The sequence below is a fragment of the Paraburkholderia elongata genome, from assembly GCF_013177735.1.
GTDB classification, from domain to species: Bacteria; Pseudomonadota; Gammaproteobacteria; order Burkholderiales; family Burkholderiaceae; genus Paraburkholderia; species Paraburkholderia elongata.
This window is the reverse complement of sequence record NZ_WOEZ01000192.1, coordinates 1-57,671: the sequence shown is the minus strand read 5'-3', so window position 1 is coordinate 57,671 and position 57,671 is coordinate 1. Positions and strand designations below refer to the sequence as shown.

48 protein-coding genes and 6 tRNA genes (1 of these 54 running past the window's edge) are annotated in these 57,671 nt (G+C 62.6%); 33 read left to right on the top strand and 21 right to left on the bottom strand.

The features are described from left to right. Together lplT (GNZ13_RS34080) and GNZ13_RS34075 are read right to left on the bottom strand one after the other, a co-directional pair. Positions 1-1,047 carry the 5' portion of a lysophospholipid transporter LplT gene (gene lplT / locus GNZ13_RS34080; protein WP_172172804.1) on the bottom strand. Its footprint begins 252 nt before the window's first position, so only the first 1,047 of its 1,299 coding nucleotides appear in the window; it begins with the start codon at positions 1,045-1,047; the stop codon falls past the left edge of the window. Positions 1,048-1,288: 241 nt separating this feature from the next. After that, a complete protein-coding gene (locus tag GNZ13_RS34075; protein ID WP_172172730.1) occupies positions 1,289-2,092 on the bottom strand; it encodes an inositol monophosphatase family protein in 804 nt (267 codons plus the stop codon). Between the two features lie 375 nt (positions 2,093-2,467). On the opposite strand from GNZ13_RS34075, the gene GNZ13_RS34070 reads away from it, so the two are divergent. Both GNZ13_RS34070 and cysE read left to right on the top strand, forming a co-directional pair. After that, positions 2,468-3,304, top strand: coding sequence for an RNA methyltransferase (locus tag GNZ13_RS34070; protein ID WP_172172802.1), 837 nt, complete (start codon positions 2,468-2,470; stop codon positions 3,302-3,304). 236 nt (positions 3,305-3,540) lie between these two features. Further along, entirely contained in the window at positions 3,541-4,377 is an 837-nt protein-coding gene (gene cysE, locus GNZ13_RS34065; protein ID WP_172172728.1) for a serine O-acetyltransferase, read from the top strand. Here the strand turns inward: cysE and GNZ13_RS34060 are convergent, their stop codons facing one another. From GNZ13_RS34060 to GNZ13_RS34045, 4 genes are all read right to left on the bottom strand, one after another. Continuing rightward, positions 4,378-5,175, bottom strand: a complete 798-nt coding sequence (locus GNZ13_RS34060) for a UDP-2,3-diacylglucosamine diphosphatase (protein WP_172172726.1) — start codon at positions 5,173-5,175, stop codon at positions 4,378-4,380. A gap of 47 nt (positions 5,176-5,222) precedes the next feature. Then, the gene (locus GNZ13_RS34055) at positions 5,223-5,717 is read right to left on the bottom strand and encodes a peptidylprolyl isomerase (protein WP_007181373.1); all 495 of its coding nucleotides are present in this window, start codon (positions 5,715-5,717) and stop codon (positions 5,223-5,225) included. A gap of 179 nt (positions 5,718-5,896) precedes the next feature. Continuing rightward, positions 5,897-6,478, bottom strand: coding sequence for a peptidylprolyl isomerase (locus tag GNZ13_RS34050; protein ID WP_172172724.1), 582 nt, complete (start codon positions 6,476-6,478; stop codon positions 5,897-5,899). A 49-nt stretch (positions 6,479-6,527) separates the two neighbouring features. After that, entirely contained in the window at positions 6,528-7,259 is a 732-nt protein-coding gene (locus tag GNZ13_RS34045; protein ID WP_172172722.1) for a tetratricopeptide repeat protein, read from the bottom strand. A 268-nt stretch (positions 7,260-7,527) separates the two neighbouring features. Here GNZ13_RS34045 and cysS point away from each other — a divergent pair, with 268 nt between their 5' ends. From cysS to GNZ13_RS34015, 6 genes are all read left to right on the top strand, one after another. Next, complete coding sequence (cysS, locus tag GNZ13_RS34040; protein WP_172172720.1) at positions 7,528-8,925, top strand: cysteine--tRNA ligase; 1,398 nt, start codon at positions 7,528-7,530, stop codon at positions 8,923-8,925. Positions 8,926-8,972: 47 nt separating this feature from the next. Beyond that, positions 8,973-10,034 (top strand): DNA-3-methyladenine glycosylase family protein, encoded by a 1,062-nt coding sequence (locus GNZ13_RS34035; RefSeq protein WP_172172718.1) that lies wholly within the window; start codon positions 8,973-8,975, stop codon positions 10,032-10,034. A 124-nt stretch (positions 10,035-10,158) separates the two neighbouring features. Then, positions 10,159-11,130: an acetyl-CoA carboxylase carboxyltransferase subunit alpha gene (locus GNZ13_RS34030; RefSeq protein WP_027799587.1), complete on the top strand. Its 972-nt coding sequence runs from the start codon at positions 10,159-10,161 to the stop codon at positions 11,128-11,130. 48 nt (positions 11,131-11,178) lie between these two features. Further along, positions 11,179-12,687, top strand: coding sequence for a tRNA lysidine(34) synthetase TilS (gene tilS, locus GNZ13_RS34025; protein ID WP_172172716.1), 1,509 nt, complete (start codon positions 11,179-11,181; stop codon positions 12,685-12,687). 375 nt (positions 12,688-13,062) lie between these two features. Next, the gene (locus tag GNZ13_RS34020) at positions 13,063-14,313 is read left to right on the top strand and encodes an aspartate kinase (RefSeq protein WP_172172714.1); all 1,251 of its coding nucleotides are present in this window, start codon (positions 13,063-13,065) and stop codon (positions 14,311-14,313) included. A 201-nt stretch (positions 14,314-14,514) separates the two neighbouring features. After that, positions 14,515-14,608: transfer RNA gene (locus GNZ13_RS34015), tRNA-Ser, on the top strand. 68 nt (positions 14,609-14,676) lie between these two features. Here GNZ13_RS34015 and GNZ13_RS34010 read toward each other — a convergent pair. The 3 genes from GNZ13_RS34010 to GNZ13_RS34000 all read right to left on the bottom strand — a co-directional run bounded on the left by GNZ13_RS34010 (position 14,677) and on the right by GNZ13_RS34000 (position 19,658). Further along, positions 14,677-15,864 carry a porin gene (locus GNZ13_RS34010; protein WP_172172712.1) on the bottom strand — a complete coding sequence of 396 codons (1,188 nt, stop codon included), beginning with the start codon at positions 15,862-15,864 and terminating at the stop codon, positions 14,677-14,679. Positions 15,865-15,928: 64 nt separating this feature from the next. Beyond that, on the bottom strand, positions 15,929-18,352 hold the full coding sequence (locus GNZ13_RS34005) for a glycoside hydrolase family 31 protein (protein WP_172172710.1): 2,424 nt from the start codon (positions 18,350-18,352) through the stop codon (positions 15,929-15,931). A gap of 19 nt (positions 18,353-18,371) precedes the next feature. Continuing rightward, on the bottom strand, positions 18,372-19,658 hold the full coding sequence (locus tag GNZ13_RS34000) for an MFS transporter (RefSeq protein ID WP_172172708.1): 1,287 nt from the start codon (positions 19,656-19,658) through the stop codon (positions 18,372-18,374). 838 nt (positions 19,659-20,496) lie between these two features. On the opposite strand from GNZ13_RS34000, the gene GNZ13_RS33995 reads away from it, so the two are divergent. The 6 genes from GNZ13_RS33995 to GNZ13_RS33970 all read left to right on the top strand — a co-directional run bounded on the left by GNZ13_RS33995 (position 20,497) and on the right by GNZ13_RS33970 (position 27,698). Beyond that, the gene (locus tag GNZ13_RS33995) at positions 20,497-20,844 is read left to right on the top strand and encodes a hypothetical protein (RefSeq protein WP_172172706.1); all 348 of its coding nucleotides are present in this window, start codon (positions 20,497-20,499) and stop codon (positions 20,842-20,844) included. Positions 20,845-21,106: 262 nt separating this feature from the next. Further along, positions 21,107-23,080, top strand: coding sequence for an extracellular solute-binding protein (locus tag GNZ13_RS33990; RefSeq protein ID WP_172172704.1), 1,974 nt, complete (start codon positions 21,107-21,109; stop codon positions 23,078-23,080). A 40-nt stretch (positions 23,081-23,120) separates the two neighbouring features. Next, entirely contained in the window at positions 23,121-24,158 is a 1,038-nt protein-coding gene (locus GNZ13_RS33985) for a microcin C ABC transporter permease YejB (RefSeq protein WP_172172702.1), read from the top strand. Further along, a complete protein-coding gene (locus tag GNZ13_RS33980) occupies positions 24,158-25,264 on the top strand; it encodes an ABC transporter permease (RefSeq protein ID WP_172172700.1) in 1,107 nt (368 codons plus the stop codon). The genes GNZ13_RS33985 and GNZ13_RS33980 overlap by 1 nt, the downstream gene beginning before the upstream one ends. A gap of 5 nt (positions 25,265-25,269) precedes the next feature. Continuing rightward, positions 25,270-26,895: an ABC transporter ATP-binding protein gene (locus GNZ13_RS33975; RefSeq protein WP_172172800.1), complete on the top strand. Its 1,626-nt coding sequence runs from the start codon at positions 25,270-25,272 to the stop codon at positions 26,893-26,895. Positions 26,896-27,032: 137 nt separating this feature from the next. Next, a complete protein-coding gene (locus GNZ13_RS33970; RefSeq protein WP_172172698.1) occupies positions 27,033-27,698 on the top strand; it encodes a C40 family peptidase in 666 nt (221 codons plus the stop codon). Between the two features lie 210 nt (positions 27,699-27,908). Here GNZ13_RS33970 and GNZ13_RS33965 read toward each other — a convergent pair whose 3' ends face one another. Then, positions 27,909-28,859, bottom strand: a complete 951-nt coding sequence (locus tag GNZ13_RS33965; protein WP_172172798.1) for a patatin-like phospholipase family protein — start codon at positions 28,857-28,859, stop codon at positions 27,909-27,911. Positions 28,860-29,273: 414 nt separating this feature from the next. Here GNZ13_RS33965 and gltX point away from each other — a divergent pair, with 414 nt between their 5' ends. From gltX to GNZ13_RS33930, 7 genes are all read left to right on the top strand, one after another. After that, entirely contained in the window at positions 29,274-30,683 is a 1,410-nt protein-coding gene (gltX, locus tag GNZ13_RS33960) for a glutamate--tRNA ligase (protein WP_172172696.1), read from the top strand. Between the two features lie 123 nt (positions 30,684-30,806). Beyond that, a tRNA-Ala gene (locus tag GNZ13_RS33955) sits at positions 30,807-30,882 on the top strand. A 166-nt stretch (positions 30,883-31,048) separates the two neighbouring features. Then, positions 31,049-31,124 (top strand) — tRNA-Glu (locus GNZ13_RS33950). A gap of 82 nt (positions 31,125-31,206) precedes the next feature. Further along, positions 31,207-31,283: transfer RNA gene (locus GNZ13_RS33945), tRNA-Asp, on the top strand. Positions 31,284-31,344: 61 nt separating this feature from the next. Beyond that, a tRNA-Glu gene (locus GNZ13_RS33940) sits at positions 31,345-31,420 on the top strand. Between the two features lie 94 nt (positions 31,421-31,514). Beyond that, positions 31,515-31,591, top strand: a tRNA-Asp gene (locus tag GNZ13_RS33935). A gap of 153 nt (positions 31,592-31,744) precedes the next feature. Further along, a complete protein-coding gene (locus tag GNZ13_RS33930; RefSeq protein WP_172172694.1) occupies positions 31,745-32,209 on the top strand; it encodes a GNAT family N-acetyltransferase in 465 nt (154 codons plus the stop codon). Between the two features lie 81 nt (positions 32,210-32,290). Here the strand turns inward: GNZ13_RS33930 and GNZ13_RS33925 are convergent, their stop codons facing one another. Then, positions 32,291-33,160, bottom strand: a complete 870-nt coding sequence (locus tag GNZ13_RS33925) for an AraC family transcriptional regulator (protein WP_172172692.1) — start codon at positions 33,158-33,160, stop codon at positions 32,291-32,293. A 208-nt stretch (positions 33,161-33,368) separates the two neighbouring features. On the opposite strand from GNZ13_RS33925, the gene rraA reads away from it, so the two are divergent. Continuing rightward, a complete protein-coding gene (gene rraA / locus GNZ13_RS33920) occupies positions 33,369-33,863 on the top strand; it encodes a ribonuclease E activity regulator RraA (RefSeq protein ID WP_172172690.1) in 495 nt (164 codons plus the stop codon). 55 nt (positions 33,864-33,918) lie between these two features. After that, positions 33,919-34,320: a gamma-glutamylcyclotransferase family protein gene (locus GNZ13_RS33915; protein WP_172172688.1), complete on the top strand. Its 402-nt coding sequence runs from the start codon at positions 33,919-33,921 to the stop codon at positions 34,318-34,320. Positions 34,321-34,553: 233 nt separating this feature from the next. Here the strand turns inward: GNZ13_RS33915 and aceB are convergent, their stop codons facing one another. After that, complete coding sequence (gene aceB / locus GNZ13_RS33910) at positions 34,554-36,164, bottom strand: malate synthase A (RefSeq protein ID WP_172172686.1); 1,611 nt, start codon at positions 36,162-36,164, stop codon at positions 34,554-34,556. 83 nt (positions 36,165-36,247) lie between these two features. After that, positions 36,248-37,105 (bottom strand): (S)-2-haloacid dehalogenase, encoded by an 858-nt coding sequence (locus tag GNZ13_RS33905; protein WP_172172684.1) that lies wholly within the window; start codon positions 37,103-37,105, stop codon positions 36,248-36,250. 178 nt (positions 37,106-37,283) lie between these two features. Here GNZ13_RS33905 and GNZ13_RS33900 point away from each other — a divergent pair, with 178 nt between their 5' ends. Beyond that, positions 37,284-38,186, top strand: a complete 903-nt coding sequence (locus GNZ13_RS33900; protein WP_172172796.1) for a LysR family transcriptional regulator — start codon at positions 37,284-37,286, stop codon at positions 38,184-38,186. 249 nt (positions 38,187-38,435) lie between these two features. Continuing rightward, positions 38,436-38,870 carry a universal stress protein gene (locus tag GNZ13_RS33895; RefSeq protein ID WP_172172682.1) on the top strand — a complete coding sequence of 145 codons (435 nt, stop codon included), beginning with the start codon at positions 38,436-38,438 and terminating at the stop codon, positions 38,868-38,870. Positions 38,871-39,150: 280 nt separating this feature from the next. Here the strand turns inward: GNZ13_RS33895 and aceA are convergent, their stop codons facing one another. The 3 genes from aceA to GNZ13_RS33880 all read right to left on the bottom strand — a co-directional run bounded on the left by aceA (position 39,151) and on the right by GNZ13_RS33880 (position 43,323). After that, positions 39,151-40,455 carry an isocitrate lyase gene (gene aceA, locus GNZ13_RS33890; protein WP_074283070.1) on the bottom strand — a complete coding sequence of 435 codons (1,305 nt, stop codon included), beginning with the start codon at positions 40,453-40,455 and terminating at the stop codon, positions 39,151-39,153. Between the two features lie 503 nt (positions 40,456-40,958). Next, positions 40,959-42,575 carry a DEAD/DEAH box helicase gene (locus tag GNZ13_RS33885; RefSeq protein ID WP_172172680.1) on the bottom strand — a complete coding sequence of 539 codons (1,617 nt, stop codon included), beginning with the start codon at positions 42,573-42,575 and terminating at the stop codon, positions 40,959-40,961. A 478-nt stretch (positions 42,576-43,053) separates the two neighbouring features. After that, on the bottom strand, positions 43,054-43,323 hold the full coding sequence (locus GNZ13_RS33880; protein WP_172172678.1) for an acyl-CoA-binding protein: 270 nt from the start codon (positions 43,321-43,323) through the stop codon (positions 43,054-43,056). A 161-nt stretch (positions 43,324-43,484) separates the two neighbouring features. On the opposite strand from GNZ13_RS33880, the gene tsaB reads away from it, so the two are divergent. The 4 genes from tsaB to GNZ13_RS33860 are packed head-to-tail and all read left to right on the top strand — an operon-like array spanning position 43,485 to position 46,750. Beyond that, the gene (gene tsaB, locus GNZ13_RS33875; protein ID WP_172172676.1) at positions 43,485-44,306 is read left to right on the top strand and encodes a tRNA (adenosine(37)-N6)-threonylcarbamoyltransferase complex dimerization subunit type 1 TsaB; all 822 of its coding nucleotides are present in this window, start codon (positions 43,485-43,487) and stop codon (positions 44,304-44,306) included. Further along, entirely contained in the window at positions 44,303-44,797 is a 495-nt protein-coding gene (rimI, locus tag GNZ13_RS33870; RefSeq protein WP_172172674.1) for a ribosomal protein S18-alanine N-acetyltransferase, read from the top strand. Before tsaB ends, rimI begins: the two co-directional genes overlap by 4 nt. Continuing rightward, positions 44,784-45,707, top strand: coding sequence for a uracil-DNA glycosylase (locus tag GNZ13_RS33865; RefSeq protein WP_172172672.1), 924 nt, complete (start codon positions 44,784-44,786; stop codon positions 45,705-45,707). The genes rimI and GNZ13_RS33865 overlap by 14 nt, the downstream gene beginning before the upstream one ends. Beyond that, a complete protein-coding gene (locus tag GNZ13_RS33860) occupies positions 45,704-46,750 on the top strand; it encodes a DUF1853 family protein (protein ID WP_172172670.1) in 1,047 nt (348 codons plus the stop codon). The genes GNZ13_RS33865 and GNZ13_RS33860 overlap by 4 nt, the downstream gene beginning before the upstream one ends. An 88-nt stretch (positions 46,751-46,838) precedes the next feature. Here GNZ13_RS33860 and thiD read toward each other — a convergent pair whose 3' ends face one another. Both thiD and lplT (GNZ13_RS33850) read right to left on the bottom strand, forming a co-directional pair. Further along, positions 46,839-47,645 carry a bifunctional hydroxymethylpyrimidine kinase/phosphomethylpyrimidine kinase gene (thiD, locus tag GNZ13_RS33855; protein WP_172172668.1) on the bottom strand — a complete coding sequence of 269 codons (807 nt, stop codon included), beginning with the start codon at positions 47,643-47,645 and terminating at the stop codon, positions 46,839-46,841. Between the two features lie 55 nt (positions 47,646-47,700). Next, complete coding sequence (lplT, locus tag GNZ13_RS33850; protein WP_172172666.1) at positions 47,701-49,008, bottom strand: lysophospholipid transporter LplT; 1,308 nt, start codon at positions 49,006-49,008, stop codon at positions 47,701-47,703. 218 nt (positions 49,009-49,226) lie between these two features. On the opposite strand from lplT (GNZ13_RS33850), the gene alr reads away from it, so the two are divergent. The 3 genes from alr (at position 49,227) to GNZ13_RS33835 (ending at position 52,245) form a co-directional block, all read left to right on the top strand. Beyond that, on the top strand, positions 49,227-50,297 hold the full coding sequence (gene alr, locus GNZ13_RS33845; RefSeq protein ID WP_172172664.1) for an alanine racemase: 1,071 nt from the start codon (positions 49,227-49,229) through the stop codon (positions 50,295-50,297). 149 nt (positions 50,298-50,446) lie between these two features. Beyond that, complete coding sequence (radA, locus tag GNZ13_RS33840) at positions 50,447-51,823, top strand: DNA repair protein RadA (protein WP_172172662.1); 1,377 nt, start codon at positions 50,447-50,449, stop codon at positions 51,821-51,823. A 143-nt stretch (positions 51,824-51,966) separates the two neighbouring features. Continuing rightward, the gene (locus GNZ13_RS33835) at positions 51,967-52,245 is read left to right on the top strand and encodes a DUF2866 domain-containing protein (protein WP_172172660.1); all 279 of its coding nucleotides are present in this window, start codon (positions 51,967-51,969) and stop codon (positions 52,243-52,245) included. A gap of 59 nt (positions 52,246-52,304) precedes the next feature. Here the strand turns inward: GNZ13_RS33835 and GNZ13_RS33830 are convergent, their stop codons facing one another. Next, positions 52,305-53,375, bottom strand: coding sequence for a CaiB/BaiF CoA transferase family protein (locus GNZ13_RS33830; protein ID WP_172172794.1), 1,071 nt, complete (start codon positions 53,373-53,375; stop codon positions 52,305-52,307). A gap of 145 nt (positions 53,376-53,520) precedes the next feature. Continuing rightward, positions 53,521-55,464: an ATP-binding cassette domain-containing protein gene (locus GNZ13_RS33825; protein WP_172172658.1), complete on the bottom strand. Its 1,944-nt coding sequence runs from the start codon at positions 55,462-55,464 to the stop codon at positions 53,521-53,523. 135 nt (positions 55,465-55,599) lie between these two features. Here GNZ13_RS33825 and GNZ13_RS33820 point away from each other — a divergent pair, with 135 nt between their 5' ends. Beyond that, entirely contained in the window at positions 55,600-56,079 is a 480-nt protein-coding gene (locus tag GNZ13_RS33820) for a glutathione peroxidase (RefSeq protein ID WP_172172656.1), read from the top strand. A 58-nt stretch (positions 56,080-56,137) separates the two neighbouring features. On the opposite strand, the gene cls is transcribed toward GNZ13_RS33820, so the two are convergent. Continuing rightward, a complete protein-coding gene (gene cls / locus GNZ13_RS33815; RefSeq protein ID WP_172172654.1) occupies positions 56,138-57,577 on the bottom strand; it encodes a cardiolipin synthase in 1,440 nt (479 codons plus the stop codon). Between the last annotated feature and the right edge of the window lie 94 nt (positions 57,578-57,671).

Sequence of the window (57,671 nt, the reverse complement as noted above, 5' to 3'; positions counted from 1 at the left end):
CATCGGCACGATAAAAAAGCCGGACAGCGCGCCGAGCAGAATCATCAAAGGATAGGCGAGCAGGATATAGATCGGCAGGACATACGAGCCGATACGAATGCCGGCGCCTGCTGGAAACAGATCCTTGTTGTAGAACGCCACCGCGATCGCGACCGCGCCGGTGAGGATGCCGATCGGCAGCACGCGTAGCGAATTGCGCAACGGAATCAGCGCGGCCGCGGCAGCCGCACCGACGGCGATGCCCAGACCCGTGACGCCTTGCATCACGGCGGCCTTCGACAGCGACAAACCGAGGTTCACGTTCGCCCATTTGAGCACCAGCAATTGCAGCGTGACCGCGCCACCCCACATCAGTGTCGTGACCCACAGCGCGATCTGCGCGAGCTTGTCGGCCCACAGCACGTTGAAGCAATGATAGAAGTCGCCGACCAGTTTCTTCGGCTCGGTCAAACGGTTCGGATAGCGCGCGCCGGTGTCGGGAATGAAGATGTTGATCACCGCTGCGATGGCATACACGAGCATCACCGCGAACATGGCCAGATCGGCGGAGGAGCGGATCAGCGGCAGATGCGCATGCGCGACGAATTTATCGGCGAGGGTGCTGATCAGAGCGCCGCCGACCATCGTGCCGACAATGGTCGACAGGACGGTGGCCGATTCGAGCCACGCGTTCGCCTTGACGAGTGTTTCCGCGGGCAGGAGCTCGGTGAGAATGCCGTATTTGGCCGGTGAATACGCGGCTGCGCCAAAGCCGACCACGCCGTACGCGATCATCGGATGAACGCCGGCAATCATCATCAGGCAGCCGCTTGCCTTTAACGCGTTGGAGACGAACATGACGTGCCGCTTTTGCATCGCGTCGGCGAACGCGCCGACGAAGGGGGCGAGCAACACGTAGGAGATCGTGAAGAAAATCTGCAGCAGCGGCGTGACCCAGGCGGCCGAGCGGATCACCGATAGCAAGGCGATGGCGGCGATCAGCAGAGCATTGTCCGCGAGCGACGAAACGAACTGCGCCGCGATGATTGTGTAGAAGCCTTTTTTCATGGAGCGGATCGGAAGCTGCGCGGAAATCTGGCGCGAAGCAGGGCGTTGCGAGAAACGCGCGAAACGCAGCCGGCGATCGAGCGTGCCGGCGCGGCCTCCCGCTTTGTAGCACGAACGCCTGCCGGATGCAGGCGCGCCAACGAAAAAGCGGCCGAAGCCGCTTTTCATATTGCCGATGCCTGCGCAGAGCCGGCCAGATACCGGGCTTAGGCTCCGGACCTGAAGCCGGACGCCGGAGACCTTAAGCCGATTGCTGGCGCGTGCGGCTGAAGCGCGACAGGATCGGGATCATCTGCGCGTAGACCTTCGGATTGCCCGCGACAATTTCGCCGACGTGCAGGAAATCCGAGTCGCCCGTGTAATTGCCGACCAGACCGCCGGCTTCCGTGATCAGCAGGCTGCCTGCGGCGACGTCCCACGGGCTCAGGCCTTGCTCGAAGAAGCCGTCCATACGGCCCGCGGCGACGTTGGCCAGATCGAGCGCGGCGGCGCCCGGACGGCGCAGGCCGGCGCAGGCTTCGGTCATTTCTGCGAACTGGCGGCCGTACGCTTCGAGACTGTCCTTTTCGCGGAACGGGAAACCGGTGCCGATCAGGCCGTCAGCGAGGCGGTCGCGCTTGGCGACACGGATGCGGCGGTCGTTCAGGAACGCGCCGCGGCCGCGCGAAGCGGTGAACAGGTCATTGCGGGTCGGATCGTAGACCACGGACTGCGTCACGATGCCCTTGTGGGCGAGCGCGATCGACACGCAGTAATACGGGAAACCGTGGATGAAATTGGTGGTGCCGTCGAGCGGATCGATGATCCACTGATATTCGGACTCGTTGTCCGACTTGCCGGATTCTTCAGCGAGGATGGCGTGATCGGGGTAGGCTGTCTTGAGCGTATCGATGATCGCCGCTTCAGACGCTTTGTCGATCTCCGTGACGAAATCGTTGTGCTGTTTCTTGCTGACCTGGATGAGATCGAGGTCGAGCGACGCGCGGTTGATGATCTGGGCTGCGCGGCGCGCGGCCTTCACAGCGATATTGAGCATGGGATGCATGAGACTGGATCCTTGTGCCGGGGCAGCACGGCTGCTTACCGGTAAATGAGCGCGGGATGAGCGCTAATTGAGCGCCATCAAGGGGCGCGGAAACAGCACGGAACGCACGTCCGATAAAGGACCGGTGCGCATTCCGCCGACGGAGACGAATTGAATAAGAACGAAGCGCCCGTGCAAAGCCGGGCGCGAATATCGGTATTTTACCTGAGTCTGGGCGCCGCGGCAGCGGTTGCTGTGCGGCGCGCTGGAGGACAGCCGATTGGCGCGGGTTTTGTGCGGTTGTCAGGCGCAACTCACGCGCAGTTCGCGCGCAATTCGGCGCCGATGCGTGGGTTGGCGCTACCATACGCGTTCTTTAGCTTGCCGAGTTTCATCGTGGACCACACCCACCATTCTTCCGATCCCGCCGTGGCGGACCTGCGCGGCGGTTTTACGTCGACGCGCTTCGTGCTCGTCGAGCCCAGCCATCCCGGCAACGTCGGCGCCGCGGCGCGCGCGCTGAAAACCATGGGTTTCTCGCGCCTCGTGCTGGTGTCGCCACGCGTGCCGCACGTGCAAAGCGATCCGGAAGCCATCGCCATGGCGAGCGGCGCCGACGACGTGCTGGCATCTGCGCACGTTGTGCCGACGCTTGCCGACGCATTGAGCGGCGTGCATTGGTCGATCGCGCTGACCGCACGGCTGCGCGAATACGGGCCGCCGCAATGGACGCCGCGTGCCGCGGCCGGTGCCGCGCATGAACAGGCGATGCATGGCGAGATCGCGCTGGTGTTCGGCAATGAGCGCACGGGTTTGTCGAATGAGGACGTCGAGCGTTGTAGCGCGCTTGCGCATATTCCGGCCAATCCGGCCTACAGCTCGCTCAATCTTGCGCAGGCTGTGCAGGTGTTGGCGTATGAATTGCGCACGGCCTATTTGTCAGATGGAGAGGCAACGCCCGTAGCACCTGCTGCGGCTCAAGCGTCCGCAGGGCAGGGCGAGCCGGTTGGCGCTCGGGCGGCGAGCGACGAAATCGAAAGCATGTATGCGCATCTGGAAAGTGCGCTGGTGGCGCTCGAGTTTCTCGATCCGGCCAATCCGAAAAAGCTGATGTCGCGTTTGCGGCGCCTGTTCGCGCGTTCCGGGCTGGAGCGAGAGGAAGTGAATATCGTGCGCGGCATCGCCAAGCATATTCTGCTGAAGACCAAACCGCCGGGCGACGACGCTTCTTAAGGGGCGCGGGCCTTAACGGCGGCCGAGTGGCCCCCCAAGCTTCAACCCTCCGGCGCCCCAATCGCCCCGCCACCGACGACCTTGCCGCTAGCGTGGGCTTCCGGCAGATTTCGCGCAGTCGTCCTACAATCGCTCGAAACGTTCTAAGCAAAGCTGCCGATCTGCTATGCGGCAAGCATCCGCCGTGCGTGGTGTTTCGCGCACGCGGTCTTTTCCCCCACGACACAGTCCCTGCCATGTTCACGAGACTTCGCGAAGACATTGCCACGATCCGCGAGCGCGATCCCGCCGCCCGCAGCGCCTGGGAAGTCCTTACGTGTTACCCGGGTCTGCACGCGCTCGTGCTGCACCGGCTCGCGCACGCATGCTGGCGGGCTAAACGCCGCTGGCTCGCGCGTTTCATCTCGCAGATGGCGCGTTTCATGACCGGCATCGAAATCCATCCAGGCGCGACGCTGGGCCGCCGCGTGTTCATCGATCACGGCATGGGCGTCGTGATTGGCGAGACGGCGCAAATCGGCGACGACTGCACGATTTACCAGGGCGTGACGCTCGGCGGCACGTCGCTCACGCGCGGTGCGAAGCGCCATCCGACGCTCGAGCGCGGCGTGATCGTCGGGGCGGGGGCGAAGGTGCTCGGCGGCTTTACGATTGGCGCGGACGCGAAGATCGGCTCGAATGCCGTGGTCACGAAGCCGGTGCCGGCACGCGGCACGGCGGTGGGAAATCCGGCGCGGATCATTGTCCCGGCGGCGGCTGCCGTGACTTCAGCCGCTGCGTCCAATGCGGAGTCCGACGGCGCCGCGCGCGACGCCAGACGCGCTTCCGAAAGCAACGCATTCTGCGCATACGGCATCACACCGAATGCGGACGATCCGGTCTCGCTGGCGATTCACGGCCTGATCGATCACGCCGCCACGCAATCGAAGCGCATCGACGAAATCGTCGACGCGCTGGAGCGGCTGGGAACAAGTCTGGAAGGGCTGCAAGGCGCCGATGCGGCGCTGCTCGATTTGCGGCGCCTGTCGGCCGCGATTTCAGGAAAGGTGGAAGGGGTGGTGGCGGAGCGCTAATCAATCCAGCGGCAACGCCCGAATCCCTTCCGCATCGATCCGCAGATAACCGCCACGGCGCTCGCCGTGGTCGAGATCCCAATCCGGCAAAACCCAGCGCATGCCGTCCGGCTCGTGATGCCGCGCCGGACGATGCGTGTGCCCGTGAATGATCGTGGCCGTTTTCGACGACTTGAATAACGCAGCGACGGCTTTCTTCGTCACGTCATACTTTGGCGAAACCGGCCGTTGGCGGCCTTGCTCGCTTTTCGAACGCATGTTCTCCGCAAGCGCCTGGCGCCAGCGAAACGGCCACGCGAGAAACAGCATCTGCGCGAAACGGCTGCGCGCAAAGCGCCGGAAATATTGATAGCCGCGATCCGCGGTGCAGAGGCCGTCACCATGCGCGAGGGTGACACGTGTGCCGAATGCGGTGATCACGAACGGATCGGGCAACCAGATCGCGCCGGCCGCTTTCATGAAGCGCTTGCCAAGCAGAAAATCGCGATTGCCGTGCATGATGTAGAGCGCGATGCCGCGCTCCGACAACGTATGCAACAACGCTGCCATCCGCGCGACGAATGGCTCGACGAGCATGTCGTCGCCGATCCAGTACTCGAACAGATCGCCGAGAATGAAAACCGAATCCGCCTGCTCGGCCGTGACGCGAATGAAGTGCTCGAACGCGGCGACCGTGCGCGGGATCGCCTCGCTCAGATGAATATCGGAGAGGAAAAAAAACGGGCGTGCGGCGTGCGGGCGTTTGCCCTCGCCAGGCACGCCCGCGGCGACGCTTCGCAGCGGTGTTTCTTGCAGCATTGAAGGTGCCTGATGTCAGTTCAAACGGGTTGGCCCTTATCGGACGCTTAGTCGACGATTACCGCTTTTTCGATCACGACGTCGTCGGCCGGCACGTCCTGATGGAAGCCCTTCGAACCCGTCTTGACCTTCTTGATCTTCTCGACGATGTCCATGCCTTCGACGACCTTGCCGAACACGGCGTAGCCCCAGCCCTGCGGCGTCGGCGACGAGTGGTTCAGGAAGTCGTTGTCGTTCACGTTGATGAAGAATTGCGCGGTCGCCGAATGCGGATCGTTCGTACGAGCCATCGCGATCGAGCCGTTGACGTTCTTCAGACCGTTGTTCGCTTCGTTGGTGATCGGCTCAGCCGTCGGCTTCTGCTTCATGCCGGGTTCGAAACCGCCGCCCTGGATCATGAAGCCGTCGATCACGCGGTGGAACACCGTGTTGTCATAGTGACCGGCCTTCACGTAGTTGAGGAAGTTCTCAACCGACTTCGGCGCCTTCTCAGCGTCCAGTTCGAGTTTGATGACGCCGTGGTTCGTGTGCAGTTCAACCATGATGGAATCCTTTGATGAACGGGGTGGGTAAAAGGCGCGGCCGCTCGTCATATGAGATGCGATGACGACGGGCCGCGCCGGGTGCGTAGATTTAGCGTTGACTTCCTGTGCCGCTTGCCAAGTGCTATTCGTGCCGTTTCAGTGCTGCTTTTCGTTCTGCTTTGTTCTGCTTCTTTCTGTTACTTGCCGACAACCGTGGCCGATTCGATCACGATCGGCTTTTGCGGCACGTCGCTCATCGGGCCGCGCGTGGTGGTGGGCGTGCCTTCGATCTTCTTCACGACGTCCATGCCGCTCGTGACCTTGCCGAACACCGCGTAGCCGTTGCCGTCCGGATTCGGATAGTCGAGGCCGGCGTTGTCCACCGTGTTGATGAAGAACTGCGCGGTGGCCGAGTTCGGATCGCTGGTGCGCGCCATGGCGAGCGTGCCGGCGGCGTTCTTCAGACCGTTACGGCTTTCGAGCGGAATCGGCGCGCGCGTGGGCTTCTCAGCAAAGCTCTGCGTATAACCGCCGCCCTGAATCATGAAGCCGCGAATCACGCGATGGAAAATCGTGCCGCTGTACTGGCCTGAATTCACGTAGTCGAGGAAGTTGGCGACGGTTTTCGGCGCTTTCTCAGGATACAGCTCGACGCGGATGTCACCTTCCGTTGTCTTGAAGAGGACGGACGGATGCGCGGCCTGCGAACCGGACTGGGCAAAGGCGGGGGCGTTTGCGATCAGGGCGGCGCTGCCGAGCGCCAACATCAACCATTTCATGAAAATCCTCAGGGTTGGAAAAAACGTATTGGCGAAAATTGTGGCGGCCTTACTGCGACGGCGCCATATAAGGTGGCATCGCAAGCGAGCCGTTCGCGCCGCCGAACTGGAAGCTTGGCGTTTGCGTCATGTCGGCGGAGGAGCGCGGGGCACTGGCCTCGTTCGGCGTGGCGGCGGCTTTTTTCACCGGTGTTTTGGCTTTGGGCGGCGAGATGACGTTCTGGATGTCCGCGAGGCGCTGCGTGGTCGTAGCGCTTGCTTTGCCGAGGCTCTGCGCGCGACGGTACGCTTCGTTGGCCATGCGCAGATACAGGTCGCCGAGATTCTCGTACGCGAGACCGTAGCCCGGATTCACCTTGGTCGCCGTTTCGAGCGCGGCGCGTGCTTCGGCATAACGGCCGTGCTTCGCGTAGAGCGCCGCCAGGTTGTTATACGGCTCGGGCAGCTCGGGGTACATTTGCGTGAGTTCGGTGAACGCGGTGATCGCCTCGTCGTCGCGATTCAGGTGGGCCAGCACCGTGCCACGCTTGAACTTTGCTTGCGCGTCGCGCGGATTCGAGGCGATGCGCGCGTCGAGCTGGGAGAGCGAGGCTTGCCAGTTTTTCTGCGCAATCGACGCGTCGATCTCCGGCGTGTTGTCACGCACGGCGGGGCCCTGCGGCATCGTGGCGGCTTTCTGCGCGTACGCGGCAGCACCCGGCAAGACCGTGAGGGCGACGGCGCAGAATGCCGTCGCGGCGAGGGTCGCAGCGCTGCGCGCGCGGCCGCTGGAAGGTTTCATAGGCTCAGGTCTGGATGTTATACTCCGACCCATTCTAACAAAAGGTCTGCGCGTTCCGTCGAACCGCAAACTGTCTTTTCGCCACTCGTGGTCGTCTCCGCCTTGATCGCAGCCTGACCGCCGCACCAGGTGCACCGGTTTGCTGCTGTGCGTGCTGTAGTACAGAGCGGCAGTACAGAACGCACCCGCCGTCTTCTCGCGGGGCGCCTCATGCACGAAACAGCACGAAACACATTGCGGAATTCTTTCGGCCCACGCACCGTTCTCTATGGAATCACTGCGCATCTACAACACGCTCGCGCGTGACAAGCAAACTTTCGTGCCGCTGCAAGATGGCGTCGTGCGGATGTACGTCTGCGGGATGACCGTGTACGACTATTGTCACGTCGGTCATGCGCGGGTGATGGTCGTGTTCGACATCGTGCAGCGGTGGTTGCGCACGCTCGGTTACTACGTGACCTACGTTCGCAATATCACGGACATCGATGACAAGATCATCCGGCGCGCAGTCGAGAACGGCGAAACGATCAAGTCGCTGACCGACCGCTTCATCAAGGCGTTGCATGAAGACGCGGACGCGCTCGGCATCGAGCGGCCCGATCTGGAGCCGCGCGCCACTGATTTCATCCCGCAGATGCTTGGCATGATCGAGAAGCTCGAGGCGAACGGTTATGCATATCAGGCGGGCGACGGCGACGTGAACTACGCGGTGCGCAAGTTCGCGGGCTACGGCAAGCTGTCGGGCAAGTCGCTCGAAGACCTGCGCGCCGGCGAACGCGTCGCCGCGAACGACGCGAAGCAGGACCCGCTCGACTTCGTGCTGTGGAAGCAGGCGAAGCCGGACGAACCGGCTGACACCGGTTGGGAGTCGAAGTACGGGCGCGGCCGTCCGGGCTGGCATATCGAATGCTCGGCCATGGGTTGCACGTTGCTCGGCGAACATTTCGACATTCATGGCGGCGGTCAGGACCTGCAGTTTCCGCACCACGAGAACGAGATTGCACAAAGCGAAGGCGCGACCGGACAAACCTTCGTCAATTACTGGATGCACAACGGCTACGTACAGATCGACAATGAGAAGATGTCGAAGTCGTTGAACAATTTCTTTACGATCCGCGAAGTATTGGCGCTGTACGATGCCGAGGTCGTGCGGTTTTTTATCGCGCGTGCGCATTACCGTTCGCCGTTGAATTACAGCGACGTCCATATCGACGACGCCCGCAGTGCCCTCGCACGTTTGTACACCGCGCTGAAAGACGTCACGCCGGATGGCGCGGAGCTCGACTGGAACGAAGCGCATGCGCAGCGTTTCCAGGCAGCAATGAACGACGACTTCAACACGCCGGTCGCAGTGTCGGTGTTGTTCGAGTTGGCAACTGAAGTGAACCGCACGCGCGACCCCGCGCTGGCCCGTCAATTGCGCTCGCTCGGCGCTTTGCTCGGGTTGCTCGGCCGAGAGCCGCGTGCATACCTGCAGCAGGCTGCGGGCGCCGCCGCAGAAGGCGCGCTCGACGCCGCCGCGATCGAAGCGAAGATCGCCGCGCGCGTGGCCGCCAAGCAGGCGAAAGATTATGCGGCAGCAGACCGGATCCGGGCCGAATTGCTCGAGGCCGGCGTTGCACTTGAAGACAAACCCGGCGGGTTGACTGAGTGGCGGCGCGTGTGAGCGCACCTCGTACTTCGCTTTGATCGACTCGCCAGGCAGGAGGCAGGATGGCAACGGCCACGAAGACGCCGGCTAAACGAGCCACGTCTCAAACAAACGCGGCAGCCGCAGCAAAGTCGACACGAACGTCGGCTCGTGCGGACAGCGGCGCGGTAAAGAAAGCATCGTCGAAAGCCGCCGGGGCGGCGGCGAAGACAGGCGCACGCGCAGGGGCGGGCGTAGCTAAGAAGGCCGCGGTCAAGCGCGCGCTGAACGGCGCGTCGGCGCACGCGCCCGCTTCGAAGCGCGCCAAAGCACCGCGTGCAAAAGGCAATGGCGCGTTGCCTGCCGAACTCGCCGGCGGCGTGCAGGAACTCGCGCGCATTACGCACGAAGGGCACGACGGCGAAGTCGTGCGCAAGACGCGCGCGTCATCGAGTGCGGGCGGCGAAGCAATGGGTGCGGCTGAACTCGCGGTGCCGGTGCAGATCGGCGGCCTCACGCCTGAAGTCACCCGTCCGGCGTATTGGGACAAGGCGTGCGCGGACCTCGTCAAGCGCGACCGTATTCTGAAGAAGCTGATTCCGAAGTTCGGCCCGGTGCATCTGCTGAGCCGTGGCGATCCGTTCGTCACGCTCGCGCGTTCGGTGGTCGGGCAGCAGATTTCGGTGGCATCCGCGCAAGCCGTCTGGGCGAAAGTCGAGGCGGCATGTCCGAAGCTCGTGCCGCAGCAGTTCATCAAACTCGGTCAGGACAAGCTGACCGCGTGCGGGCTGTCCAAGCGTAAGGCCGAATACGTACTCGATCTCGCGCAGCACTTCGTGTCGGGCGCGTTGCACGTCGGCAAGTGGACCTCGATGGACGACGAGGCGGTGATCGCCGAACTCACGCAGATCCGTGGCATCGGCCGCTGGACCGCGGAAATGTTCCTGATCTTCAATCTGTCGCGCCCGGACGTGCTGCCACTCGACGACCTCGGCCTGATCCGCGCGATCAGCGTCAATTACTTTAGCGGCGAGCCGGTTACGCGCAGCGAGGCGCGTGAGGTTGCGGCAAACTGGGAGCCGTGGCGCACCGTCGCAACCTGGTATATGTGGCGTAGTCTCGATCCGTTACCGGTCGACTACTAAAGAATAAGAAGCGATGCTGTTTCAAAAACTATCAATTGTCAAAGATTGATAGTTGCGAGATGGTTTTGACATCGGCGAGCGCGGTTAGAATACGCGCTGCTGGTAAGTCCAAGGATTACAACCAATGAAGACCACCTTTCTGGATTTCGAACAGCCGATCGCTGAACTCGAAGCGAAGATCGAAGAATTGCGCTTCGTGCAGGACGATTCGGCCGTCGATATTTCGGAAGAGATCGAGCGGCTGTCCAAGAAGAGTCAACAGCTCACCAAAGATCTGTACGCGAACCTCACCCCGTGGCAGGTTTCGCAAATCGCCCGACACCCCCAACGCCCGTACACGTTCGATTACGTGAACGAGCTATTCACCGATTTCCACGAACTGCACGGCGACCGCAACTATGCGGACGACCTGTCGATCGTCGGCGGCCTCGCGCGCTTCAACGGCCAGGCCTGCATGGTGATCGGCCATCAGAAGGGCCGCGACACCAAGGAGCGCGCGCTGCGCAACTTCGGCATGCCGCGTCCGGAAGGCTATCGCAAGGCCGAACGCCTGATGCGTCTCGCCGAGAAGTTCAGCTTGCCGATCTTCACGTTCATCGATACGCCGGGCGCATACCCGGGTATCGGCGCGGAAGAGCGCGGCCAGTCCGAAGCGATCGGCCGCAATCTATACGTGATGGCTGAGCTGAAGACGCCGCTGATCGCTACGATCATCGGTGAAGGCGGCTCGGGCGGCGCGCTCGCGATTGCCGTCGGCGACAGCGTGCTGATGCTGCAGTTCTCGACCTATTCGGTGATTTCGCCGGAAGGTTGCGCGTCGATCCTGTGGAAGAGCGCCGCGAAAGCGCCGGAAGCCGCGGAAGCGCTCGGCCTGACCGCGCATCGTCTGAAAGCGCTCGGTCTGATCGACAAGATCGTCAACGAGCCGCTCGGCGGCGCGCATCGCGATCCGAAGGGCATGGCCGCCATGCTGCGCCGTGCGCTTGCCGATTCGCTGCGTCAGTTCCAGGGCATGAGCATCAACGACCTGCGTCAACGCCGTTTCGAACGGTTGATGTCGTACGGCAAGTTCAAGGAAACGACGCCGGGTGCTTAAGCCCGCGCGCGTTTTCTTTCGTCCTTCGGCGCTTTACGCGCTAGTGACGTGACTCCCACCGCAGATTCGCCCGCCGACCGCCTCGTTCTCGAGGCGGTCGGCGTGGCGCTGTCCGCGCTGCCTGCGAACGTGGGCATTGCGGTGGCGTTCAGCGGCGGCGTCGATTCGAGCGTGTTGCTCGATGCGGCGGTGCGTGTCGCGGGTGCGTCGCGTTGCGTCGCGCTGCATGTGCATCATGGCCTCAGCGCTCACGCAGACGAGTGGCTCGCGCACTGCGAAGAGTTTGCACGGGAACGTGGTGTCGAATTCGCGGCGCAGCGCGTCGAGGTGCCGCGTGACCCGGGCGTGAGTGTCGAGGCCGCTGCGCGCGATGCGCGTTATCGCGCGCTCGACGCAATGTGCGCAACACGCGGCATTCACACACTATGGCTCGCGCAACACGCTGACGATCAGGCCGAGACGGTGCTGTTGCAACTGCTGCGCGGCGCGGGCCTCGCGGGTCTGGCTGCGATGGCGCCCGAGTACTTGCCGGCGGGTGCCTCCGCGGTGCGCATGAGACCTTTACTGCACCTGCTGCGTGCGCAACTCGAGCAGTATGCGAGCGCCCGCGCTCTGCGCTGGATCGACGACGAATCGAACGCGGACACACGTTACGCGCGCAACGCATTGCGCCACGAGGTGACACCGGCGCTGGCCGTCCACTTTCCTGGTTTTCGCGACGCACTCGCGCGCACGGCCGCGCATGCGGCATCGGCGCAACGTCTGCTCGACGATCTAGCGCGCATCGATCTGGACGCAGCCGTGCGCGATGAAGGCCGTGCGCTATCGCATGACGCGCTGCTCACGCTCGACGACGATCGTGCGCTCAACCTGCTGCGCTACTGGATGCGCACGCTGGGTCTCGTTGCCGCATCGACCGCGCGTCTTGCCGACGCTTTGCGCCAGTTGCGCGAAGTCGGGGAAGCCGGCGAGGGCCATAGTCTGCGTATCGATCATGCGGGGCAGGCGTTGCGCAGTTATCGCGGCCTCGTCTACTGGGAAGCGGGCGATAGCAGCGAACCCGCCGACGAAACCGGGCTCACCGAGCGCGCAGTCAGCGAACTCGCATGGCAGGGTGAAGCGATCTGGCGTTTGCCGCAATGGCGGGGCACTTTTGTGTTTGTCGCTGTCGAGGCGAATCTGAGCGGGGATGCCGGCGCTGCTTCCGATGGCGATGTCGATGGCGATGCCTGCGGCAATACCGATGCAACGTCGGGCGATCCGGATACGTTTCCCGTCAGCGTTTTACGCCGGGCAGTGTTGAGCGCGCGCTCGCGCAGCGGCGGCGAGCGGATGCGCACGAGCGCTGCACCAGGCAGCCCGAGCCGTACGCTGAAAAACCTGTTCCAGGAGCGTGGCATTCCCGCATGGAAGCGCGACGTGCCGCTGCTTTTCGTGGGCGACGACCTGCTGTTCGTGCCCTTGCTCGGCCTGAACCGCGCAGCGTTGCCCGAACAGGTGGATGTTGCCGAGCCGCGTGTCAGGATCATCTGGCGCGACGATCTGCTGATCGCCTGACCGACCAGTCGGACAGGTGGGTTATCTATCCGGTGAATCTCCGGACCAGGGCGCAAAACCGCATCGGATAAGCCTTTTCAGGCCGTAATATGGACCATTGGACGGGCATTTCGGCTTGTCTTTTTGCGCTCGATCGGGTAATTTAACTTGTTTGCCCGACCCGATTTCGCCGTCGCTTTTGCGGTTTCCGTGCGTGATCCGTCGTTTCCGGTAAGCCACTAGCGATCATTCCCGGGCAAATCCGCGCGTGTTACACGCGCGCTGCATCTACGCCGCCACACACTTTGCCGTCGTTCACAAGACGTTGCGCTCCTGTGCTTTTGTGCGGTCGTCTCCAGCGCGCCAGCGCGGTTTATCCTCCAGTTCAGAACGACAATGGCACTCATCGTACATAAATACGGCGGCACCTCGATGGGCTCGGTCGAGCGCATCAAGAACGTCGCCAAGCGCGTCGCGAAATGGCACAAGGCCGGCCACAAGATGGTCGTCGTGCCGTCGGCGATGTCCGGCGAAACCAACCGCTTGCTCGCTCTCGCGAAAGAAATCACGGCTCAGCCGAGCCCGCGCGAACTCGACATGATCGCCGCTACCGGCGAGCAGGTCAGCTCGGGACTGCTGGCCATCGCGCTGCAGGAAGCCGGCGTCGAGGCGGTCAGCTATGCCGGCTGGCAAGTGCCGGTCAGAACGGATAGCGCGTTCACGAAAGCACGCATCAGCGAAATCGACGGCGAGCGCGTGCTGCGAGATCTCGACGCGGGCAGAGTGGTAGTGATTACGGGCTTCCAGGGTATCGACCCTGACGGCCACATCACCACGCTCGGCCGCGGCGGTTCCGATACGTCCGCAGTCGCAGTCGCTGCCGCATTGAAAGCCGACGAGTGCCTGATTTACACGGACGTCGACGGCGTCTACACGACCGACCCGCGCGTGGTGGAAGAAGCGCGCCGCCTCGATCGCGTGACGTTCGAAGAGATGCTGGAAATGGCAAGCCTGGGTTCCAAGGTGCTGCAGATCCGCTCGGTGGAATTCGCCGGCAAATATCAGGTGAAGACGCGCGTGCTGTCGAGCCTGACCGATCCGCTCATCCCGCTCGACGCTGAAATGAAGTCGGGCACCCTGATTACTTTTGAAGAAGACGAGACCATGGAAAAAGCAGTCATCTCGGGCATCGCGTTCCAGCGCGACGAAGCTCGTATCGCCGTGATGGGTGTGCCCGACAAGCCGGGCATCGCGTATCAGATTCTCGGCCCGGTGGCGGACGCGAATATCGACGTCGACATGATCATTCAGAACCAGAGCGTCGAAGGCAAAACGGCGTTCACGTTCACGGTCGGCCGCGGCGACTATCAGCGCGCCATGGACATCCTCACCGGCCAGGTGAAGGGTCACGTGCAGGCTGAGCAGGTGCTGGGCGATCCGAAGGTGTCGAAGGTGTCGGTGGTTGGCGTCGGCATGCGCTCGCACGTGGGTATCGCGAGCACGATGTTCCGCACGCTGTCGGAAGAGGGCATCAATATCCAGATGATCTCGACCTCCGAAATCAAGATTTCGGTGCTGATCGACGAGAAATACATGGAACTCGCCGTGCGCGCGCTGCATAAGGCGTTCGAACTGGATCAGGCGTAATTTGCTGCAGGGGGTGCGGGGTGAGGCGAACAAGAGCGCCTCATCTCCGAATGCATGGCTGGATGCCCGGCCAATGTGAATAAATTGCGTCGGTGATGACAAAACTGGCACAAAAAATGTGCGGCAGACATTGACCTTCGCGGTTCGGCCCGCTATTATCTTGGCTTCGTTGCGCTGACTCCCTGCGCAACCGAAAGTTTGGGAGACGTGGCCGAGAGGTCGAAGGCACTCCCCTGCTAAGGGAGCATCTGGGCCAAAACCTGGATCGAGGGTTCGAATCCCTCCGTCTCCGCCAGCAATGGCGGCAAACCCCGCAGAGTCTAGGCTCTGCGGGGTTTTGTTTTTTTCAGCTCGCAATCCGCATCAAAACGCGTGCCGCAACCCCACCATGCCGACGAATTGCGACGGCCCTGACGACGGCGTCGTATTCTGCGAGTCGCCGACCACCGCCACTGCGTCAGTAATACTCGTCCCAGTGCTGCCCGCCGCAACCAACGTCTTGCCCCGCGCATGCTGATACGCCTCCAGTGCGTACAGCGTGGTACGGGTGGAGAGGTTGTACGTCTGCTCGAGCGAAATCTGCTGATAGCGCGCGGCATCGCTGATGCCATTCGCTTTGCTTGCCTGCGTGTAGCTGTAGCCGGCGCCGACAGTCACGGCTGGCGTGATCCGGTACGTGGAAATCACGCCGTACGTATTGAACACACCCTCGTTGGTGAACAGCGAACCGGAGCCCGGCGCGTACTGCACGTTCGAATAGTTCACGCCGACCATCAGGTCCTGGTGGATGTAGCGAGCTGCTGCGGCGAACAACTGCGCGCTGCGTGCCGTCGCATAGCCACTGTTTACCGGCGAATTGACGGCGTAGGTACCGAGCGCCTGGCTCGTCGCGATATCTTTCAGTTTCACATAGCCCACCGCGATCGCAAACGGCTGGTAGTCGTAGCGAACCGCCGCGCTGAATTGGCTGCCGTTGGCCACGCTGCCCGGCACACCGCCCAGGCCGTACTGCGCGCTGAATTGCAAGCCGGCGAGGTTCGGCGATAGATAGGTAACCGAATTGTTGAGGCGCAGCGTGGTGTCGAGCGCGTCGAGGTCGCCGGGGTGAGCGCCTGTCGCGCCCGTCAAGACGCCCGTCGGTCCGAGTGCGCCGACCATCTGGAAGTAAGGCGTGTACTGGCGGCCGAGTGTCACCGTCCCGTATTGGTCATTGGTGAGTCCGACGTACGCTTGTCGATTGAAAATGAATCCCGCGCTACTTTGTGCACCAGTCAGCGAGTTAAAGCCGCTTTCGAGCCTGAAAATCGCCTTCGTGCCGCCGCCAATGTCTTCGGCACCGAGCAGGCCGAACTTACTCGCCTGCAGGTTGCCCTGGCTCATGTAGAAGTTGGAGTGTCCCTTCTGGTTGCTGACATAGGCGAAGGCGTTATCGACCACGCCATACAGCGTAACGCTGCTTTGCGCCGACGCGCCGGTTGACAACACGGTGCCCGCAAACGGCAGGCACGAGAGGACAAGTGCGCGTGTACGCGCGCGCTTCGATGAGTTCATGGTTGTTCGGGTCTCCGGATTAGATAGGTGTGCGTTGCACTTCAGGGCGGTGATACATGCTTTGTTAGTGAGCGATGGAAATCGTCAGGCATCGCCAGCCGTCAACCGTATGGTCGGCTACCAGCGTGCCGTCGATGCAGACGGCCGGGCGCACTTCGTCGTTCGGCACGAACAGTCGAACTTCGTGCTGCGGATGCTGAAACCAGCCTTCTCGCACGATCGAAATGCGCAACGTGCTCGCATCGCTAGTAATCGTGACGTTCCAGCGGCCTTGCGCGCCTGTGCGCCAGGCTTCGCTTTCGCCATCGTCTTCGACGCAGCCGCCGCGAGCGATGCCTGCGCCGGCGTGCGGCACGGCGATGAACGCACGTTCGTCGGCGGGACGGCCGAAGTGTTGTTCAGCGATGTTCAACGGAATCACGCTGCCCTCACGCAGCAATGTCACCGGCTGCTCGAATGGGGCCGGCAGGTTCACCGTCTGACCGCCTTCGAACACTTCGCCGCTCCAGTACGACACCCAACGTGCACCGGCCGGCAGGTAAACGTCGCGCGTCGACTGACCCGCTTCGACCACCGGTGCGACCAGCATCGACGAGCCCAGCATCATGTCGTCGCCGTCGGCGAGACAGCGCGGATCGTGCGGAAACTCGGCGAACATCGGACGCAGTACCGGCTCGTACGCGCTGTGCGATTGCCATAGCAACTCATACAGGTAGGGAATCAGCCGGTAGCGCAGTTTGATCAGCGCCGCCACCTGCTGCGTGACTTCGGGATACATCCAGGGCTCGTTGACCGTGCCGTCGTCGTTCCAGGAATGAATGCTGAAACGCGGCAGGAAGATGCCGAAGGCGACCCAGCGGGCGAACAACTCCGGACCGGGCGCCGGGCCCGAGAATCCGCCGATATCGTGACCGCTGTTCGACACACCGGACATGGCGAGCCCGAGGCCCATCTTCAGATTGAAGCGCAGCGTTTCCCACGAGGTGAAGTTGTCGCCGGACCATGTCTGCACATAGCGTTGCATGCCGACGCCGCCCGAGCGGGACACGAGGAACGGCCGACGGTCCGGCGCGTATTCGCGCTGCGCGTCGTGCGACGCGCGCATCATCAACTGCGTTTGCAGCACCTTCGCCTCGCGTGCCGGATACGGTTGGCCGAAGCCTTGGGCAATCGCGTCGGGCGACCAGATTTCGAATTCGTTGTTGTCGTTCCACGTTGCGGCGATGCCGTGCTTCAACAGGCTGTCTTTCACGCGCGCTTTCCACCAGTCGATGGTGGCGGGATTCGTGAAGTCCAGATACGCGCCTACTTCGTCCCAGAACTGCACCCACGCCGGATCGCCGTCGCGCGACGCGATCAGCAAGCCGGCACGCGCTACTTCGTCGAACGCCGGATGATCCTGCAACAGGCACGGCTTGATGTTCGCGCACAGACGAACGCCATGCTCGAGATAGCTCTGAACAAAGCCGTCTATATCCGGAAACTTCTCGTGGTTCCAGTTGAACACGTAGCGCTTCGGACCTATCGACGTATAGCCCGACGACAGGTGGAATGAATCGCACAGCACGTCGTGCTCGTGGCATCGATCGATGAATTCGCCCATCCTCTGCTGCGCATCGGGCGCGTCGGTATAGCTCATCGTCGAGCCGGAGTAGCCCAGCCCCCATTTCGGCATCCAGGCCGGACGCCCGGTCAGCCACGTAAAGCGGCGCACCGCATGCAAGGGCGTGCCTGCCGACGCGATGAAGTAATAGTCGAGATCGCCATGCTCGGCGACAAAGTGCCGGTAGTGGGCGTGATAGTTGTCGAGCTCGCGGCCCATGTCGAAGCGGCAGTCGGCGAGCGTGTCGTAGAACAGGCCGAATCCTGTCGACGTTTCCGGCTGCCATGTGACATAAAAGGGGATGTGCTTGTAGAGCGGGTCCGTAGTGCGTGCGCTATAGCCCATCGCGTCGATGTTGCGCATTTCGTAGGACTGGTCCGCGCGGTTGAGCGAACCGGCGCGCTCGCCCAGGCCAACATACATTTCGCCCTTGCGACGCTCGATGTAGTGATACACGCGCTCGTCCCACCAGCCGAAGTTATACGCTTGCGTCTTCCGATCGCTCATCACGCGATGCCACGTCGAGTCGTACAGGATGTCCCACGCGCAGAATCCACCGTCCAGCGTGACCGTCAAACGGATACGCGCCGTTTCAATGACAACGTGCTCAGCGTGGGTCGATACGTCAAACCTGGGTGGCGTGAAATCGTTCATGTCCCGGCGATCACGGCCTTCGAGCGGAACGTTGTCCGGGCCCGGTGCGATGGACCAGGTCCGCGGACCGTGCGTTTCGCCGTCCGGCAGCACGAGTACCCGGATGATGTCTTCGGCGAGAACGAACAGTTCAATCCGGCAGTTTTGCTGCGCGGTGAGAACGATGTGATTGCCGATATGAGAAGACAGTGAAAAACGCGGCGGATGTTTCAGATTTGTCAGTGAACGCATGATGTGTCTTCGAGTGAGGTCACGCAGCAGTGCTGGCGTTGTTGTCGACTTGACGCGGACGCACGTCGCGGGAGACGCCGCGCATCAGAATGATCAGTAGTGTGGCGCCGATGAGGTCGAAAGCGCCGAGGGCGCCGAATAGCGGCGTGTAGCCGATCGAATCGGCCAGCGCGCCGACCAGCAGCGAAAAGCCCAGGCCGCCGATCCACGCGGACATCCCTGCAAATCCGGCGACGGTGCCGACTTCGCTGGGGTCGAACACGTCGGCTGCCAACGTGTTGACGAGCGCCGAGATCATCTGATGCGCGAAGCCGCCCACGCAGAAAAGCGCAATCGCTTGATACGGCGAGGCGACGAGGCCGATACATGCCGGTCCAAGCATCATGAAAGCGCCGAGCACGACACCCGCGATGCGCGACCCGATCAGCGGCATGCGCAAATGCTTCATCAGGAACGGCGACAGGTAGCCGCCGAAGAGGCCACCGAGGTCGGCGGCAAGAAACGGCAGCCACGCGAACATCGCGATCTGCTTCAGATCCATGTGGCGTTGCGTCGCGAGGTAAAGGGGAATCCAGAAGCTGAACGTTTGCCACGCGGGCTCCGCGAAGAAACGCGCTTGTGCGATCGCCCAGAACCGGCGCGTACGGAGTACTTCGCGGATGCTGCGCCGCTGCGGCGCAGCCGGGGTTTGGCCGCTGACGATCGCCTCGCGCTCTGCCTCGCTGATGCGCGCGTGATCGGCCGGCGAGCGGTACAGCACATACCAGACGGCGGCCCAGACGAAGCCGAGCGCGCCCGTCACCGCAAACGCGCTTTGCCAGCCATATCTCAACGACAGGAAGACGACGAGCGGCGGGGCGAGCAGCGAACCGAGCGACGTACCCGCATTGAAGTAGCCCACCGCGACGGATTTCTCGCGATTAGGAAACCATTCGGCGACCACCTTCATGCCTGCCGGAATGGCGACGGCCTCCGTCAGCCCCATGAGTCCGCGCAAGGCCGCCAGCGAGAGCCAGCCGCTCGCGAAACCGTGCAGTACGCCCGTCAGCGACCAAAGGCAGGCGAACAGCGCAAAGCCAAGGCGCAAACCGATCAGATCGATGATCAGGCCGCATACCGGCTGCATGATCGTATAGCCGACCTGGAACGCACCGACGACGTACGAATACTGCTTCGTGCTCATGTGCAGGAGCTTCGTCAACTCCGGCGCCATCACACCGAGCGCATTGCGCGACAGATAGTTGACGATCGTCCCGGCACACACGAGCGCGATGATCCACCAGCGCAAACCAATGATTGTTTTCAAAATCTGTCTCCGTACCCAATGTGTCCGCTGACTGTCCGCTGGACGGCAGGCATGCGCGAATTCGAACATTTATCGGCGTTTAGTGTCAGTCATCGTATCACTGGTGAGGCGCCGGGATACTAGGGGAAACCATGGCTTAAGTGGTTGAGTTTCTTGAAATATCTGTTAAATTAGGCCCTTCGAAGGGTGCTTTGACGGTAATGAGGTCGGACGACCGGCGACCTAAAGGTATTGAGGAAATGTTCTTTCGAACATCCAATGTTCGTTTTGGCGGTCTGTGCGAATGGGCGCGGCCGGGCGTCGCGGCAATCGCGGCGGCGGAGTGGCCGGGGCGATAGACGACGCTTTGCGCCGCGATGTCACCTTGCGATCCGATGTGAGTCGCCCACAAGAGGGGCGGCGCGAACGCGCGGGAAGGCAAGGGCGATTGAGGCGGGTGGAGCGAACGGGTTTCGGAGTTCAACCAGGCCCGTTACGTGCCGCAAAAATGCTTCGATATCCTATTGATCTGGGTGCGTCGGCAATACCACGGCCACAAGGCTGATCGCGGACCCTGCGACCGGATTACCTGGCGCGTGCGATAGCGGCCGCCAGAATTGCCCGCGGCGGCGAGGGCGGTGAAAGATGGGGAACGTGCCAGCAGATGGGCGACTAACGGCGAGGCGGCTCGATTACACCGGCACTACTTTTTCACCAAACCTTTGTCCAATGTAACGAGACGTAACCGGGCGGCCAGCAGTGCGATGTCGTGCATCAGTTATTACAAAGTTGAAATACGCGGATGGCTGCCTTGCGCTATATTTCGGCCAACAACACACATTCTTCAAAAGGGTGATCAATGAAGTCCGCACGTCTTGTTCCGCTTCTGATCGGGGTTCTCGGGTTGGCTGCGTCGGGTGCTGCAATGGCCGGCGGGCTCAACATTGGTGTCAACATCGGCATTCCCGCGCCGATCTACGTGGCCCCGGCTCCGATCTATGCGCCGCCGCCGCCCCCTCCGCCGCCTGTCATCTACCAGCCGGCTCCCGTGTACTACGGCGGCCCGGCGGTCGTAATCGGCTGGCACGGCGACCGCTACTGGGATGGCCGCCGCTACTGGGCGCGTGACGACTGGTATCGCCGTCATCCCCCGGGCCGCTACGATTACGGTCGTGACCACTACGACAATCGTCGCGGCTGGCATTGAGCCATCGAAAGGCCGAAGTTGACGCAGTCGCTGCGTCGAAGAAACCGCCCGAAATGGGCGGTTTTTTATTGCGCTCGCGAAACCAGCGGACTGAGTTGAAAGCCCCGAATCGACGTTTGCCAGCGAGGAAGCCCATGAATTCTCCCAATGAGGTCTGCTCATCACGCACGTGAACGTCGTGCAGATGAGATGTGCGGATCGCGCCGGTTTATTGGGTAGAATTCTCTCAGATTGAAATTGCCCACTGACCAACAAGGCCCCTATGACAACTGGCTCGCGATGGGTTCAAACGCCTCGTGCACTTTGGTGCGGCGTGATTCACAGGCTATCGCGTGTCGGTCTACCGGTTGTGCCGCGGGTTGTGCCGCGTTCCTGGCGCTCGGCGTGCGCCGTTGTTCTGTGCGGCGTATCCGCCCTGGCCGGTTTGCTCGCGGCGCCCGAAGCTCACGCCGTCTATGCGATCGCTCAATACGGCGAGCCGAAATATCCCGCGGACTTCAAGCACTTCGACTACGTCAACCCGGATGCGCCGAAGGGTGGCACGCTGGTGTTGGCCAATCCAAGTCGACTTACCAGTTTCGATAAATTCAATCCGTTCACACTGCGCGGCAATACCGCACCGGGCGTCGATCTGCTGTTCGAAAGCCTGACTATCGGCAGCAGCGACGAAGTGGCCTCCGCCTATGGCCTGCTCGCCGACGACATCAATATCGCGCCCGACGGCCTGTCGACCACCTTCCACATCAACCCGCGCGCACGCTTTTCGAACGGCGATCCGGTCACCGCCGACGACGTCAAGTTTTCGCTCGACACGCTGAAAAGCCCGCAGGCCGCGCCGCAATTCGCGTCGATTTTCGGCGAGATCACACGCGCGGTGGTGGTCGATCCGCAGACGATCCGCTTCGAGTTTCACCAACGCAATCGCGAGTTGCCGTTGCTGGCGGGCGGCATGCCGGTGTTCTCGCGCAAGTGGGGAATGAAGCCGGACGGTAGCCGAATTCCGTTCGACCAATTGGCGTTCGAGAAGCCGATCGCCAGCGGGCCTTATCTGATTGAGCAGTACGACAACGGCCGCACGATCACCTATCGGCGCGACCCGAACTACTGGGGCGCGGCGCTGCCGGTGCGCGTCGGTATGAACAATTTCGATCGCATTGCTTATAAGCTGTATTCGGACAACGTCGCGCGGCTGGAAGCGTTCAAGGCGGGCGAATACGATGCGATGGTCGAATACGTCGCGCGTAATTGGGTACGGCGCGACGTCGGCAAGAAGTTCGATAGCGGCGAGTTGATCAAGCGCGAGTTTCCGCAGCATAACGGCACCGGCATGCAGGGCTTCATGCTCAATCTGCGCCGGCCGTTGTTCCAGGACGTGCGGGTGCGCAAGGCGCTCGATCTCGCGCTCGATTTTCAGTGGCTGAACCGCCAACTGTTCTTCAATCAGTACTCGCGCATCGACAGCTTCTTCGCCAATACGGATTTGCAGGCGAAGGGTCTGCCAACGCCTGGTGAGCTCGCGCTGCTCGAACCCTGGCGCGCAAAACTCGATCCGGCGGTATTCGGTCCGCCGCCGAAGCAGCCTGACACGGATCCGCCGGGTTCGCTGCGCGCCAATCTGCTGCAAGCGCGTGCCTTGTTGCAGCAGGCGGGGTGGACCTATCGCGACAACGCGTTGCGTAACGCCAAAGGCGAGCCGTTCCAGTTCGAGATCCTCGACGATTCCGGTTCGGCCGCGCAAATGGAGCCGATCGTCGCGACGTTCATCCGCAATCTGCAGAAGCTCGGCATTACCGCCACGTTTCGTGTGTCCGATTTCGCGGTCTATCAGAAGCGTCTCGACGCATTTGATTTCGACACGACCACCATCCGCATGCCGGACGTGCAGGTGCCAGGATCGGAGCAGATCGACCGCTTCGGCAGCAAAGCCGCGGACACCCCAGGCTCGGACAACATGATCGGGCTGAAGTCGCCGGCCGTCGACGCGATCGTGAGCGCGCTCGTGCATGCGCAGACGCGCGAGCAATTGATCGACGCGACACACGCGCTCGACCGCGTGCTGATGCATGGCTACTATGCGGTGCCGCACTGGTACAGCGCGACGCATCGGGTGGCGTTCAAGCGCGGGCTTGCGTGGCCCAAGACCTTGCCTCTGTACTATGGAGCGGAAGGCTGGATCACGTCGATGTGGTGGTATGCACAGCCGCAACCGCCGCAGCTGCAAGCCGAGGCGCGCTAAAGCGTCATTCATTCACCGCCTTCGCACCGGAAACGACGCCATGTGGAGCTACATTCTCAAACGCCTGCTGTTGATGATCCCGACCTTGCTCGGCGTGCTGACGCTGACCTTCGTCGTGATCCAGTTCGTCCCCGGCGGCCCGGTCGAACAGATGCAGCATGAGCTGCGCAAGGGCGCGGAGAACGGCGCGCCGTTCGGTCTGCGCGCGCATACCGGCGTCGACGCGCAGCAGATCGCGCAATTGAAAGCGCTGTATGGCTTCGACAAACCGCCGCTCGAACGCTACGTCCTGATGCTAAAACGCTTCTCGACGTTCGATCTTGGCCAGAGCTATTTCCGGCACCAAAGCGTGTGGTCGTTGATCGTCTCGAAGTTGCCGGTGTCGATCAGCATCGGCTTGTGGACGTTCTTTCTGACTTACCTGATATCGGTGCCCCTGGGCATTGCCAAAGCGGTGCGCAACGGTTCGCGCTTCGATATCGCGACGAGCCTCGTCGTGCTGGTCGGTTACGCGATTCCGGGCTTTGTATTGGGCGTGCTGTTGCTGGTGCTGTTCGGCGGCGGCAGCTTCCTGCAACTCTTTCCGCTGCGCAATCTCACCTCGGACAACTGGGCGCAGTTGAGTCTCGGCGGCAAGATCGTCGACTACCTGTGGCATATCACGTTGCCGATCACGGCCTCGGTGGTGGGCAGTTTCGCCGTCGTCACGATGCTGACGAAAAACGCCTTCCTCGACGAAATCCGCAAGCAATACGTGCTGACCGCGCGCGCCAAAGGTTTGTCGGAAAAGCGCGTGCTGTGGAAGCACGTGTTTCGCAACGCGTTGCTGCCGTTGATCGTCGGTTTTCCGGCGGCGTTTATCGGTGCGTTCTTCACCGGCAGTCTGCTGATCGAGACGCTGTTTTCGCTCGACGGACTCGGTCTGCTGTCGTACGAATCCGTGGTGCGGCGCGACTATCCGGTCGTGCTCGGCACGCTGTATCTGTTCACGCTGATCGGTCTTGCGACCAAGCTGATCTCCGATCTTTGCTATGTGTGGGTCGATCCCCGCATCCAATTCGAACAACTGGAGCGCTAATGAATCGAGCCCGCCTTTCAGCCGATGCGGCGGCGCGCACCGAACCGGTTCGCGCGTTCGTCTCGCCAACGCCGGCGCGTCGCGTCTGGCAGCGATTTCGCCAGCAGCGCCTTGGCTACTGGAGTCTGATCATCTTCGTCGTCGCGTTTGCGGTAAGCCTCGCCGGGCCATTGTGGTCGAACGACAAGCCACTCGTGGTGCGCTACGAAGGGCAGTTGTATTTTCCGATGTTCAAGACCTACGCGGAGACCGCCTTCGGCGGCAACTTCCCGACGCCCGCCGATTATCTCGATCCGTATATCAAGCATCGTTTCGACACGCCTGGAAACTTCGCCGTGTATCCGCCGAACCGGTACTACTACGACACGCTGAATTATTTCTCGAAGGCGCCGAACCCGGCACCGCCGTCGCGCGATAACTGGCTCGGCACCGACGACCGCGGTCGCGATCTTTTCGCGCGTCTTCTGTACGGTTTTCGCGTGTCGGTGGAATTCGGGTTGGTGCTGACCTTGATTGGCACCGTACTCGGGATTGCCGCGGGCGCCGTGCAGGGTTACTTCGGAGGACGTATCGATATCATCGGGCAGCGCCTGATCGAAATCTGGAGTGCCATGCCGGAGCTTTACCTATTGATCATTTTCTCGTCGATCTTCGAGCCGGGGTTCATTCTGCTGATCGTGCTGCTGTCGTTGTTCGGCTGGATCGGCTTGTCCGATTACGTGCGGGCGGAGTTTCTGCGCAACCGCCACCAGGACTATGTGCGTGCGGCGCGGGCGATGGGGCTCTCGAACTGGCAGATCATGTGGCGGCACGTATTGCCCAATAGTTTGACGCCGGTGATCACGTTTCTGCCGTTCCGCATGAGCGGCGCGATTCTCGCGCTCACCAGCCTCGACTTTCTCGGCCTCGGCGTGCCATCGCCGACGCCGAGTCTGGGCGAACTGCTTGCGCAAGGCAAAGCGAATCTCGACGCGTGGTGGATCTCGTTATCCACTTTCGGCGTGCTGGTCGCGATGCTGTTGCTGCTGACCTTCATGGGCGACGCGCTGCGCAACGCGCTGGACACCCGCATCTCCGATGCCATGCGCGCTGGAGGCAACCAGTGAGCACTATGGTGGAGAACAATGCAAAACAAGGCGTGACGCCGCCGCTGCTGGAACTCGATCGTCTGCATGTGACCTTTGGCGATACGGTCGCAGTGAACGACGTGACGCTCGCGATCCAACGCGGCGAGCGGGTCGCGCTGGTCGGCGAATCGGGCTCGGGCAAGAGCGTGACCGCGCTGTCGATCCTGCGTCTGTTGAGCGATGCGCGGGTGAGCGGGTCGATCCGTTTCGACGGCCAGGATCTGCTCGCCAAAAGCGAGCGTGAGATGCGCGGCATGCGCGGCTCGGACATCGCGATGATCTTCCAGGAACCGATGACGGCCCTCAATCCGCTCTATACGGTCGGTGACCAGATTGCGGAGACGATCGTCGTGCACGACGGTGTAACGGCGAACGAGGCGCGTAAGCGCGCCGTGGCGCTGCTGGGGCGCACGGGCATCGCCGAGCCCGGCAAGCGTGTGAATAGCTATCCGCATCAGCTCTCGGGCGGTCAGCGTCAGCGCGCGATGATCGCGATGGCGCTCGCGTGCCGCCCACGTCTGTTGCTGGCCGATGAGCCGACGACGGCGCTCGACGTGACGATCCGCGCGCAGATCGTCGAGCTGCTGCTGGAGCTGCAACGCGACGAAGCCGAGAAGTGCGGCATGGCTGTGTTGCTGATTACGCACGACCTGAATCTGGTGCGTCATTTCGCGCAACGCATCGCGGTGATGGAGAAGGGCGTACTCGTGGAGAGCGGGCCGGTCGAGCAAGTGTTCGAGTCGCCGCAGCATCCATACACGCAACGTTTGCTGGAGAGCCGTCCGCAGCGCACGGTGGTGCCGGTGCTGCCGATCTCGCCGGTACTGCTCGAAGCGCGCGATGTCTCGGTCGACTTCAAAACGAAACTGCCGGGCTGGAGCGGCTGGTTTCGCTCAGGACACTTCCGCGCGGTCGCCGATGCGAACGTGTCGGTGCGCCAGGGCGAGACGCTGGGGATCGTTGGCGAGTCGGGTTCGGGCAAATCGACACTGGCGATGGCCCTGCTCGGTCTGCAACGCACCGCGCACGGCGAGATCGAGTTTCAGGGCAGGGCGCTCGGCAGCTATCGCGGCGCCGAACAGACCGCCTTACGTTCGAATATGCAGGTTGTCTTCCAGGATCCGTTCAGTTCGCTTTCGCCGCGCCAGACCATCGAGCGGATCGTCGGCGAAGGGCTCGCGCTGCATCGGCCGCAAATGAGCCAGGAGGCGCGGCGCGACAAGGTAGTGTCGGTCCTGCGCGAAGTCGGTTTGGACCGCACCGTGTTGTACCGCTATCCGCATGAGTTCTCCGGCGGCCAGCGTCAGCGGATTGCGATCGCGCGCGCTCTGGTGCTGGAGCCACGCATCCTGATTCTCGACGAACCGACCAGTGCGCTCGACGTATCGATCCAGCAGCAGGTGCTCAAACTGCTCGCCGGGTTGCAACAGAAGTACAACCTCGGCTTCGTTTTCATCAGTCACGATCTCGCCGTGATCGGGGCGATGGCGCATCGTGTGGCGGTCATGCAAAACGGTTCGATCGTCGAAAGCGGGGACGTTGAGCAGATTTTTGCGACACCGGTGCACCCCTACACCCGAAAGCTGCTGAAAGCGGCGCTTGACCACTGATTTTGCCCTCTTTCACCAATTGGGTGCGTGTCTCGATTGTATTTTTCTATTTGTTTTGACACACGAATACTTACTGGCTAGTATCGACCAAACTTTTTTTCGTAGCCCACTGATTTTTAGGCAAAAAATACCGACCAATGCAGCACAGAAACCTAACCCAGGCTTGCACGCGCGTCGTCGCCGGGATGTTCATTGGCGTCTTGATGGCAGCAGCTCCCGGCGCTTTCGCCGACGAAGTAAGCAGTTTTAATCAGAATGCCTCATATTCGACCCCCAGCGGGTCGAATTCTTTGTCACCCCTCAATTCGCAATCGGCCGCTCCCGACAGCGACGGCGGCGCCAAATCGTTCCTTTCCGGCATGGCCGGTAAAGCGGGCGACGTGGTGGTCGGCGCGCTGAACATGATCGGCGTTCGCTACCGTTGGGGCGGTAATACGCCCGACTCGGGGCTCGATTGCAGCGGCTTCGTTCGCTACGTGTTCCAGGACACGCTCGGTATGGCGCTGCCGCGCCGCGCCGAGGAAATGAGCCGCGTCGGCGAAAAGGTTCGCGTCAGCGACCTGAAGCCGGGCGATCTGGTGTTCTTCAACACGATGCGCCGTACGTTCTCACACGTCGGCATCTACATCGGCGACAACAAGTTCGTGCATTCGCCTTCCACGGGCAGCACGATCCGCGTCGACGATCTGGATAGCGGCTATTGGGAGAAGCGTTTCACGGGTGCACGCCGGATCGAGACGTCCTATCAGGGCGGTGAAGATCTGCGCAAGCGCGTGAATGCTTCGATCGGCGGTAATCAGTAACTGATTCAGCCCGCACCGGCGGTTCTGGTGTGAAAAAGGCCTGCTTCGTTCGAAGCAGGTTTTTTGCGTTTGGGCGCTTGCCGATGGACGTTCGCCGATGTGCCGGCGAATCTTCCCTGCTGGACCCCCCAGGCTGTGGCGGCGCGTGTGTGTTGCGTACGACAACAGCCGAAGCGCGCCGGTCGGTGTAACCGGTGCGGCCCCAGCGGGTTATACCGCGGCGCGGCTTGCGGCTAGCTTGCGTTGCAACTCCGGCATCATCTTCGCCACCGCTTCCTCGCCGGCCAGGATCGCTGCGTTGCGCTGCGAGAAATCGCTGCCGCTCATGGCCGCCAAATTCGGCCGGATCACAATGTCGGCATACTTCTCGAGCTCATAGGTTTTGATCGTCTGACCCATGATCGTGAAAGTCTGCATCAGCACGTCGAACGAGCTGGCAGTGAGGCCGCTTTCCGGGCGCTGCGAAATGTCCACGGCGATCACGAAATCGGCGCCCATCTTGCGCGCAAACGAGGCCGGCACCGGACTCACCAGGCCGCCGTCCACATACTCGTGTCCGCCCATCTTCACCGGCTCGAAAATCGACGGTACGCTGCATGACGCGCGCACCGCAATGCCGGTGTTGCCGCGCTGGAACAGGATCGGCTGGCCGGTCCTCAGATCGGTGGCGACCACGCCGAGCGGCTTGACCATCTTCTCGATCGGACGGTTGTTGAGCGTCGTATTCAAGTAGTTCTGCAACGCGACGCCTTGTAGAAAGCCGCGCGCGCGAAATGGCATGGCCCAATCGCTGATCGACGCTTCGTCCATGCTCAGCGCGAGCTTGTTCAGCGCAAAGCCGTTCATCCCCGAGGCGTACAGCGCACCGACTACCGAGCCGGCGCTGGTGCCGGCCACCAAGTCGACCTGGATATTGCGTGCCTCCAGCGCCTTGATCACGCCGATGTGCGCGAAGCCGCGCGCAGCGCCGCCGCCTAGGGCGAGCCCGACGCGGATCGGCCGCTGCGGTTTGTCGAGCGGCGGCGTGTTGGCGGTGGGCGTGGCGGCAACCGGCGTGCTATCGGTCTTGCCGCCGCCGGTCGTAGTGCAGGCGGCAAGTACCGCGGAGGCGGCCGCCAATGAGAAGTTGCGACGGGCGAGGCGAGGGGATGACGGTTTCAACGGGTTCTCCAGCAACGGCGCGGGCGGCGCAATCAGCGCAACCGGTGCCGCGATCAGGCGGATAGTCAAACGGACAGGACCGCCGGCGGCGATTCCATGCGCTGCGGTTCTATCCCCACTCGCAGCGCGCGCACATCATAAATCAAAGCTCCGGGCGCGCGTCGGCGCGGTAATGAAACGTTGCAGAGGAAGCCCTCGAGCGCCTTGAAGCGCGCTTCCCGCGCGTCCTGTGTGCTGCCATTGGCCATTCGGACGAGGGCAGGCAACACGGGTTCGGAAGGTATAATTCGGCTCTCGTATTTATTTCCTTCGCGTCCGTGCAAGGCGTTTTCTACTGCATGGGCGCGGTCCGCTGCCGCGCTTCACTGGCGATGTCTGCCACGGCGCCGGCGCCTGTCTTCCGAGTAACCGCTAATGACCACCTCCGTCCGTACCCGTTTCGCACCGAGTCCCACCGGCTTCATCCACCTCGGCAACATTCGCTCCGCGCTTTATCCGTGGGCGTTCGCGCGCAAGATGAAAGGGACCTTCGTGCTGCGGATCGAGGACACCGACGTCGAGCGCTCCACCTCCGAATCCGTCGACGCCATTATCGAAGGCATGGCGTGGCTCGGCCTCGATTTCGACGAAGGCCCGTTCTACCAGATGCAGCGCATGGACCGTTACCGCGAAGTGCTCAGGCAGATGCAAGACGCGGGGCTCGTGTACCCGTGCTACATGTCGACGGCAGAGCTGGACGCACTGCGCGAGCGTCAACGCGAGGCCGGCGAAAAGCCGCGCTATGACGGCACGTGGCGCCCGGAACCCGGCAAGGTCTTGCCGGAGCCGCCGGCGGGCGTGCAACCCGTGCTGCGCTTCCGCAATCCGCTCACCGGTGTGGTTGCATGGGACGATGCCGTGAAGGGCCGCATCGAAATCTCGAACGAAGAACTCGACGACCTCGTGATCGCGCGCCCGGACGGTACGCCGACCTACAACTTCTGCGTGGTGGTCGACGACCTGGACATGCGCATCACCCACGTGATTCGCGGCGACGATCACGTGAACAACACGCCGCGCCAGATCAACATCCTGCGCGCGCTCGGCGGTGAGCCGCCGGTATACGCGCACTTGCCGACCGTGCTGAACGAGCAGGGCGAGAAGATGAGCAAGCGTCACGGCGCAATGAGCGTGATGGGTTATCGCGACGCCGGCTTTCTGCCGGAAGCGGTGGTCAACTATCTGGCGCGTCTGGGCTGGTCGCATGGCGACGCGGAAATCTTCACGCGTGAGCAGTTCGTCGAATGGTTCGATCTGGAGCATCTGGGCAAGTCGCCGGCTCAGTACGACCACGACAAGCTGAACTGGCTCAACGCGCACTACATCAAGGAAGCGGACAATGCGCGCCTCGCGGAGCTCGCAAAGCCTTTCTTCGCTGAACTGGGTATCGACGAAGCTGCCATCGCGCAAGGCGCCGATCTAACGTCGGTGGTGGGCTTGCTGAAGGACCGCGCCTCGACGGTGAAGGAAATCGCCGAAAACGCTGCGATGTTCTATCGCGCGCCAGCGCCTGTTGCTGAGGCGCTCGCGCAGCACGTCACGGATGTCGTGCGTCCGGCGCTTGCCGATCTGGCTGCAACGCTCAAGACGGTGGAGTGGACCAAGGAGGCGATCGCTGCGGCATTGAAGGCAACGCTTGGCACACACAAGCTGAAGATGCCGCAATTGGCCATGCCGGTTCGTCTGCTGGTCGCGGGCACCACGCATACGCCGTCGATCGACAGCGTGCTGATGCTGTTTGGTCGCGATGTTGTCGTGAGCCGTATCGAAAAAGCGTTGGCTTAAGCGCGTTCGCAACTGCATTGAGAGGGTTTGCATGCGACTTGCGAAAAAAGTCGCATGCAATTGCTCAAAGGGTATTTACAAAGCGCAAATTGGCCTCTAGAATCTCGTTTCTGTTCTGCAAGGGGGGGTATAGCTCAGCTGGGAGAGCGCTTGCATGGCATGCAAGAGGTCAGCGGTTCGATCCCGCTTACCTCCACCATCAGAGCAGAGTGAAGTGGTTCCGAGGTCTGGGGCTTGTAGCAAAAAAGACTTCACAAACAGTTGTAACGTAAGTTAGAATATTGGTCTTTGCTGCTGACGAAGCGAAATTAGCAGGAAGATGAAATAAGTTAGCAGCAAGATAAAGACAGATCTGAAAAGATTATGTCCCCTTCGTCTAGAGGCCTAGGACATCACCCTTTCACGGTGAGTACAGGGGTTCGAATCCCCTAGGGGACGCCAAACATCAGCGTCGCTTGGTAGTAGTAAAGCAGCGCAGCTTGCAGAGAAAAAACCAACGCTCGCAAGTCATGATAGGCAAACTGGAGTGGTAGTTCAGTTGGTTAGAATACCGGCCTGTCACGCCGGGGGTCGCGGGTTCGAGTCCCGTCCACTCCGCCAGACAAAGCCCGTTCATACAAACCTGAACGGGCTTTTTCATTAAAGGTGTAAGCAGTACGTTGTCCCCTTCGTCTAGAGGCCTAGGACATCACCCTTTCACGGTGAGTACAGGGGTTCGAATCCCCTAGGGGACGCCAAGACATCGGCGTCGTTCAGTTAGCGGTATGAGCGGTGCGGTTGGTGACGTAGTTGGCAAATGAGCAAGGCTCACAAGCCACGGTGCAAAAATCTGGAGCGGTAGTTCAGTTGGTTAGAATACCGGCCTGTCACGCCGGGGGTCGCGGGTTCGAGTCCCGTCCGCTCCGCCAGATTTTAAGAAGCCCACTTCGAAAGAAGTGGGCTTTTTTTATTTCCGCAGCCGGTCTGCCTGGGTATCGTCCGGGTATGCTCGGGACAAACAGCCATTGCCAGCGCGCACGGCCTGTTTTACCGTTGACCCGACCCATCTTCGTCGTTCCACCATGTTCGATCCAACCGAAGCTCCGTCACCGTTTCATCTGCGCCGCGCCAGCATGGACGATTTCGAGTTCGCCGAGGCGCTGACTCGCAATAACATGGGCGGCTACTATCGCCGGCATCACCTGGTCTGGCGTGGCGATCTGTTTCTCGGCAGCTGGCGCGAGTCGGAAAATTTTATTCTCGAAGTGGACGGCGAGCCGATCGGCGTGCTGCGCATCACGCAAGAAGGCGATTCGCTGCATATCCGCGACGTGCAGATTGCCGAAGGGCATCGGCGGCTCGGCGCCGGCACGTATCTGCTCGACATGTCGCATCAGTGGGCGCGCGAGCGCGGGCTGCACGAGTTGCAGTTGCGCGTGTTCGTCGACAATCCTGCCGCGCGGCTGTATCAGCGCAAGGGGTACAAGCTGACCGGGCCGCGCCTGGCGCAACTCGGGGCGATCCGTCATCTGGCGCGGCGCGTGTGACACGCTGCAACTAGCAACTAGCAACTAGCAACTAGCAACTAGCAACTAGCAACTAGCGATTAGCCGTTACGCTTTACGCCGTCACTTTTGCGCGGTCTCTTCGTCTGCCTCTGTATCACCACGATCCCCGTTCTCCACACGATGTTCAGAGCCACGCTCGATAAACGCGCGCGGACTTTCGCCGAATGCCCGCCGGAACATTGCCGAAAACGCACTCTGGCTCTGATAACCCAGTTCTTGCGCGACATGAGAAAGCGGCCGCCCCTGGCTCAAAAGCGGAATCGCGCGCGCGAGAATGGCCTGCTGACGCCATTGCGAAAAGCTCACGCCCAACTCCTGACGGAACAGCCGCGCAATCGTTCGCGTACTCGCACCGACGCTCGATGCCCATTGTTCGAGCGAGTCGCCGTGCGTCGGGTCCGCGATCACGGCCTCGCACAACGCGCGCAAGCGCTTCTCGTTGGGCATCGGCACGGACAGCGGCAGTGGCTCCGAGCGCGTCAGTTCGTCGAGCGCGAGCGCGCCTAGCAGTTGTTCGCGTGTCGCTGAAATGCCGGGCGTATCGAGCGCGGCGATGACTTCGCGCAGCAGGTCCGATACTTCGACCACGCGCGGCGTATCCAGTCCGGCCGGGACGGTGCTTTCGGTAATGTAGAGCGTGCGCAAAAACGCATCTTCGACTGCGACCACTTCGTGTGTCACGTGCGGTGGCACCCAGATCGCCCGGGATGGCGGCACCATCCACGTCGTGCCGGTCGTCGCGACCCGCAGCACGCCGCGCGACGCATAGGCCACCTGCGCCCACGCATGCGTGTGTCGCGCGATACGCCAGCCCGACGGCATCAGCCGCGAGCGCACGCGAATCGGGTGCGATTGCGTCGGCTGGAATTCGGGCGGGATGTCGGCGAAGCGGGTCTGGCTCGACTGGTCTGAGTCAGAGGACGAATTCATGTTGACGATCGATCCAATGGATGGAACTCAAAAAACGCGGTGGCTGTAAACACGGAACCCGCGAGCGCGGGGGCGCTCAAGCACCGCGCTTTCAGGTGTGGACCCCGGGAGCGCAGACCCAAAACCACCGCGGGCATCTCATTGTAGGTGTTACGTCCGAGTCAACGTTGCATAATGTCCCGATTACACAGATCCTGAGGAGACCCCCATGAGCTTTGCAACCGCTGACTTGTGCGACGCGCACGAGGACCAACTGGCGCTGGGCACGCTGCGTGTGCTCGAGCCGGTCTTTCATCTCTTCAGTCGCGCCGAGTGTTTCAGCGGCGAGGCGGTGACGCTAAAGGTGTTCGAAGACAACGCGCTCGTACGCGCCACGCTCGAAGAGAAGGGCGCCGGCCGGGTGCTGGTGGTTGACGGCGGTGGCAGTCTGCGTTCCGCGCTCGTAGGCGGCAACCTCGCGCAAATCGCCGAGAAGAACGGTTGGGCGGGTATCGTGTTGAACGGCTGCGTGCGCGATACGCTGGAGCTCAACGAAATCAATGTCGGCGTGGCGGCGTTGGCGACCTGCCCACGGCGCGGCCAGAAGCTCGGCACGGGTGAGCGCGACGTGCCGGTGCAATTGCCGGGCGCACTAGTACATCCTGGCGAGTGGATCTATGCGGATATCGACGGCGTGCTGGTGGCGAGCACGTCGTTGAACTGAACCCCCGGCAACAGCCGAGGCAAGCCGAACCCATCATCAAGGAGAGCAAACGACGATGCAGACCGTTTTTGTATACGGCACATTGCGTGCCGGTGAAGTGAATGACCTCAGAGATGCTGCGGCGCGCAACGAAATCGCCACGCCGAATCTGCTCGGCACGGCCACGGTGCGCGGCCATCTATTCGACTTCGGCTTGTATCCGGGCCTGGTGGTCGACGAAGCGGGTGTGGACGTCATGGGCGACGTCTACGAAATCGACGATGAACTGGTGGCGGTGCTCGACGAGATCGAAGCGGTGTATCCCGGAGTCGAAGATCGCTTCCTCGCGCGAGAAGTAATGGTGAAAGTAGACGGCAACGTCGTGAACTGCCGCTTCTATCCGATCGCGCCCAATGCGGTGAAGGGCCACCCGGAAATCAGGTCGGGCGATTGGGTCGAGTATCGCAGCACGCGCTGAGGGGCGGCATGGCTAGCGCACGGCGAGCGCACCACGAGTACGTAACCAACGCATAACGAGCACATCGCGAGCGCACAACGAGTGCATAAAAAAACGGCCCGGCAGGCATGCGCCTGTCGGGCCGTCCGGTCGGTCAGCCTTGCGACCCGGGCCGCTCTTTCATCTTGCGTGGCTGGTGAAAGCGGGCCTGGTACGACGTCGTTATTGCTGATGCATGAGGCAGCTCAGATGCCTCAGATTTCCTCGTACAACGGCAGCGTCAGGAAGTCGGTGAACTGCTCCGACGTCGACATTTCTTCGAAGATTTGTGCAGCGCGATCGTACGGCTTCGTATCGCCGCCGACTGCCTGCTTCACCTTGTCGAGCTCTTGTGCCGACAACTCACGCACCAGTTCGGCCGTGACCTTGCGGCCGTCTTCGAGCTTGCCCTTCGGCGAGCGAATCCATTGCCACACTTGCGAGCGCGAGATCTCCGCGGTGGCGGCGTCTTCCATCAGGTTGTGAATCGGCACGCAGCCATTGCCCGCGAGCCACGCACCCAGATAGTGAATGCCGACGTTGATGTTGTTGCGCAGACCGCCTTCGGTGATCGGCGCTTCCGGGCGGAAGTCCATCAGGTCGGAAGCCGTGACGAGCACGTCGTCGCGCTGCTTGCCGATCTGATTCGGCTTGTCGCCGAGCACCTTGACGAATTCTTCCATCGCGATCGGCACGAGGCCCGGATGCGCGACCCAGCCACCGTCGTACCCGTCGCCGGCATCGCGGGCCTTGTCCGAGCGCACACCGCCCATTGCCTTGTCGTTCGCTGCCGGATCGTTCCTGATTGGAATCAGCGCGCTCATGCCGCCGATCGCCGGCGCATTGCGGCGATGGCAGGTCTTCAGCAGCAGCAGCGCGTACGCACGCATGAACGGCGAGGTCATCGTGATCTGCGAGCGGTCGGCGAGACAGAAGTCGCGGTCGTTCTTGAACTTCTTGATCGCCGAGAAGATGTAGTCCCAACGGCCGGCGTTCAGACCCGAGCTGTGTTCACGCAGTTCGTACAGGATCTCGTCCATTTCGAACGCGGCAAGAATCGTTTCGATCAGCACGGTCGCGCGAATCGTGCCGCGCGGCACGCCGACCGCTTCCTGCGCGGCGACGAAGATGTCGTTCCACAGGCGCGCTTCCAGATGGCTCTCCATCTTCGGCAGGTAGAAGTACGGGGCCGTGCCGCGCGCGACCTGTTCCTTGGCATTGTGAACCATGAAGAGCGCGAAATCGAAGATGCCGCCGGAGACGCGTTTGCCGTCCACCGTCACATGCTTTTCGTCCAGGTGCCAGCCGCGCGGACGCACGATCAGCGTGGCGATCTTGTCGTTCAGTGTGTACGACTTGCCGTTCTGTTCGAGCGAAATCGTGCGGCGCACCGCGTCCTTCAGATTGATGTGGCCGGTAATCTGGTTATCCCAGCTCGGCGCATTCGAATCTTCGAAGTCGGTCATGTACGAATCCGCGCCCGAATTCAGCGCGTTGATGATCATCTTGCGCTCGACCGGACCGGTGATTTCTACACGGCGGCATTGCAGATCTTGCGGCAGTGGCGCGATCTTCCAGTCGCCTTCGCGTACGCTTTTCGTTTCAGCGAGGAAGTCGGGGCTCTCGCCGGCGTCGAGCCGTTTGGTGCGCTCGATACGCGCCTGCAACAACTGCTGGCGGCGCGGTTCGAACGTGCGATGCAGCGCGGCGACGAGCTCGAGCGCTTCGCGGGTGAGGATCGCTTCATAGCCCGGCTTGATCTCAGCCGTGATTTCCATGCCCTGCGGCAGCTGCAGCGATGACTGCGATGACAGCGGATTCGCCATGGTTTCTCCTTGGTCGGTCAGATTGCAAAGGTGCAAATGTTGAGATGCGATTGAATTGCGTCGCGGGATCCAGGTGGTAGCTGTCATGCGCCAGGGCTGTGGCGCGTGCGGCTGCCACCGGGATTGCCGGTGCTGCCCGTGCCGCGATTGCGGTCGGGCGACGCGAGGGACTTCAGAAAAGCGAGCAGATCGTTCATGCCTCCGCCCGCGCCACGCGGCGTGACGCCCAGTTCTTCGGCTGGTGCGTTTTGCCGGTTAAGCCAGAAAGTCGTGAAGCCGAACCAGCTCGCGCCTGCCACGTCCCAGCCGTTCGACGACACGAAGACGATCTCGCGCGGTTCGGCGCCGAAGGCTTGCGTGCCGAGCGAGTAGGCCGCGGGCGAGGGTTTGTAGGCGCGCACTGTGTCGACGGATAGAACATGGTCGAACAGGCCCGTCATGCCGGCGCTTTTCACGGCGATGTCGAGCATTTGCGGATTGCCGTTCGAGAGGATCGCGAGACCGGGCCTTGATCCTGCCCCTGCCCCGGCTTTGCCGCCCGAAGGCGCAGATGTGGACCCGGACGACGCCGAAGGCGCGTCGCGCAACTGGCGCAGCGCGGGCACGGCATCGGGAAACGCGGACAGGCACGCATATTCGTCCATCAGACGCTTCTCTGCCGCGCGACTCAGCGTGAGATGCAGTTTCTTGGCGGCGAAGCGCAAGGCGTCGAGCGTGATGTCCCAGAACGGCCGGTAATGCGCGCCGGGTGCGCCGGCCGGATCGGCGAGCGTGCGCAGCTGCGTGTATTCGATCTGTTTTTGGCGCCACAACTGCGAGAGCGCATCGCCGTGGCCCGGGAACATCTGCTCGGCGGCAGCGATCACTGAATGCACGTCGAAAAGCGTGCCGTACGCGTCGAAAATCACTGCTTTAGGGAAGGGTGTCGTTGTGGCAGACATTGCCGTGCACTCCTATCAGAGGTCAGGATGGATTGTATTAGTGATGCTCTACGCTAAAAAAGAGGCTAAAGATCACTTGATCTTTTACTTTCATGCGCCTAATCTGACGCGCACCGACCACTTTCCCGCGCAGCCCCCCAAGGGGGACTTCCTTCAGGGCGTTGCGGCTCCGCTACCCATGGACCGTTTCAAGCAGATCGAGACTTTCGTTGCCGTCGCGGCCAGGGGCAGCCTGTCCGCCGCAGCGCTCGCCGAAGGCGTCGCGCCCGCCATCATCGGCCGCCGCATCGATGCGCTCGAAGAGCGCCTCGGCGTCAAATTGCTGGTGCGCACCACGCGCAAGATCACGCTGACCTTCGAAGGCTCGGCGTTTCTCGAGGATTGCCAGCGCGTCATCCACGACATGCAGAACGCCGAGGCCAGCGTGTCGGCGGGCGGCGTGAAGGCGAGCGGCCATTTGCGGCTGTCGGCGCCGGCCGGGTTTGGGCGCCGGCATGTCGCGCCGCTGGTGCCCGCTTTCACCGTCGCGCATCCGGATGTGTCGATTACGCTCGACCTGTCCGACCGGCTGGTCGATCTCGTCAACGAAGGGTTCGACTGCGCCGTGCGCCTGGGCGAGTTGCCGGATTCGTCGCTGGTGTCGCTCAAGCTCGGAGAGAACCGCCGCGTGTGCGTGGCTTCGCCGTCGTATCTGAGCCGGCGCGGATCGCCGCACACACTGGCCGATCTCGCGCATCACAATTGCCTCGCGCTCGGCGCGAGCGCCAATCAGCAGCGCGGCTGGATGTTCCAGCAGGGCGACAAGGTCGTGTCGATCAAGGTGTCCGGCACGATGGAATGCTCGGACGGCGCCGTGCTGCACGAGTGGTGCCTCGAGGGGTATGGGCTCGCATGGCGCTCGTGGTGGGAGGTCGGCACGGATATCGCGGCTGGCCGGCTGGTCAGCGTGCTCGACGAGTTCGCCGCGCCGCCGATCGGTATCCATGCGGTTTTTCCGCAGCGCCGGCATTTGCCGCTGCGGGTTCGACTGTTTCTGGACTTTCTCAAGCATACGTACGGCCATCCTGATTACTGGAACTGACGCTGGCTGAGGTGCGGCTTAGGTACGGCTTAGGTACGGCGGCGGTGCAACCAACGTCCGGCGATCCGGTGCAATGCCGCCCTGCACAACCGCGGCGCGGACCTGCGCAGCGGGTTTCCGATATGCGGACAGACCCGCACGATGGCCTTGACCTCATTTTCTGCGAACTACAATCGATTGAAGCGGCTTCATGCCGAACCTCGTGGGACGCTGACGCCGCGCTGCGCGCAGCCGGCGACGGAGGGCATCATGTTTAGGCACATCCTGGTTCCGACCGATGGTTCAGACCTGTCACGCAAGGCGATAGACGGCGCCATCGACCTCGCGCAGGTAGTTGGCGCTCGCGTCACCGCCTACGCCTGTCTGCCGCAATATCCGTATTCCCCGTTCTCCGACGTGGTGATCGAGCCGCCGGTCGAGTTTCTGGAGCGCAGCGAGCGTGAAGCGCGCGTGCATCTGCGGGAAGTGGAGCTGGCCGCGCGCCGTGTCGGCGTCGCGTTCGACAGCCGCACTAGCGTGCATCCGGCGCCGTATCTCGGCATCATCGAAGCGGCCGAGCAGGGCGGCTGCGACGTGATTTTCATGGCCTCGCATGGACGGCGCGGCCTCGGCAGCCTGCTGATCGGCAGCGAGACGCAGCGGGTCCTGACGCATACGAAGATTCCAGTGATCGTGTACCGCTGAGGTACCTGCTTGCGATTCGCGTCGCGGGCAGGTACGGCGTAGCAAAAGAAAACGCGCCGGCGATGAGGCCGGCGCGTCCCATGCTCGCCGCACAATGCGTTGTGCTGGCTTTGTCAGCGCTGCTGCCATCACTCCCAGATTCCAGCCATCAGGGCAGTCGGCGTACTCCAGCCCGGATGGCTACTCCTCCCTGACGGCGGCCCTCTAACGGGGCCGCTTTTTCGTCTGCCTTGCCTTTCTCGCGATCAGACCTCTATGTGACCGAGGTGACCGATGTGACTTAAGCGACCTTCTTGTCGAAGAACTGTTCGTCTTCCGTCGAACCGTGCAGCGCGGTCGTCGACGCGTCGCGTTCGACCGTTTGCGTCACGGCGTCGAAGTAGCCGGTGCCGACTTCGCGTTGGTGCTTGACCGCGGTGAAGCCCTTTTCCGCTGCTGCGAATTCAGCCTGCTGCATTTCGACGAACGCGGTCATCTGGTTGCGGGCATAGCCGTGCGCCAGATTGAACATCGAGTAGTTCAGCGCGTGGAAGCCGGCCAGCGTGATGAACTGGAATTTGTAGCCCATTGCGCCGAGTTCGCGCTGGAACTTGGCGATGGTTGCGTCGTCCAGGTTCTTCTTCCAGTTGAACGACGGCGAGCAGTTGTACGACAGCAACTGGTCCGGGAATTCCTTGTGGATCGCGTCGGCGAATTTCTTCGCGAACTCGAGGTCCGGCTTGCCGGTTTCGCACCAGATCATGTCGGCGTACGGCGCGTAGGCGAGGCCACGCGAGATCGCCTGTTCCAGACCCGGCTTCGTACGATAGAAACCTTCCACCGTCCGTTCGCCCGTCAGGAACGGCTTGTCGTTGTCATCCACGTCCGACGTGATCAGGTCGGCGGCTTCTGCGTCGGTGCGAGCCAGCAGCACGGTCGGCGCGCCGGAGACGTCGGCGGCCAGACGCGCGGCGGTCAGCTTGGCGATGTTTTCGCGGGTCGGCACGAGCACCTTGCCGCCCATGTGGCCGCACTTCTTCACCGAAGCGAGCTGGTCTTCGAAGTGCACGCCTGCCGCGCCGGCTTCGATCATGGCCTTCATCAGTTCGAATGCGTTCAGAACGCCGCCGAAACCGGCTTCCGCGTCGGCCACAATCGGTGCGAAGTAGTCGATATAGCCTTCGTCGCCCGGATTCTTGCCTTCCGACCATTGGATCTGGTCAGCGCGCGTCAGCGTGTTGTTGATGCGCTTCACGACGAGCGGCACCGAGTTCGCCGGATACAGCGACTGGTCCGGGTACATTTCACCGGCCACGTTCGCATCGCCCGCCACTTGCCAGCCCGACAGGTAGATCGCCTTCAGGCCGGCCTTGACCTGTTGCATCGCCTGGTTGCCAGTCAGCGCGCCGAGCGAGTTCACGAACGGCTCGTTGTTGACGCTTTCCCACAGCTTTTCCGCGCCGCGCTTGGCAAGCGTGTGCTCCACTTGCAGCGAGCCGCGCAGACGGATCACGTCTTCAGCGGTGTACGTACGCTTCACGCCTTTCCAGCGCGGATCGGTTTCCCATTGCTGTTGGAGTTGCTTGGCTTGTTGTTCGCGGGACATGGTGTGCTCCTTGGTTGCCTGTAATGGATGAGTGACTCTGTCGACCAGAGTTGGTGCAAAGCGCTTACTCTGGTCCCATGCAAGAAACTTGCGGTCTTCGTCGAAGCGGCTGGCCGTTTGAGGCGTTTCGTTTCGTGAAGTCTTATATAAGAGTCTAGGCAAATCGACCGTCACGCAATAGCTGCCGAGGATCGTTTTTCGAATATTTATTTTTGTTTAAAATCAAATGCTTGCGTCATTCGTTTCGCATTGAGAAAGGTCTTTTTCCATCTTGCAATAGGTCGTGTTGTGCCTTGCAGCACGATTTTTTACGACGCAAAAAAATTTTCCACATCGTGAAATGTCGGCGGTCATCCAAGTGCGGACGAAAAAAAACCGGTGCCTGAGCACCGGTTTCTTTTGACTGACGGACTGCGCGGGGCCGTCCGGGTCTTTTCAGGCCGCCTTACGTACTGACCGAGCCACGTAAATAGCGCTTGCCTGATGAATTGCTGAGTCGCTGCTTAGCTGCCGCGACGCGCCGTGCGCGGACCGTCGCTGCGGCGTGCGCCGTAGCCACCGTCACGCGAACCGCCGCCGAAGCCGCCTTCACGCGAGCCGCCGCCGGCCGACTTGCCTGCCCAGCCGCCGCCATTGCCGCTACCGCTGCGCGAACCGCCGCCGTTACCGGCCGGCTTGCCAGCGCCGCTGCCGCTACCGAAGCGACGGCCACCGCCATTGCCACCGCCCGGACGGCCACGGCCGCCAAAGCCAGGACGGCCGTTACCCGACGGAGCCGACTTGCGCGGCTCGAAGCCTTCTACGACGTTGACCGGCAACGGGGTGCGCACGAAACGCTCGATGCGCTTCAGCGCGCCTTGTTCTGCATGATGCACGAGGCTCACTGCGATGCCCGAGCGGCCAGCACGGCCGGTACGGCCGATACGGTGCACGTAGTCTTCAGCGAACTTCGGCAGGTCGTAGTTGAACACGTGCGTGATGCCCGGAATGTCGATACCGCGAGCGGCGACGTCCGTTGCCACCAGCACGCGCACACGGCGCTCGCGCAGGGCCTTGATCGTGCGGTTACGTGCGCCTTGCGGCAGATCGCCGTGCAGAGCAGCCGATTCGAAACCGGCGTCGGCCAGACGGCCAGCCAGTTGGTCCGCGTCCATCTTGGTTGCCGTGAAGACGATAGCCTGATCGAGGCCGGAGTCACGCAGCAGATGGTCGAGCAGACGGTCCTTGTGATCGCGGTCGTCAACATAGTGGACGGTTTGCGCGATGTTGGTACGTTGTTCGAGGCGTTGAACGATCTCGATACGTTCCGGATCCTTCAGCAGACGGCCGGTCAGCGAACCGATCTTGCCGTCGAGCGTGGCCGAGAACAGCATGGTTTGACGCGAAGCCGGCGTAGCGGCAACGATCGTTTCGATGTCTTCGATGAAGCCCATGTCGAGCATGCGGTCGGCTTCGTCGAGCACGAGGATCTGCAGTTGCGACAGATCGATACGGCCGCGTTCCAGGTGGTCGATCAAACGGCCCGGCGTAGCAACCAGGATTTCCGGGTTCTTTGCCAGCAGCATCAGTTGTTGACCATAAGCGACACCGCCCAGAATGCTGACGGTGCGCAGACGCTTGAGGTGCTTACCGTACGTGGCGGCAGCAGTGGTGACCTGCATCGCGAGTTCGCGGGTCGGCGTCAGAACCAGCATGGTCGGACGGGCAACCGGTTGCGGACGGCGCGTGCGTGCGCCGTCAGCCGGACGCGGTTCACGCGGCTGGCTGGCTTGTGCTTTTTGCAGTTGCGAGAAACGTTCGATAGCGGGCAGCATGAACGCGGCGGTCTTGCCCGAACCGGTCGGGCTCGAGACCATCAGATCGCGGCCGGCGATGCCGGCGGGGATCGCGCGTTGCTGAACCGGAGTCGGGTTTTGATAACCAGCGGCGGTCAGGGCGGAGACGACATCCGCGGACAGACCGAGCGACGCGAACGACGGGCCGGTCGGCGCTGCGGTCTCTGCGGCGACAGCTTCCGGAGCGGCAGCAACAGCTGCGGCTTGTGCGGGTGCGTCGGCTAGACCGAGGGCTTGATCGGCGATGGCGTTCAACGGGCTGCTGGGGGTATTGCTCGAAGTCATGAGAATCCTTGGTAAATCCTTGGTACACACGGAATTAAAACGTCGGCGCCAATCGGCATACCCAAGTCGTCGGATTCAGCGAGCAAAGAAGCAGCGAGCAAATCGAAAAACGGGGGCAGCTCGCGACAATGAAGGCGAGCTTTTCGTTAGAAGCTGTATCGGATGCGACATGCCAACACGGCGTGCCGCCAGCCTGGGACATGATCGCCCGTAGGGGGCTAGGCAGGAGGGGACAGGTTCTAAACTGGATTGGAGCTAAACGCTACGAGGCGCTGCGCCGCAAAGGCCGCTAGAGGAAAGCCGGGCAAAGCAGTGAAGCGCAGGCAGTATTGTATAGAGTTTTGTTGCACTGCGCCACCATTAGGACGTTTCCTGGCGGAAAACTTTCGTTTGGCTGCCTTTTAGCTACCTTTGGGCTGCCTCTTGGCGCCCCGTCCTGACGATCTGGCTGGCCGCCGTTTTCCGCCGCAGAGCCGGCTCAGGCCGACGCGCCGCTTTTCAGGGATTCGACGAGATCGATGTATTGCTGCTTCGCGGCGTCCTGAGCGGTGCCTTTGAGCGCGGCCCACGCATCGTACTTGTACTTGCCGACGATATCGGTGAAGCCGGGTTTGTCGCCGTGGACGTCGCCGTCTGTGGCCTGCTTGAAGAGAGCGTAGAGGCGCAGAAGGGTGAGGTTGCCCGGACGCTCGGGCAGTTGCTTTGCATCTTCCTGGGCCTGGACGAATTGCGCGTTGATGTCTGTCATTGTGGTTTTGCCCGGCTGGCGGGGTTGGTTTTGGCTGGGCCAATGATCATAACAACTGCATGCTGCCGCGGGGCCGAGGGCTTATTCCAAACAGCCCTCCCCGCCGGGAGGGCAAACCCAAAACCGCATCTGCACGCGCCGTGCCGATTACAATAGGGTCCATGACTCAAACTGTGCTTCTTGCCCTCGATACCTCGACCGAATTCTGCTCGGTAGCGCTCCTGGCCGCCGTTGGCGGCGCCGCGAGCCAGACAGCGGACCCAGGCCGCGCCGAACCCCGGATCTGGGTGCGCCACGAGCAAACCGGCGCAGTCTCCAGCACGCGCCTCTTGCCCGCCATTCGCGAACTTTTCGACGAAGCCGGCCTGAAACTGGCGGATTGCACCGCTATTGCCTTCGGCTCCGGCCCCGGCTCGTTCACCGGTCTTCGCACCGCGACGGGCGTTGCTCAAGGCCTCGCGTTCGGTCTGAACCTGCCGGTCGTGCCGGTCAGCACGCTCTTGGCCTGCGCGGAAAGCGCACGGCTGCGCGATCCGTCGGCGACCCGCGTGCTCGCCGCGCTCGACGCCCGGATGGACGAAATCTATTGGGCCGACTACGCGTGGGACGCAGCCCTTGGCGAATGGCGCACGCTTCAGCCGGCTTCGCTCGACGCGCCGGAACGGCTCGTTTTGCCCGACGTCCCGTTCACGCTGGCAGGCAATGCCGCTGCCGCCTTCGGCGCGCGGCTGCCCGCCGTCGCGGCTGCGCGAACCGTCGACAGCGAAGCGCTGCCGCATGCGGTGCCGCTCGCGCACGCGGCGCTGCGCGCGTTTCGCGCCGGCCGCACGGTGCCCGCCGATCAGGCTGCGCCGGAATACATTCGCGACAAGGTCGCCCAGACCACGGCGGAGCGGGTCGCCGAAAAAGCTGAAAAAGCCGCCAAGGCCGAGCAGGCCGCCAGATTGGCGCACGACGCGCATCAAGGCGAGGGCCGGCAATGAGCGGTGTGTTGCTGGCGGACCGTTATATGTCGCCGATGACCGAGGCCGATCTGGACGAGGTCGCGGCCATCGAAAAGGTCGCCTACGAGTTCCCCTGGAGCCGCGGTAATTTCGGCGATTCGCTGCGCAACGGCTATTTCGGCATCTGCATGCGTCACGTAACGGGCACGCTGATCGGTTATTGCGTGCTGATGCCGGTGGTCGATGAAATGCATCTGCTCAATTTGTGCGTGACGCCCGCCGCGCAAGGCGCCGGTGCCGGGCTCGCGCTGCTGCGCGAAGCGGTGCGCGTTACGCGCGCCGAAAAACTCGATGGCCTGCTGCTCGAAGTGCGGCCGTCGAATCATCGGGCTATCCGGCTTTACGAGCGCTTCGGCTTTGCGTCGATTGGCCGGCGCAAAAACTATTATCCGGCGCGGCATCGCAGCCGGGAGGACGCCATCGTGATGCGTTTCTCGTTTGCCACGGAGGGCGCAGATGGCGCTGCATGAATCGGTACTGGAAGAGTTCGGACTTGCGCCGCTGTGGGTGCGTCGCGGAATGTCGGTGGCGCAGGAGATCGCGGTCGAAACCGGGATCGAGCAAGGCGAGCGCCGCGCACCACCACCAGCGCAGGAACAGACGCAGGGGCGGATGCAAGCGCCGGCCGATGCACGGCAGCCGATAAAACAGCCATCGCAGCCATCGCAGCAGTCGCGAGCACCTGAGCCGCCGGCGTTCGACGCTCCACCCGACGACGATTTCGCATGGTTCGACGATCAGCCCGCCCACGCTCCCGTTGAAGCGCGCCGCGAGGCGCCCGAGCCTTCCTCGATCCAGACGCTCGACTGGGACGCGTTGAGCCAGCAGGTCGCCGCCTGTGAACGCTGCCGTCTGTGCGAGAAACGCACGAACACGGTATTCGGCGTCGGCGATCGCAATGCCGACTGGATGCTGATCGGCGAAGCGCCTGGTGAGAACGAAGATCGCGTGGGAGAGCCGTTCGTCGGCCAGGCCGGCAAGCTGCTCGACAATATGCTGCGTTCACTGATGCTCGCGCGCGACAGCAACGTCTATATCGCCAACGTGATCAAGTGCCGCCCGCCTGGCAACCGCAATCCCGAGCCGGACGAAGTCGCGCGTTGCGAGCCTTATCTGCAACGCCAGGTCGCGCTGGTCAAGCCGAAGCTGATCGTCGCCCTGGGCCGCTTCGCCGCGCAAAGTCTGCTGAAAACCGACGCGAGCATTTCGTCGCTGCGCGGCCGTGTGCACGAATATGAAGGGGTGCCGGTCATCGTCACCTATCACCCGGCGTATCTGCTGCGCAGCCTGCCCGACAAGGCGAAGGCCTGGGCAGACCTGTGCCTCGCGCGCGACACGTGGCTCGCGGCGGGCGGCGTGCCGTCCAGCGCGGCAAAGTGACGGACGCGAGCGGGCCGGCGGCACGTCTTGCCGTCGCGCCCGGCCCATCCGCTGCGGTTCTCGGGAAGCTGCTCGACACATTGCGCGAACCGGCAGTGCGCGATCTCGCGTGGTTGCTGCTGAGCGCCGATTTGTTGCGCGCGCAACCACCGGTGGGCGTGCTCGCGAGTCCCTTCGACTCGCCCCAGGAATTTGATGCAAGCGTCGACTGGTTACGCGCGCTGGATGCCGATCCGGCCGACTTGCAGCGCGATCTCGCCGCGACGCGTATCACACGTCTTGGCCGCTACGCCGAACGGCTGCTCGGATGGTTCCTGCAACATGGACCGGCGGCGCGGCTGGTCGCGGCCGGCGTGCCGTTGCGACGCGAAGGCGTCACGCTCGGTGAATGCGATTTCCTGGTGCAGACGCAGCAAGGCGTGCGCCTGCATTGGGAGTTGGCGGTGAAGTGCTACCTGCATGCGGGCGAAAACCGCGCGCAGTCGGCCTCGCAGTCGACGGCGCGATTAGCCGATTACGTTGGCCCGAATCTGAAAGACCGCTTCGATCTGAAGCTCGCGCATGTGCTGAATCATCAGCTGCCGTTGAGCGCGCGTGAAGAGTTCGCATCGGTCGGCCATGCAGGGCCATGGACGCCGCAGATGTTTATCAAGGGCTGGCTGTTCTATCGTGCGGGCGAAACACCTGCCGATCCTGTCGAGCTCGATCCGTCGCACGGACGTGGCTGGTGGGTCACGCGCAACGATTGGCCGGACTTTGCCGCGGCGCATGCGCAGACGTGGCGTGTGCTGCCACGGTTGGAATGGCTTGCGCCACGACGGTACGGGCCAGGTGCGGCGGGCACGGCGGGTGAGACGGAAGGAGTGGGATTCGCTTTTGCCGATGCCGGAACGCTCGCTGTGCAAACTTCACATCAGCACGGACCGACAATGGTCGCCGCGTTCGTCGATGACAGCGCAGGTAACCGCATCGAACGCTCGCGTGGCTTCATTGTGCCCAACGAATGGCCTGAGCTGGCGCAGGCCTACGCGCGGCAGCCGTAGAAGCACCGGGGCGGACGGAAGCAATCGCGGCGTAGCGCCGTGCAACGCAGCGGCTAATACCTCCGCGATGCCGAGGCTCTTTCGCCTCTCACCACCACCGATAAAAATGATGCACCGGTCCCACGCCGCTGCCGACGTCGAGCCGATCGCTCGCCTGCAACGCGCCGGTCAGATACAGCTTGGCGTCGGCGACCGCGCTTGCCAGATCGGCGCGCTGCGGAATCAGCGCAGCAATCGCCGACGACAGCGTGCAGCCCGTCCCATGCGTGTTCTTCACCGGCACGCGCGGGCCACCCAGGCGCAGCGTGCCGCTGTCCTCTACGAGCCAGTCGGGACTGTCCGCCGCGCTCAAATGACCACCCTTCATCAGCACCGCCCGCGCGCCAAGCGCACGCAGCGCTTCGCCTTGTTCGACCATGCCGGCTTCATCGGTGGCAGCTTGTACGCCTAGCAAGGCTGCCGCTTCCGGCAGATTGGGCGTCAGCAGATCGGCGAGCGGCAGCAACTCGTCACGCACGGCAGCGACCGCATCCGGCAGCAGCAGCGCGTGATTGCTCTTGGAAATCATAACCGTGTCGAGCACGACGTGCTTCGGCTTGTACCGCCGCAGCGCGTCGGCGACCGCGCGCGCGATCTGCGCATTTGCCAGCATGCCGATTTTCACGGCATCGATACGGATGTCGTCGAACACCGCATCGAGTTGCGCGGTAATGAAGGCGGGCTCCGGCGCATGAATCGCCGTGACGCCGCGCGTGTTCTGTGCGGTGAGCGCGGTGATCACGCTCGCGCCATAGGCGCCGAGCGCCGAGAAAGCCTTCAGATCGGCCTGAATGCCGGCGCCGCCGCCGGAATCGGAACCGGCGATCGTCAGCACATTGGGAATGGGTTGAGTCATGGCAAAGCGAGGAAAGGGGGAAGGCGCGGGCAGTCGGTGCACTGCCCGTCGCGGGTCAATGCTTGGCTTCGCCGATCAGCGCGACCGAGTCGAACGCGCGCTGATTCGCCTGGTGGCGCCGCATCACCAACCACATCATCAGGCAGACGAAGGTGCCGAACAGCACGATCACCAAGGTGACCGGCACGTCGAGCCATACCAGCACTGCGTACAGGCACAGCATGATGAGCACCGAGAGATTTTCGTTGAAGTTCTGCACGGCGATCGAATGACCCGCCGACAACAGCACGTGGCCACGATGCTGGAGCAGCGCATTCATCGGGACGACGAAAAAGCCCGACAGGCCGCCGACGACCATCAGAAAGATATACGCGACGATCAGATAGCCCGGCACATGCACGCGGCCGAAATACAGGCCCCAATGCGTGGGGAACAGGTCGCGTGTGTAGAAGGCCATCAGCATCACGGCGATGCCCATCATGATGCCGACCGGAAGTACCGACAGCGACTTCCTCAACGGCACGCGCGAGGCTGCGTAAATCGCACCGACCGCCACACCCACTGCAACCACCGCCTGCAGAATCGCGGCTTCCGAAAGCGACATGTTCAGCGACACCTCGGCCCACTTCAGCACGATGAATTGCAGCGTCGCGCCGGCGCCCCAAAAAAGCGTGGTGACGGCGAGCGAGATCTGGCCGAGCTTGTCGCGCCACAGCACGAGAAAGCAGTCGGCGAAATCGGTGACCAGCTTGATCGGCCCGCGTTCCTGTTTCGGATAGCGCGCGCCGGTGTCGGGAATGCGCAGATTGAAGAGCGCCGCGATCACGTAGATTGCCATGATCACCAGCATCGCCGCTTCAGCGGGCGTGTTGACCGTGGGGATGTGGTGCCTGAGGATCGGTGCGGCAATGTGCGGGCTGATGAGCGCGCCGCCAAGCACGGTGCCGAGAATGATCGAACCGACCGTGGTGCCTTCGATCCAGCCGTTCGCGGCGACCAGCCGCTCAGGCGGCAGCAGCTCGGTGAGAATGCCGTACTTGGCCGGCGAGTAGGCAGCCGCGCCAAAGCCGACGATGCCATAGGCGAGCAACGGATGCGCGCCCACCAGCATCGTGATGCAACCGACTACTTTGATGGTATTGGTGATGAACATCACGTGCCCTTTCGGGCGGGAGTCCGCAAAGGCGCCCACGAAGGCGGCCAGAACGACGTACGACAGCACAAAGAACAACTTGAGCAGCGGCGTCATCCAGTTCGGAGCGTGAAGATCTTTCAGCAGTGCGATAGCAGCGATCAGAAGCGCATTGTCGGCCAGCGACGAAAAAAACTGCGCGGCCATGATGGTGTAAAAACCTTTTTTCATCTGATGCGATGCTGTCCTCGCTGCGGTCTATCCGCCCCGGCCGTGTGCAAGGCGTCCGGGCTTATACCGTTCGAAATGGGTTGTGCGCACGGCTTTATATCATGAAAATAGCTGGATTCGGACTAGCAAAATCCTTGATCGCACCGCCCAGCGGGCTGCCGAGCGCTGAAAACGCCCTGTAAGCTCCTGATTCGCAAGCGTCTTTACGAAAATTACCTATGCCGCGCCCGCTCTCAGCCACTATTCATACTGCTGCACTCGCCAATAATCTCGCCGTCGCCCGGCGCTACGCACCAAAATCCAAGATCTGGGCCGTCGTCAAGGCGAACGCATACGGACACGGCCTCGCGCGCGCTTTTCCCGGCTTGCGCGCAACTGACGGCTTCGGTCTACTGGACCTCGAAGAAGCCGTGAAGTTGCGTGAATTGGGCTGGGCCGGGCCGATTCTGTTGCTTGAAGGCTTCTTTCGTCCAACCGATATCGACGTGATCGACCGCTACAGCCTGACCACGGCGCTGCACTCGGACGAACAGCTGCGCATGCTCGAAATGGCGCGCCTGTCCAAGCCCGTCAATATCCAGCTGAAGATGAACACCGGCATGAACCGCCTCGGTTACACCGTGGAAAAATTCCGCTCCGCGTGGGAGCGCGCGCGGGCCTGCCAGGGTGTCGGCCAGATCACGTTGATGACCCATTTCTCGGACGCCGACGGCGAACGCGGCGTCACCTATCAGATGGAAGCGTTCGAGCGCGGCGCGCAAGGCATTGCCGGTGCGCGCAGCCTCTCGAATTCGGCGGCGACGCTGTGGCATCCCGCAGCGCACTTCGACTGGGTGCGCCCGGGCATCATGCTGTATGGCGCGTCGCCTTCGGGCGTGACGGCCGCGATCGCAGGCACCGGCCTGCAACCGGCCATGACGCTCGCATCCGAACTGATCGCTGTGCAGACGCTCGCCGAAGGCAATACGGTCGGCTATGGTTCGGCGTTCAAGGCGCGCGCGCCGATGCGCATCGGCGTGGTGGCCTGCGGTTACGCGGACGGTTATCCGCGGGTTGCGCCGGAAGGCACGCCGGTGATCGTCGACGGCGTGCGTACGCGGATCGTCGGACGGGTGTCGATGGACATGCTGACCGTCGACCTGACGCCGATCCCGACGGCCAACGTCGGCTCGCGTGTCGAACTGTGGGGCACGTCGCTGCCGATCGATGACGTGGCGCAGGCGTGCGGGACGATCGGCTACGAGCTGATGTGCGCGGTAGCGCCACGCGTGCCGGTGCGTGCGGAGTAAGGCGCGGCGCTGACAGGCCGGTGAGAGCCGCCGATGGCGGCCTCGGTGGCGGTCGCGCAGTGGGTCCCAAGGACGGTCGCGGCGAGCTCCTCGATGAGGAGCGCGAGCGAGCGTATCAATTCAAAGAACAGCAACACAGGCAAGGGCGCGTGGCTAAACAGAAGACGTTGTACATCTGCAGTGAATGCGGCGGCCAATCGCCGAAGTGGGCCGGGCAATGCCCGTCATGCAATGCGTGGAACACGCTGGTGGAATCGGTCGCGGAGGCGCCGTCCACGCATCGCTTCCAATCGCTCGCAAAGAGCGCGCCGGTGCGGCGTCTCGCCGATATCGACGCGTCCGACGTGCCGCGCTTTTCGACCGGCGTCAGCGAGTTCGACCGCGTGCTGGGCGGCGGTCTCGTGCCGGGCGGCGTAGTGCTGATCGGCGGCGATCCCGGCATCGGCAAATCGACGCTGCTGCTGCAATCGCTCGCGGAAATTGCCGCGGACAAACGCGCGCTTTATATCAGCGGCGAAGAATCGGCCGCGCAGATTGCGTTGCGTGCGCAACGACTTTCTTTGCTTGAACCTGGCTCGAAGGCCAGCGAGCTGCAACTGCTGGCGGAAATCCAGCTCGAGAAAATCCAGGCGACGATTGCCGAGCAGCGGCCAGACGTGGCGGTGATCGACTCGATTCAAACCGTTTATTCCGACGCGCTGACCTCAGCTCCTGGTTCGGTCGCGCAGGTGCGCGAGTGCGCGGCGCAATTGACGCGCATCGCCAAACAGTCGGGCACCACGATCATCATGGTCGGCCACGTCACCAAGGAAGGTGCGCTCGCCGGGCCGCGCGTGCTCGAACATATCGTCGATACGGTGCTGTACTTCGAGGGCGACACGCATTCGTCGTTCCGGCTGGTGCGCGCGATCAAGAACCGCTTCGGCGCGGTCAACGAACTCGGCGTGTTCGCGATGACCGAGCGCGGTCTGCGCGGTGTCGCCAATCCGTCGGCGTTGTTTTTGTCGCAGCACGAGCAATCCGTTCCGGGGTCGTGCGTGCTGGTGACGCAGGAAGGCACGCGGCCGCTGCTGGTCGAAGTGCAGGCGCTGGTCGATGCGGCCAACGCGCCGAATCCACGGCGCCTGGCCGTAGGGCTGGAACAGAACCGCCTGGCGATGCTGCTGGCGGTGCTGCATCGGCACGCCGGCATCGCCTGTTTCGATCAGGACGTGTTCCTGAACGCGGTGGGCGGCGTGAAGATCACCGAGCCCGCGGCCGACCTGTCCGTGCTGCTCGCGATCCACTCATCGATGCGCAACAAGCCGCTGCCCAAGGGGCTTGTCGTATTCGGCGAAGTGGGCCTTGCCGGCGAAATCCGGCCATCCCCGCGCGGTCAGGATCGTCTTAAGGAAGCGGCCAAACTGGGCTTTTCGATCGCGGTCATTCCGAAGGCCAATGCGCCCAAGCAGCCGATTGAAGGCTTACAGGTTGTTGCAGTCGAAAGGATCGAGCAGGCCATCGATCGGGTCCGCACGCTCGAATAGACGGGGCTCCGGCGCCTGCGGGCGCCCTTCGGTCCGTAATGCCCGGTAAATATCTCCATATTGCTTGTAACCTACCCGACATTCCTTTTTCCTAAGCTGGCAGGGCATTGCATCCCTTCTGATGCCCGAAAAAGGATCGCGCCTTGAAACAGTCATATGAAACCGTGGCCGAGTGGCCGATGCAGGTGCGCGGCTGCCGCGTCTCCGAGCCCATTCGCCAGCCTTGGGGCGGCGCTTGCCGGATTGTCGAGTGGATCGACACAGCAGGGCAGATTTCGCGCCGGGTGGTGGCCGAAGATGTCACCGCCGCCGAAGTGCGCGCGACGATCAACCGTCACGTGGAAGGCCGCAAGCATTTCCTGTACGACGACGAAAAAACGCCGCGCCAGGTTTTGCCGCGGCAGACGGTGGTGCGGCGCTGAGGTTTGGGGCGGCAGGGGGGCTTTTCGACGCCGGCTTAACCCGGCTGCCCGTTGGCGGTTTAACCGATCCGACGCTCGTCGGCCCCGGCGTCGTTTCCGTCTTTATCGTGGTTCATCGCCGCGTACGCCTCTGGATTGAACAACGGGTGCTGCGCGGCTTCCGCCGGGGTCAGCACCGGCGAGACGCAGCAGTCCAGCGACTCCAGCAGCAGTACCCATTCCTCCAGCGGGCGCTTGCCGATCAGATCGGCCAACTCCTGCGTCAGCGCGGCGGCGTCCGGGCCGCCGATCGCCTGGCCGAGGCTCCAGTGGCGCGTCGCCCATTCGGGCCGGTCCAGCGCCATGCACAGTGTTTCCCAGAACTTCAGTTCGAGCGCGCCGACTGCGAGCCAGCGATTGTCGAGCGTCCGATACAGGTTGTAGCAGGGCACGCCGCCGTTCAACAGACCGGCGCCGGCAGCCGGCGCGGCGCCCTCATTGGCGAGCGCCACTTGCGCGACGACGTTGTGCGCATGCGTGACATGCGTCATCGATACGTCGACGAAGCGGCCAACGCCGCCGCGCGACACATGCCATAACGCGGCGAGAATCTGCGTCACCGCACTCAAAGCGCCGCCGAGCAGGTCGGCAATCTGGAAATTCGGCAGAATCGGCGCGCCGTCGCGGCCCGCCAGCTGATCGAGCACACCCGCGTAGCCGATGTAGTTCAGATCGTGACCGGCATGGTCGACAAACGGACCGCTCGCACCGTAACCGCTGATCGCGCAGTAGACCAGCTTCGGATTGACCGCGCGCAGGGTTTCGTAGCCGATGCCGAGGCGCTCCATCACGCCGGGCCGGAAACTTTCGATCAGTACATCCGCTTCGGCCGCGAGTGCGCGCAATACATTGCGTCCCGCTTCCGATTTGAGGTCGAGGCGCGTTTCGCGCTTGCCGCGATTCACCAGCCGGTAAAACGCGCCCGGGCGGCCTGCCACGCGGTCGCTGGACGACTGCATCATCGTGCGGGTGGGGTCGCCCGCACCGGGCGCTTCGATCTTCAGCACGTCGGCGCCGAGTTCTGCAAGGCGCAAGGCAGCCACCGGACCGGGCAGCAGGCGCGTCAGGTCCAGCACGCGCAGGCCTTGCAGCGGTGCACGGGCTGCCACTGATGACGGCGTAGCTGACGGCGTGGCTGAAGACTCAGGTAAAGACTCAGATGAAGACGCAGACGGGCTCACGGGTGACAAGGGCTACCTCCGATCGATGCCGGCGCGGTCCAGGAACAGCCTGCCGCTAGCCGATTTGTTCGAGTTCCTCGTGAGTCTCGAGCCATTCGGCTTCGAGTGTTTCGAGGCGCGCGTTCACATCTGCCTGACGGCGGATCGCCTCCGTCAGTTTGCTCTTCTGCTCGGGCTCATAACTGGCCGGATCGACGACGAACGCATCGAGCGTCGCCTTTTCCCCGTTGAGCGCGTCCATTTCCTTTTCAATCTTCGTGATGCGGCTTTGCAGCGGCTTTTTCAGGTGCGCGAGCTTCTGGCGCGTTTCCGCTTCGAGGCGGCGTTGCTCCTTGCGATTGACGCCGCTGTCTGTGCCATTCGCGCTATCCGCGCCGTTCGACGCCGTGCCCTCTTTCAGCGCTGCGCGTTGTCCCGCGGCATGTTGGAGCAGCCAGTCGCGGTAGTCGTCGAGATCGCCGTCGAATTCCTGCAGGCGATGCTTCGCGACCAGCATGAACACGTCGGTGGTGGCGCGCAGCAGATGCCGGTCGTGCGACACTAGAATCAGCGTGCCCTCGAATTGCGCGAGCGCCATGGTCAGCGCGTGACGCGTTTCGAGATCCAGGTGGTTGGTCGGTTCGTCGAGCAGCAGCAGATTTGGCTTTTGCCAGATGATCAGCGCGAGCGCCAAACGGGCTTTTTCGCCGCCCGAAAAGGGCGCGATTTTCGCGGTCGCCATCTCGCCGGAAAAGTTGAAACTGCCGAGGAAGTCGCGCAATTCCTGTTCGCGCGTATCCGGTGCAAGACGCGCCAGATGTTGCAGCGGTGTGTCGTCCGGGCGCAGGGTTTCGAGCTGATGCTGCGCAAAGTAGCCGATGCGCAGTCCCTTGCCTTCGCGCACATGGCCGCCGAGGGCCTCGAGCGTACCGGCGAGCGTTTTGATCAGCGTCGATTTGCCCTGACCGTTCGCGCCGAGCAGGCCGATGCGCTGACCGTTCTGGATCGACAGCATCACATGATCGACGATCGGAATTTCGCCGTCTTCACCGCGATAGCCGCAGCGCACGTCTTCCATCACCATCATCGGATTCGGTGCGGAATCGGGCGTGCGGAATTCGAACGTGAACGGCGAGGACGCATGCGCCGGCGCGATCATTTCCATCTTTTCGAGCGCTTTCACGCGGCTCTGCGCCTGACGCGCCTTGGTGGCCTGCGCCTTGAAACGGTTGATGTAGCTTTGCAGATGCTCGACCGTGCGCTGCTGTTTCACATACGCGCTCTGCTGCAAAGCGATCTGTTGCGCGCGCAGGATTTCGAACTGCGAATAGTTGCCGCCGTAACGCTTGATCTGCTGCTGTTCCAGATGCAGCGTGACATTGCAGACCGAATCGAGAAATTCGCGGTCGTGCGAGATCACGATCAGCGTGCCCGGATAACGGTGCAGCCAGTCTTCGAGCCAGACGATCGCGTCGAGATCCAGGTGGTTGGTCGGTTCGTCGAGCAGCAGCAGGTCGGAGCGGCACATCAGCGCCTGCGCCAGATTCAGCCGCATGCGCCAGCCGCCCGAGAAACTGCTGACCGGCTCGCGCGTTTGTTCGAGCGTGAAGCCGAGGCCGAGCAGCAATGCCTCGGCGCGGGCGGGTGCGGTGTAGCCGTCGGCGTCGGCGAACGCGGCGTGCGCTTCGCCTTCGGCGGCGCCGTCATGCGCGGCCGAGGCTTCGGCAATGCACGCTTCGATCGCGCGCAACGCCGCGTCGCCGTCGAGCGTATAAGCGAGGGCGGTTTTGTCGGCGGCCGGCGTTTCCTGCGCGACGTGGGCGATCTGCCAGTTTGGCGGAATAGAGAAATCGCCGCCGTCGGCGTGCAGTTCGCCGAGCAGCACGGCAAACAGCGTCGACTTGCCCGCGCCGTTCGCCCCCACCAGGCCGGCCTTCTCGCCGGGGTTGAGGGTGAACGTGGTGTTTTCAAAGAGCGGCTTGGTGCCGCGCGCGAGGCTGAACTGGTTAAAGCGGATCACGAAGAGGCCGGCTGAAGAAAAACGCTATTTTAGACTGCCGGGGCTGACACCGGGCGCTCAGCCAGGATCGGCCATTCGGCCGACTGTACCGGCGCAGCTTTTGGCATAGACTGACGGCTTTCACGGGGAGGGCACATGACATCGATTTATTCGTTTTCTGCACATACGCTCGGCGGCGAGGAAGTGAGCCTCGAGCGCTATCAAGGCAAGGTCCTGCTGATCGTCAATACGGCGAGCGAATGTGGGTTCACGCCGCAGTACGCGGGCCTGCAGAAGGTCTATGACACCTACGCGGCGCGCGGGCTCGCGGTGCTCGGTTTTCCGTGCAACCAGTTCGGCAAGCAGGAACCGGGTGACGCTACGCAGATCGGCAGTTTCTGCGAAAAGAATTACGGCGTGACCTTCCCGATGTTCGACAAGATCGAGGTGAACGGCGCCAATGCGCATCCGCTGTTCCGCTATCTGACGGGCGAGGCGCCGGGCTTGCTGGGGCTCGAAGCGATCAAATGGAACTTCACCAAGTTCCTGATCGGCCGAGACGGCAGTGTGGTGAAGCGTTATGCGCCGCTGACCAAGCCCGAGGCGATTGTCGAGGACATCGAAAAGCTGCTGTAAAGCGCAGCAAGGCGGGACGCGAAGCCGGCGTCGGCCGGGCCGCAGCGCGTCGGCTCGCCTACAGGATCGGCGAGAACAGCCGCGCCACGTGCATCAGCACGCGCCGCAGCGCGCTCGCCTGGCGGTACTCGCTGCGGTCGATTTCGAGCGACTCCGCGAAGTCCTTGAGCAGCATCGTTTCGACATCTTTGGCAAAGCCACGGTCCACGGTCAGCACCATGATCTCGAAGTTCAGCCGGAACGAGCGGTTGTCGAGATTGGCGCTGCCGATTGCCGCCGCCACGCTGTCGATCAGTACGACCTTCTGATGCAGGAAACCAGGCTGGTAGCGGAAGATCCGGATGCCGGCGCGCAGCGAGTCGTACGCATACAGTTTCGAGGCGGCGAACACCACGCGGTGATCGCGCCGGCACGGAATCAGAATGCGCACGTCCACGCCGCGTAGCACCGCCAGTCGCAGTGCGGCGAACACGGCTTCGTCGGGTATGAGATAAGGCGTAGTGATCCAGATCCGCTCGCGTGCCGCGTTGATCGCCTCGACAAAGAAGAGCGAACAGGTCTCCAGCTTGTCGGCCGGACCGCTCGGCACGACGAGGCAGTGCATGCCCTGGTCAGTTGGCTGGAAGACCGGCATGTCGAACTTGGGCAACTGCTGGGTCGCCCAGTGCCAGTCCTCGGTGAACACGAACTGGATACTGGCGACGGCCGGGCCGCGCACTTCGATATGCGTATCGCGCCATGGCGACAGTGGCGGCTTGCTACCGAGATATTCGACACCGACGTTGTGTCCGCCGACAAACGCGCGCTCACCGTCCACCGAGACGATCTTGCGGTGATTGCGGAAGTTCAACTGCAGGCGGTTGACGAAGCGGCGATTGGTGGCGAACGGGTGCGTCTCCACGCCGGCCGCGCGCAGCGCCGCCACGTAGCGGTGGGGCAGATCGAAACTGCCGATGCTGTCGTAAAGGAAGTAGACGCGCACGCCTTGCTGCGCTTTCGCGATCAGCGCGTCTTTGAGCAACTCGCCGAGCGCGTCGTCGCGCACGATGAAGAACTGCACGATCACGTAATGGCTCGCACCTTCGATCGCTTCGAAGATCGCCTCGAAAGTCGCGGCTCCGTTCACCAGCGTGCGCACGGAATTGCCCGGCAGGAATGGCATGGCGCTGAGGCGCGTAAGCGAATGCACGAGTCTGGCGCCAAGCTCCTGCGTAGGCAAGCCTGCGGAAGAGGCCTGCGTATCCCATTCACGAGGATGGGCGCGTGTGCGCAGCAATTCGTTTTCGATGCGGCGAGCGTCCGCGTAACCCTGGAATTTGCTGCGACCGAGGAACAGGTACGGCACCAGCGTCAGATACGGCATGGCGACCAGCGACACGGCCCACGCGATCGCGCCTTGCGACGTGCGGGTGTTCAGAATCGCGTGGCACGCTGCAGCCACGCCGAGAATATGAGCGAGGGCGACCAGCGGGCCAATGTGAAGCAGGTCGAATTCCATAGGCGGGCGAAGGGTTGGCAAGGCACCGCCGCTGCCTAACGGCGCAGCGGACAGCTGACCGCGCCCATCTTACCGAACGTGAGTGCGTTGGGGT

Excerpts from the sequence above, each read along its gene's own strand:
- GNZ13_RS34075 (WP_172172730.1), bottom strand. The coding sequence starts at position 2,092 with ATGCATCCCATGCTCAATATCGCTGTGAAGGCCGCGCGCCGCGCAGCC.
- cysE (WP_172172728.1), top strand. The coding sequence starts at position 3,541 with ATGTTCACGAGACTTCGCGAAGACATTGCCACGATCCGCGAGCGCGAT.
- GNZ13_RS34060 (WP_172172726.1), bottom strand. The coding sequence starts at position 5,175 with ATGCTGCAAGAAACACCGCTGCGAAGCGTCGCCGCGGGCGTGCCTGGC.
- GNZ13_RS34055 (WP_007181373.1), bottom strand. The coding sequence starts at position 5,717 with ATGGTTGAACTGCACACGAACCACGGCGTCATCAAACTCGAACTGGAC.
- GNZ13_RS34050 (WP_172172724.1), bottom strand. The coding sequence starts at position 6,478 with ATGAAATGGTTGATGTTGGCGCTCGGCAGCGCCGCCCTGATCGCAAAC.
- GNZ13_RS34045 (WP_172172722.1), bottom strand. The coding sequence starts at position 7,259 with ATGAAACCTTCCAGCGGCCGCGCGCGCAGCGCTGCGACCCTCGCCGCG.
- cysS (WP_172172720.1), top strand. The coding sequence starts at position 7,528 with ATGGAATCACTGCGCATCTACAACACGCTCGCGCGTGACAAGCAAACT.
- GNZ13_RS34035 (WP_172172718.1), top strand. The coding sequence starts at position 8,973 with ATGGCAACGGCCACGAAGACGCCGGCTAAACGAGCCACGTCTCAAACA.
- GNZ13_RS34030 (WP_027799587.1), top strand. The coding sequence starts at position 10,159 with ATGAAGACCACCTTTCTGGATTTCGAACAGCCGATCGCTGAACTCGAA.
- GNZ13_RS34020 (WP_172172714.1), top strand. The coding sequence starts at position 13,063 with ATGGCACTCATCGTACATAAATACGGCGGCACCTCGATGGGCTCGGTC.
- GNZ13_RS34010 (WP_172172712.1), bottom strand. The coding sequence starts at position 15,864 with ATGAACTCATCGAAGCGCGCGCGTACACGCGCACTTGTCCTCTCGTGC.
- GNZ13_RS34005 (WP_172172710.1), bottom strand. The coding sequence starts at position 18,352 with ATGCGTTCACTGACAAATCTGAAACATCCGCCGCGTTTTTCACTGTCT.
- GNZ13_RS33995 (WP_172172706.1), top strand. The coding sequence starts at position 20,497 with ATGAAGTCCGCACGTCTTGTTCCGCTTCTGATCGGGGTTCTCGGGTTG.
- GNZ13_RS33990 (WP_172172704.1), top strand. The coding sequence starts at position 21,107 with ATGACAACTGGCTCGCGATGGGTTCAAACGCCTCGTGCACTTTGGTGC.
- GNZ13_RS33985 (WP_172172702.1), top strand. The coding sequence starts at position 23,121 with ATGTGGAGCTACATTCTCAAACGCCTGCTGTTGATGATCCCGACCTTG.
- GNZ13_RS33980 (WP_172172700.1), top strand. The coding sequence starts at position 24,158 with ATGAATCGAGCCCGCCTTTCAGCCGATGCGGCGGCGCGCACCGAACCG.
- GNZ13_RS33975 (WP_172172800.1), top strand. The coding sequence starts at position 25,270 with ATGGTGGAGAACAATGCAAAACAAGGCGTGACGCCGCCGCTGCTGGAA.
- GNZ13_RS33970 (WP_172172698.1), top strand. The coding sequence starts at position 27,033 with ATGCAGCACAGAAACCTAACCCAGGCTTGCACGCGCGTCGTCGCCGGG.
- gltX (WP_172172696.1), top strand. The coding sequence starts at position 29,274 with ATGACCACCTCCGTCCGTACCCGTTTCGCACCGAGTCCCACCGGCTTC.
- GNZ13_RS33930 (WP_172172694.1), top strand. The coding sequence starts at position 31,745 with ATGTTCGATCCAACCGAAGCTCCGTCACCGTTTCATCTGCGCCGCGCC.
- GNZ13_RS33925 (WP_172172692.1), bottom strand. The coding sequence starts at position 33,160 with ATGAATTCGTCCTCTGACTCAGACCAGTCGAGCCAGACCCGCTTCGCC.
- rraA (WP_172172690.1), top strand. The coding sequence starts at position 33,369 with ATGAGCTTTGCAACCGCTGACTTGTGCGACGCGCACGAGGACCAACTG.
- GNZ13_RS33915 (WP_172172688.1), top strand. The coding sequence starts at position 33,919 with ATGCAGACCGTTTTTGTATACGGCACATTGCGTGCCGGTGAAGTGAAT.
- aceB (WP_172172686.1), bottom strand. The coding sequence starts at position 36,164 with ATGGCGAATCCGCTGTCATCGCAGTCATCGCTGCAGCTGCCGCAGGGC.
- GNZ13_RS33905 (WP_172172684.1), bottom strand. The coding sequence starts at position 37,105 with ATGTCTGCCACAACGACACCCTTCCCTAAAGCAGTGATTTTCGACGCG.
- GNZ13_RS33900 (WP_172172796.1), top strand. The coding sequence starts at position 37,284 with ATGGACCGTTTCAAGCAGATCGAGACTTTCGTTGCCGTCGCGGCCAGG.
- GNZ13_RS33895 (WP_172172682.1), top strand. The coding sequence starts at position 38,436 with ATGTTTAGGCACATCCTGGTTCCGACCGATGGTTCAGACCTGTCACGC.
- aceA (WP_074283070.1), bottom strand. The coding sequence starts at position 40,455 with ATGTCCCGCGAACAACAAGCCAAGCAACTCCAACAGCAATGGGAAACC.
- GNZ13_RS33885 (WP_172172680.1), bottom strand. The coding sequence starts at position 42,575 with ATGACTTCGAGCAATACCCCCAGCAGCCCGTTGAACGCCATCGCCGAT.
- GNZ13_RS33880 (WP_172172678.1), bottom strand. The coding sequence starts at position 43,323 with ATGACAGACATCAACGCGCAATTCGTCCAGGCCCAGGAAGATGCAAAG.
- tsaB (WP_172172676.1), top strand. The coding sequence starts at position 43,485 with ATGACTCAAACTGTGCTTCTTGCCCTCGATACCTCGACCGAATTCTGC.
- rimI (WP_172172674.1), top strand. The coding sequence starts at position 44,303 with ATGAGCGGTGTGTTGCTGGCGGACCGTTATATGTCGCCGATGACCGAG.
- GNZ13_RS33865 (WP_172172672.1), top strand. The coding sequence starts at position 44,784 with ATGGCGCTGCATGAATCGGTACTGGAAGAGTTCGGACTTGCGCCGCTG.
- thiD (WP_172172668.1), bottom strand. The coding sequence starts at position 47,645 with ATGACTCAACCCATTCCCAATGTGCTGACGATCGCCGGTTCCGATTCC.
- lplT (WP_172172666.1), bottom strand. The coding sequence starts at position 49,008 with ATGAAAAAAGGTTTTTACACCATCATGGCCGCGCAGTTTTTTTCGTCG.
- alr (WP_172172664.1), top strand. The coding sequence starts at position 49,227 with ATGCCGCGCCCGCTCTCAGCCACTATTCATACTGCTGCACTCGCCAAT.
- GNZ13_RS33820 (WP_172172656.1), top strand. The coding sequence starts at position 55,600 with ATGACATCGATTTATTCGTTTTCTGCACATACGCTCGGCGGCGAGGAA.
- cls (WP_172172654.1), bottom strand. The coding sequence starts at position 57,577 with ATGGAATTCGACCTGCTTCACATTGGCCCGCTGGTCGCCCTCGCTCAT.